Genomic DNA, 57,452 nt, shown 5'->3' with positions numbered 1-57,452 from the left:
CGGTGTTCGCCCTGGCCCGGCACGCCTACATGACGACCGCCATCCCCCTGCGGATCCGGGCTCGTGCGCTGTCGAGCCTCGGCGGGGTGTTCCGTTTCGGCTACTTCGTCGGCCCGTTCCTCGCCGCCGGGGTCATCCACCTGACCGGCTCCACCCGGAGCGCCTTCTGGATCCACATCGTCTGCTGCCTCGCCGCGGCCGCGGTGCTCCTCGTCCTGCGCGATCCCGCGTCCGGCGCACGCGGTCTGCGGTTGCCGCCACGGGCCTCCCGTCCCGCGACGGACGTGAGCGGCGGGGACGTGACCGAACCGCCGGCCGACACCGGCGCGCAGTTCGTCCAGCAGGAGGCGCACGGTCTCTTCCGTACGATCCGCGCGAACCGGGCGGTCCTGCTGCGGCTCGGCAGCGGCGCCGGCCTGATCGGCGCGATGCGCGCCGGACGGCAGGTGATCCTGCCGCTGTGGGCGGTGAGCGTCGGCCTGGACGACTCGACCGCGGCGCTCGTCATCGGCATCGCCGGCGCGGTCGACTTCGCGCTCTTCTACACGAGCGGCCAGATCATGGACCGCTGGGGCCGGCTCGCGAGCGCCCTGCCGTGCATGCTCGGGCTGAGCATCAGCTACTTCCTGCTCGCGTGGAGCGGGCACCTCGACGCCCGGATCGGCTGGTTCGTCGCGATCGCGATGGCCATGTCCCTGGCGAACGGCGTCGGGTCCGGCATCCTCATGACGCTCGGTGCGGACCTCGCGCCACGGGACGCCCCGGCGCCGTTCCTCGGGGCGTGGCGCTTCACGGGCGACTTCGGGTCGGCGGCTGCGCCGCTCGTCATCTCCGGCGTGACCGCCGTCGCGTCGATCGCGGTCGCGAGCGGCGTGATGGGCGTGCTCGGTCTGGTCGGGGCCGGCATCCTGCTCCGGTACGTGCCCCTGTACCTGCCGCGGCCGCGGCGCTGACGGGCTGTTGTGCTGTCGTGCCGTCGTGCCGTCGTGCCGTCGTGCCGTCGTGCTGTCGTGCTGTCGTCCCGTGCGATGTTCCGTACTCGGTGGCACTCGACCCGCCCCGCACCACGTCGGGTACCTCGCACCACGTCACGTCCCGCGCACGGCGCGCACCGCCGCCTGGAGGCCCGGCGCACGTCCGCCCCGCCCCGCACGCTCGGTAGACTGCCGCTGCTCGCGGGAGTGGTGGAATCGGTAGACACGCAGGATTTAGGTTCCTGTGCCCCAGGCGTGAGGGTTCGAGTCCCTCCTTCCGCACCGAGTCCCGGCGTGCCGCGTCGCTGCGGTCCTCCGCACGCCCCGTGCGGGTCAACCTCGCGAGGGATGGCCCGGTCACGTCCGGGCGGTACCCTCATCCCGCGGGAGTCCTCCCCGTGACCCCGCCTCCACGACCGGAAGAACCATGCACTCCGTCGCACTCGCCCTGATCCCGTGGCTCGATCCGCAGTACATCCTCGACCACTTCGGGGCCATCGCCGTGCTCGTGGTCTGCGCGATCGTGTTCGCCGAGACCGGGCTGCTCATCGGCTTCGTCTTCCCCGGCGACAGCCTGTTGGTCATCACCGGCCTGTTCGCCTTCGACCGCGGCGGTGAGATCGGCGGCATCCCGATCTGGGTGGCCGCGCTGATGATCGGCGCCTCGGCGTTCCTCGGTGGGGAGCTCGGCTACTACATCGGCAAGAAGGCCGGTCCGCCGATCTTCGAGCGCAAGGACAGCGGACTGTTCTCCAAGGAGAACGTCGACCGCACCAACGCGTTCTTCCACCGCTTTGGCCCGGCCGCGGTCATCCTGGCCCGGTTCGTGCCGGTCGTCCGCACCTTCGCTCCGATCGCCGCCGGTGTCGGGCGGATGGACTACAAGAAGTACTCCCTCTACAACGCGATCGGTGCGATCGTCTGGGGCGTCGGGGTGACGTTCCTCGGGTACTTCATCGGACACATCCCCTTCGTGGCGCACATCGTCCGCGAGTACATCGACATCATCCTGCTGGCCGCGGTCGTCGTGACCGTCGTGCCGATGGCGCTGACGTACCTGCGCAACGCCCGCAAGGCGAAGAAGCACGAGCACCAGGCCGAGCAGACCGCGGCCGACCCACAGCTGTAGCCGACCGGACGAGAACAGGCCAGCACCACGCGGCGCGAGCCCGTTCTCGTCGGGGTGCCGTCAGAGCCCGAAGTGCTCCCGCACGATCGGCGCGATCCCCCGGAACGCCTTGCTGCGGTGCGACAGCGCGTTCTTCTCGTCACGGGTGAGCTCGGCGGACGAACGGTCGGCATCGTCCGGCCGGAACACCGGGTCGTACCCGTGTCCGCCGTCACCGACGGGCTCGGTCAGGACCTCGCCGTTCCAGACGGCCTCGACGACGTGTTCCTCGCCCTCGGGGGTGACGAACGCCGCCGCGCACACGAAGGCGGCGGTGCGCTCGACGACGCCCTGCAGGTTCGTCAGCAGCAGCGCGATGTTGTCGGCGTCCGACCGGGTGCCCGCGTACCGCGCCGAGTGGATGCCGGGCGCCCCGCCGAGGGCGTCGACCGCGATGCCGGAGTCGTCGGCCAGTGCAGGCAGTCCCGTGTGGGCGACAGCGGCACGGGCCTTGATGAGGGCGTTCGCCGCGTAGCTGTCACCGTCCTCGACCGGCTCCGGGCCGTCGTAGCCGACGAGCTCTACACCCTGGATCGCCGCGCCGAGGATCTCACGCAGCTCGACGACCTTGCCCTGGTTGTGGGTGGCCAGGACGACGGTGCCGGTCACGCGATCCCCAGGACGGTCTTCTGGATCTCGGCGAGCGACCGGTTGCCGGCCAGACCGAGGTCGAGCAGGACGTTCAGTTCGTCGCGGTCGAACGGGGCGTGCTCGGCAGTGCCCTGCACCTCGATGAACGTGCCGGAGCCGGTCGTGACGATGTTCATGTCGGTGTCGGCGGCGGAGTCCTCGGTGTAGGCCAGGTCGAGCATCGGCTCGCCCTTCACGATGCCGACCGAGATCGCCTGCACACTGTCGGTGAGCGGGGTGGCCTTCTTCGCGATGAAGCCCTTGGCGCGGCCCCACTCGATCGCGTCGGCCATCGCCACGTACGCGCCGGTGATCGAGGCGGTGCGGGTGCCGCCGTCGGCCTGCAGGACGTCGCAGTCGATGACCAGGGTGTTCTCACCCAGGGCCTTGGTGTCGACGACGGCGCGGAGCGAGCGACCGATTAGCCGGGAGATCTCGTGGGTGCGTCCGCCGACCTTGCCCTTGATCGACTCACGCTGCATGCGCTCGTTCGTCGATCGCGGCAGCATCGAGTACTCGGCGGTGACCCAGCCGGTGCCCTTGCCGGCGAGCCAGCGCGGCACGCCGTTCGTGAAGGACGCGGTGCAGAGCACCCTGGTGTCGCCGAACGAGATGAGCGCGCTCCCCTCGGCCTGCGAGCTCCACCCCCGCTCGATGGTGACGGGACGGTGGTCGGTGGCGGTGCGGCCGTCGGCGCGGAGTGTGTCGGTCATGGGGTCCTTTCGATGCGGGGCAGCGTGATGGCCCCCGTCTGGAGGTGGCCGACGCTGGAGACCTCGGGACCGAGGAAGCGCCGGGCGAGTCGGATGAAGCCGTTGTTGTCGTTGCCCGTCGCCTCGAACGAGTACGTCGGGGCGGTGGTCGTGGTGCGCTCGAGGCCGTGCTCGACCAGTCGACGGTAGACGTCGTTCGCGGTCTCCTCGGCGCTCGAGACGAGCGTGACCTCCGGACCCATGACGAACTGGATCGCGGCGGACATGAGCGGGTAGTGCGTGCAGCCGAGCACCAGGGTGTCGACGCCTGCGGCACGGATCGGGTCGAGGTAGCCGGCCGCGACCTCGCGCAGCGACGGGGACGACGTGTCCCCCGCCTCGACGAACTCGACGAACCGGGGGCACGCCGCGGTGGTCAGCGTCACGTCGGCAGCGACCGCGAAGGCGTCCTCGTAGGCGCGCGACGCGATGGTGCCGACCGTGCCGATCACGCCGATGCGCCCCGTCCTGGTCTGCTTGACGGCGGCACGCGCGGCTGGCTGGATGACCTCGACCACCGGGATGCCGTACGCCTGCTCGTAGCGCTCGCGGGCGTCACGCAGCACGGCCGAGGACGCGGTGTTGCAGGCGATCACCAGGGCCTTGACGCCCTGCTCGACCAGGTCGTCCATGACCTCGAGCGCGTAGCGGCGGACGTCCGCGATGGGCTTCGGACCGTACGGCGAGTGCACGGTGTCGCCGACGTACCGGATGCTCTCGCGCGGCAGCTGGTCGATGATGGCGCGGGCGACGGTGAGCCCGCCGACCCCGCTGTCGAAGACTCCGATCGGTGCATCCGTCACGGCACCAGCGTACCGACGCCCGCCGGTCCCTTCCCCGCACCGTGCGACGGGGCCGCATCATCGTGCGAGGTTCCGTGCTCGGTGCGACCCGCGTCGGGTACCACCGAGGACGGAACCTCGCACGGGTCGAACCGCGAGCCGGACGCTCGAGGTGATCCGCGCCTCCAGGAGGTCACGTCACTAGTGTCGGAGAGGTGACCAGCGCACTCCTCACCGACCAGTACGAACTCACCATGGTGGACGCCGCCCTGAAGGACGGGACCGCCGACCGCCGATGCGTCTTCGAGGTGTTCGCCCGACGCCTGCCGGACGGTCGCCGCTACGGCGTCGCCGCCGGACTCGGCCGGTTCCTCACCGCCCTCGGCGACTTCCGCTTCGGCGACCAGGAGATCGGGTTCCTGCGCGACCGCGGCGTCATCGACGCAGGCACCGCGTCGTGGCTCGCCGACTACCGGTTCCGTGGTGACGTCCGCGCCTACCGCGAGGGCGAGGTCTACTTCCCGAACTCCCCCATCCTGCAGATCGAGGGCACCTTCGCCGAGGCCGTCGTGCTCGAGACCCTCGCGCTGAGCATCTTCAACGCCGACTCCGCCATCGCCTCCGCCGCCGCCCGCATGGTGTCCGCCGCCGACGGTCGCCCCCTCGCCGAGATGGGCTCCCGCCGCACCGGCGAGTGGAACGCCGTGGCCGCCGCACGTGCCGCCTACATCGCCGGGTTCGGTGCGACGAGCAACCTCGAGGCCGGTCGGACCTGGGGCATCCCTACCATGGGCACCGCCGCGCACGCCTTCACGCTGCTGCACGACTCCGAGGAGCAGGCGTTCCGGTCGCAGCTGGACGCCCTCGGCAACGGCACGACCCTGCTCGTCGACACCTACGACATCGAAGCCGCGGTGGAGACCGCCGTCCGGCTGACCGACGGCAAGCTCGGCGGGGTCCGCATCGACAGCGGCGACCTGCCCTCGGTCGTCGCGGCCGTCCGCGCCCAGCTCGACCGGCTCGGCGCCACGAGCACGAAGATCACGGTCACGAACGACCTCGACGAGTACACGATCGCCGCGCTCCGGGCCGCCCCGGTCGACTCCTACGGCGTCGGGACCTCGGTGGTCTCGGGCTCCGGGCACCCCGCCGCCGGCATGGTGTTCAAGCTCGTCGCACACCAGGAGACCGACGGCGACGAGTGGGTGCCGGTGGCGAAGAAGTCCGCGGACAAGGCGTCGATCGGTGGGCGCAAGGAGGCCGGGCGTCGGCTGCGCAACGGCGTCGCCACAGCCGAGGTCGTGCTCACGGGCGCACAGGTCGGCCCGGACGAGCGGCCGCTCCTGGTCCCCGTCGTCACCGGTGGCGAGGTCGACCCCGCGTTCCTCGGAGTGCCGGGCGTCGAGGCGGCGCGGGCGCACCACAAGCGCGCAAAGGCGGAGCTGCCGGCCGACGCGTCACGCATCGGCCGCGGCGATCCCGCCATCCCGACGCTGGTGATCTAGGTGCGCGCGGCCGCCGCGCATGCCGCTTGGTGACCATTTCTGCTGCCGAAGCGACCGACGGACGGACGGGAGGCCCGTGGCGAGGCCGCCACGGGCCTCCCGTCCGTCTCGGGGGCCGTCCTACTCGGCCTTCATCTTCTCGTAGATCGCCTTGCAGTCCGGGCAGACCGGGAACTTCTCCGGGTCGCGACCAGGGATCCACTTCTTCCCGCACAGGGCCTTGACCGGCTTACCGGACAGAGCGGACTGCAGGATCTTGTCCTTCTTGACGTAGTGCGAGAACCGCTCGTGGTCGCCGGGCTCGATCGCCTCTTCTTCGAGGAGCTTCTCGAGCTCCCGGTCCATCACGTCGAGGCCGCCGCCGGGTTCCGTCATGCTCATGCGTCCAGGGTACGACGGTCCGCTCCCGGTTGCGCGGGCGTGCGCTCTGGGCGCACGCCGGTCGCGCTGCCGGGTCGGTTGCGCTGCCGGGTCAGTTGCGCTGCCGGGTCAGTTGCGCTGCCGGGTCAGTTGCGCTGCGCGGCGGCGAGCAGGTCCGGGCCGCGGCGGTCGAACAGCCGTCCGCCGGCGAACACCCCGAGGACGAGCACGACCGCCCCGACCCCGACGCCCACCACGAGCGTCAGCACCGACCACGGCTCGGCGCCCCGCACGAACGCCAGGACGGCGAGCCAGCCCGCGGGGACCGTGCAGAGCACGATGCCGATCACCATGGACGACTGCGCGACCGTCGCCGTGACGCCGGCGGCCTGCGGCTGCTGGAAGGGGTGGTCGCCCGGTCGGACGGTGGGGTACGGCAGGAGCACGGAGACCACGCTCGACAGCCCGAGCCCGGACAGCAGCGCACTCGCACTCACACCGATGAGCAGTGGGAACACCGTCCAGTCGTCGAACAGCCGTGCGGACAGCGCGGCGCCTGCGACGATCGCGGGCGCGCCCACGACCAGCACGGGGACGACGCGGCCGAGCCGATCGCTCCATCCGGGAGCACCGGACGCGACGTGCAGCCACACCGCGGTGTTGTCGTACGAGACGTCGTTGTGCGGCAGGAACCCGGCGATAAGTGCCATGAGCGGCAGCGGGACCAGGGCGGTCCAGTGCCACGGCACCCCGGCGACCCCGAGGGGGATGACCACGAGCGGCACGAACAGGATGATCAGGTAGGACGTGCGGTACCGGGGGTCGCGCACCCAGTACGTCAGTGCACGTGCGGCGACCGCGGACACCGGGGCGGACCCGAACCGGTCGAACCACCCGAGCCCCTGGTACCGACGGGTGCGGGCTCGGTCGTCGACGGTCTCGAGCGCCCGGCCGACCAGTGCCCACCACGCCCATGCGAGGAGCACAGCGACGATGACCGCGATGAGCAGCTTGAGGAGCCCGGAGCCGACGTGACCGCTCGCCATCTCGGCAGGCACGGCCCACGCTGCACCCCAGGGGGTCCAGCCCGCGACGTCCGCGACACGCTGCATCTCGGCGCCGTGCGGGCCGAGCCAGTCCGCGCGGAGCAGCAGCGAGACCGTGGGGATGGACAGCACGATGATGACGAGCGCCACGAGCCACCCGGCGTCACGCGACCGGTTCGGTCCGATCAGCCGCGAACCGACGGCGCAGCAGACCCGCACCAGGAGCGCGCACGTCGCGACGGCGAGCAGACCGCCGAGCGCAGCCAGCAGCCCGAGTCCGGGGTCGCGCGCCCAGGCGACGGTCTGCCCCACAGCGACGACGAGGGCACCGAGCACGGGAACACCGACGAGTCCAGCGACGGCGAGACCGACCGTGAGCCGACGCCGGTCGATCCCGAACACGGCGAATCGGCGCGGGTCGAGTTGGTCGCTCCGGCCGACGACGAGCGGCACGACCGTGAAACCGAACGCGATCAGGGTGCCGACGGGCACGATGACCGCGCGGGCGACGTCGGGGTCCGCCGAGCGGAGTCCGACCATCTGCGCGGCGACGAACAGGGCGGCGAGGAGTCCGACGAGGCTGCCGAGCACGACGGCGACGGACCGGCGGGCGGTGCCGCGGACCTCGCCCGCGAGCAGGTCGGCCCTCAGCCGGAGAAGCTGTGCAACCATTCCATGCTCTCTGCCACGACGCGGCCGCCCGCGAGCTCGACGAACTTGTCCTCGAGGCTCTTGCGCCCGCGCACCTGCGCCATGGTCCCCGAGGCGAGGACCTTGCCACCGACGATGATCGCGACCGAGTCGCAGGTGCGCTGGACGAGCTCCATCGAGTGGCTGGAGAGCACGACCGTCCCGCCGCCTCGCGTGTAGCGGCGGAGGATGTCGGTGATCGTCGCGGCGCTGACCGGGTCGACGGACTCGAACGGCTCGTCGAGCACCAGCACCCGCGGCGAGTGGATGAGCGTGGCGGCCAGCGCGATCTTCTTCGCCATGCCGACGGAGTAGTCGGCGACCTGTCGCCCGAGGGCCTCGCCCAGCCCGAAGGCCTCGGCGAGGTCCGCGCTCCGCTCGCGGGCGGTCGCACCGTCGAGTCCCCGGAGCGTTGCGGAGTAGTAGAGCAGCTGCGCACCGGTGAGCCGGTCGAACAGCCGGAGGCGGTCCGGCAGCACGCCGAGGCTGCGCTTCGCCGCCGTCGGGTCGGCCCACACGTCGTGGTCCAGCACGGTCACCGAGCCGGCGTCCGGACGCAGCAGCCCGGTGATCATGGACAGCGTCGTGGTCTTGCCGGCACCGTTCGGGCCGACGACTCCGAAGATCGATCCCTGGCGGATCTCGAGGTCGACCTCGTCCACCGCGAGCGTCTGGCCGTAGCGCTTCACGAGGCCGCTCGCCTCGAGCACGACGGGCTGCAGCTTCTGCGGCTGCTTCGGCATCCCGGTTCGGGGTGCGCGCTTCTTCGCGGGCGCCGCCGAAACGGCGGTCGCGTCGGTCGTCGTGTCGCCGCCCGTGGTGGGGTCGGCGCGTCCGATCACCGTGTCGTCGGTTGCCTGGCCGGGAGGCTCGGTGCTGGTCATCCCCGCGGCCTTCGTCGGGCGCTTGGTGCGTGTCTTCGCGGTCCGCGCCTTCGCGGGACGGGGCGCGGTGGTCGTTCCGGCGGCAGCGGCGTCCGCGGTCGTCCGCGCGCCCGCCTCGGTGTCGGCCGTCGCCGTGTCGGCCGTGTCCGTGTCGACCGCCGTCGTCTCGTCGGTGTCGGTGGCCGCCGTCTGGTCGGTCATCGTTCCATCAGCGGAGGCGTCGTCCGCATCCGTGTCCCCCATGTCGTCGTCGGCCGCGTCATCCTGCGCGGCGGCGGCGTCCGCCTCGTCGGCGTCACTCGCTTCGGTCATCCACGCAGCGTCGGTCGTGGCGTACACGTCCTCGTTCTCCGCTCGGGCTGCCATCGCCCCACCGTACCAACGCTCTCCGGACGGCGGGGACCGGCCTCCTCCCAGGGTCACGAATTGAGTACGAAGCGCGCAGACCCGTACCCCGAGCAGAGGCGTTTCCGTATCATTCACCTGGGCACGAAGGAGTGTTCACCACTTGGAAACCTGCTCCAGCGGGCGATCCGACAGTCCCCTCCTGCACCGACGGTCTCCGTCGCTGCGACGGGCTCTCGGACAACTCGGACGTTGGAAGAGCAGACTCGACGAGGCCCGCCCGTACCCCGGGGTGCGCGGGCGGACACCAGAAGGGACCAGCATGACCACGCAGATCGTGATCCTCGCAGCGGGGATGGGCAGCCGCCTCGGCCGCAGCCTGCCGAAGCCGCTCACGGAGCTCAGTGACGGCCGCACCATCATGCAGCAGCAGTTCGACAACATCCGTGCGGCGTTCGGTTCGAGCGCCCGCGTGACGATCGTCGTCGGCTACAAGTCGGAGCACATCGTCGAGGCGTTCCCCGACGCGAACTTCGTCTACAACGAGTCCTACGACTCCACCAACACCTCCAAGAGCCTGCTCCGTGCCCTCAAGGCGACCGGCAAGAGCGGTGTCCTCTGGATGAACGGCGACGTCGTCTTCGACCCGATGGCGCTCGTCCGCGCTGCCGACATGATCGACGAGGGCCGTTCCTTCGTCAGTGTCAACACCGACAAGGTCTCAGACGAAGAGGTCAAGTACACCGTCGATGCCGAGGGGTTCATCCACAAGCTCTCGAAGCAGGTCGTCGGTGGGCTCGGCGAGGCCGTGGGCATCAACTACGTGTCCGCCGCCGACAAGCAGGCCCTCATCCGCCAGCTCGGTCGCGTGGACGACCAGGAGTACTTCGAGGGTGGCATCGAGGCTGCCATCGCCGAGGACGGGCTACGCTGGACGCCGATCGACATCTCCGACCTGTACGCGGTCGAGATCGACTTCGCCGAGGACCTCGAGCGCGCGAACAACCTGTTCGCCTGAGCCTCCCGCAGGATCCCTCGGCGGTTCCGCCCGAAGGGATACCGTGACCACAGCGAGCGCGCCGACCGCGCCTGCGGCTGCCGCACCCGCGACACCCCGGAGCGCCGGTCGGCGCTATCGTCAAGCCCTCTGGCTGCTGACGGTTCGCGACCTGCGGGTGCGGTACTCGACGTCCGCGCTGGGGTACGTCTGGTCGATCCTCGACCCGCTCGTGATGTCCGGGATCTACTGGTTCGTCTTCACGCAGGTCTTCCACCGTGGCTCCGTCGGTGAAGAACCGTACATCGTCTTCCTGCTGTCGGCGTTGCTGCCGTGGATGTGGTTCACCGGTGGCGTCTCGGACTCGACCCGGGCCTTCATCAAGGAATCGAAGCTCATCCGTTCGACCACGATCCCCCGCACCATATGGGTGGCCCGGATCGACGCGTCGAAGGGCATCGAGTTCCTGCTGAGCCTGCCTGTCCTGGCTGCCTTCGCGATCGCGACCGGGGCGCACCTGCACTGGCAGGTCGTGTTCTTCCCCCTGGCGATCGTGCTGCAGTGCGCCCTCGTCTACGGCCTCGGCCTGATCGTCGCGCCGCTCGTCGTCTTCTTCCGCGACCTCGAGCGCGCCACCAAGCTCGTGCTGCGCTTCCTCTTCTACGCGTCCCCGATCGTCTACGGCACGCACGCCCTTCCCCCCGCCCTGCGTGACGTCGCCGCCGTCAACCCGCTCACCGGGATCTTCGGCATGTACCGCGCCGCGTTCTTCCCCGGACAGCTCGACTGGTTCGAGGTCGGCGCCTCGGTGGTCGTGACCGGGATCGTCCTGGTGGTGGGGTTCACCGTGTTCCGCCGGAGCGAGCACCGTGTGCTGAAGGAGCTGTGATGAGCGCGACCGACCAGACCCGAGGCACCGAGACCGTCGCCCCGGTCATCTCAGTGCGCGACGCCGGCATCTGCTTCAAACGGAACCGTCGGGCGAGCCGGAACTTCAAGGACCTGTTCGCCGGACGAGGCCGGCGCAGGCGCGCCGACGAGTTCTGGGCCCTCCGGAACGTGTCGTTCGACGTCCGCCCGGGCGAGGCGATCGGCGTGGTGGGGCGCAACGGCCAGGGCAAGTCCACGCTCCTGAAGCTCGTGGCACAGGTCATGCTGCCGGACGAGGGGCGGGTCGACGTCGGCGCCGGGGTCGCTCCCCTGATCGAGATCACCGGCGGCTTCGTCGGCGACCTGACCGTCCGCGACAACGTCTTCCTGACCGCCGGCCTGCACGGCATGTCCCGCGCCGAGATCCGCGATGCCTTCGACGAGATCATCGACTTCGCCGAGATCGCCGACTTCGTCGACACCCCGTACAAGCACCTGTCGAGCGGTATGAAGGTCCGCATCGCCTTCGCGGTGATCTCCCGGCTCGACGAACCCGTCATCCTGGTCGACGAGGTCCTGGCGGTCGGCGACAAGGCGTTCCGTGAGAAGTGCTACAAGCGGATCGAGCAGCTGCTGGCCGGCGGTCGGACGCTGTTTTTCGTGTCCCACAGCGACAAGGACCTCCGACGGTTCTGCGACCGCGGCCTGTACCTGGACAAGGGCCGCCTGGAGCTCGACGGCACGATCGGGGAAGCACTGGCCCGGTACTCGGCGGACTACGGGTCCTGACGGACCGGGGTACTCCCCCTCCACCGACGTGAGCGCCGGAAGCTCACTCCACAGCCACGGGTTCCTCAGGGGGACATCCGGGCACCACCGTCGGACCCTCCCCCTAGCGTTCCCCCCATGCACCACCCACCACCCGCGTACGCCGTCCCGTTCACCATCGATCGCTCGAACGCCCCCCGCCGGTACCAGCTCGTCAACACCGGCACTGAGCCGGTCGACGGCCTCAGCCTGACCCACCTCGGCAACGGGTACTCTCCCCCGCTCGCCGTGCACCGCCTCGAACCGGGCCGCTCGATGTCCGTCGCCGTGTTCGGAGCCGACCCCGAGGAGACCGGCGTCGTCATCGTCCGGTGGCGCCGACCAGACCGCTCCGAGTACCTCTGGCGGATGACACTGGCCGACCCGGGGTCTCGGTCGTGATGCCGGGGTCTCGGTCGTGATGCCGGGGCCCGGCCCCGTCCTGCACGGACGGGCATGCTCGCGGACGCGCTCAGCGGCCTCCGCGTTCGGCGGCGACGGTCCGCCAGCGCTCCAGCAGCCATTCGACGGCCGCGCGGAACCGCTCGGTCGCGGCACCCGGCGTCGTGTCGCCGAAGTACCGCCGGACCCAGTGCTGCAGCCTCGCCAGTTGCTCGGCGTCGCTCGCCGCAGCGTCGACCCGTTCGAGCACCGAAGGGGCATCGGCGGCCGTCAACCAGTTCGCGTCGCTCAGGTACCCGCGTTCGTCGACGTCGGCCTCGGGCGACACCGGTCGGGTGACGATGAGTGGCTTGCCGACGGCCAGCCGGTCGTAGATCATCGCACTGATGTCCGTGATCGCCACGTCGGCATCCGCCAGCTGCCACCCCAGTTCCCCACCGTCGTCGTACAGGTGGTGCGCCGCGGCGTCGGCCGCGTTCGCAGCCGTGATGGCCGCCAGGATCCGCTCGTGCGCTGCGCGGTAGTCGCTGTCGAACACCCCGCTGCGCGGGTGCGGGCGGTACACCAGCCGGTGCCGCGGCGACGCGAGCACGTGCTCAGCGATGGCCGTGCCGTGGGACGCGATCGAACCGTAGGCGGCGGCGGCCCGGTCACCCTCCCACGTCGGGGCGTACAGCACCACGGTCCGGTCGTCGTCGGGGTACGGTGCCGCGCCGGCGAAGTGGTCGGCCTGCGGACGGCCGATCGTGATGGTACGGGCGTCCAGGTCGTAGTCCCACAGCGCCTCGGCCAGGCGGTCGCGTGCGGCGTCCCCGGCGATCAACGCGTAGTCGTAGGCCTTGAACTGGTTCGTGGTCATGTACATCTTGTCGCTCTCGCCGTGGTTGACGAAGACGTGCCACATGCGCCCGTACCGCATCATCTGGAAGTTGCGGGCGTTCTGGTTGACGTACAACACGATCTTCGGCGCCTGCGTGTCGACGAACTGCTCGAGGTCCACCACCTGGCGGGCGTAGACCGCGGGCACCGGCGACTCGTCCAGCAGGGTGAGCATGGTCCCCGGACTCCGCGAGACGATCGCCACCGGGTGCGACTTCGCGAGCTCGGCCAGCGGCGCGTACCACTGGCGCACCTGGTACATGTTGACCGGGCCGTCGGCGAAGTACACGGCGATCTCGATCGATCCGGGCACCGGCTGCGGTGCGGACGGCAAACGCCGCGCGAGCTGCCGCCGGCTCCGACGCGACGTCAGGAGTCGCTCGACGAGCCGCAGGGCGGTCCGCAGGTCGCTGATGATCGACATGGTCCTTCTCCGGATCTGCTCTGGCGGTCTGGGGCGGGCGGGTCAGACGACCGGTGGCCGACCAGCGATGGTCATCCGTGCGACTGTGAGCCAGCCCATCGGGCGGACCGGTCCGCAGTCGGTCGTCCATCCTTCACGGATCCCACCGAACCAGGTGGCCAGCCGGCGCGGGTGACGCCACCAGCGCGCGACCTGGATCGCCGCCCACGAACCCACGTACACCGGACGCAGCACCGCGGGCAGGTTCCGGCGGGCCAGCCAGACGCGGTTCCGGGCGTTCAACCGGTAGTACTCGGTGTGCCGTGCCGGGTCGATCGCCGGGTGGTGCGCGACGAGTTCTCCCGCGTACCAGGTCCGGCGTCCGGCGTCCCACACGCGCCAGGCGAGCTCGATGCCCTCGTGGGCGTAGAAGTACTCCGCTCCCCAGCCGCCGACGGCCCGGTAGACGTCCATGGGGAGCACGACGGCGCCTTCCCAGACGGAGAACACGGGAGACGAGTGGTCCGGCTCGCCCTTCCGGATCCGCGGGATCCAGCGGCGAGGGTTCGCGGCACCCGTGGGGTCGACCACCCGCGGCTGCACGAGCCCGAGGGACGGGTCGTGCTCGAACAGTGCGATGGCATCCTGCAGGAACGTCGGCGACGGCACGGACGCGTCGTCGTCGAGGAAGAACACGTAGTCCCCGTCCACGGCCTCGGCTCCGGCGTTCCGTCCGGCCGGGATCCCGACGTTCTCGGGCAGGGCCAGGGCTCGGACGGCGTCGGGCAGCCCCGTGGGTTCCCACCCGTTGCCGACGCAGACGACGTCCAGCTCGACCCCCTGCTGCGCGAGCACGCTGTCGAGCCCACGACGCAGATCGTCGGGACGGGTGCCCTGCGACAGGCTCACCACGGCCACGCGCGGCCGCCCACGGCGCACGACGGCGTGACGACGCACGGTTCCGGGCCCCGCCGTCCGGTCGTCGCCGGTCACGCCTTGACCCGCTTCGAGGCCATGATCGCCAGGAAGTGCCCGAACGTCGCGAGCACGGCGAGCGGCAGGAGCGCCCCGACCAGGATCCGGCTGGCGAGCGGGTCGCCGATGACCAGGGCCAGCAGAGCGAACACGAACGCGAGCATGCTCAGCTCGACGGAGTGGTACAGGCGGTGGAACGGCAGGAACCGTGCCAGGCGACGAAGCGATGCGAGCTTCCGGCCCGACGGCGCGGTCGAGGCGTCACGCCGGTCGACGAGCTTGTCGAGCCCCGCGTTGGCCCGGGCGACGTGCACCATGTCGTTGAGCGCCTTGTTCAGGATGATGACCAGGCCGAGTGCGCACCCGATCGTGGTCCACATCCAGTCGTCGCCGTGGATCGGCCACGTCGCCGCACGGATGCCGAGGGCCACCGGGATCAGGCCCTCGGTCGTGTAGTGGCCGACCTTGTCCAGGAACACCCCTGCGGGCGACCGGGTGCCGCGCCACCGCGCGACCTCGCCGTCGCAGCAGTCGACGAGCATCTGCAGCTGGCCGAGGACCAGTGCGAGCGCGGCACCCCAGATCCCGGGGATCAGCAGGGCGGCGGCGACGCTCCACCCCACCAGGATCATCAGCCCGGTCACCTGGTTCGCGCTGACGCGGGTCTTCAGCAGCACCCAGGTCAGGTACGGCGACACATCGCGCAGGTACAGCGAGGCCGTCCAGTGCTCGGCGTTGGCGCGTGCACGGACCTCGTCCGGCTGGGCGACGGCCCGCAGCTCGGCGATCGAGGTCGGTCTTGCGGATCCGCGGCCGGTCGTGGCGTGGTCGGTCATTCGGTCACCGTCCCGTGTGGGTGGTCAGCTCGGAGGTGCGGGTGAGGAACCCGATGATGAAACCGAGCCCCCAGCCCACGTGGATGCACGGCAGCACGACGAGCAGCCACAGGAGGGTGGGCAACCCGGACCGGCGCGCGACCGCGACCGACCCGACGACGACGAAGAGCAGGTACACGACGGGCACGACGAAGCCGACCATCGCCCAGGCCAGCGGCGTGCCGAGGAGCGCTCCGACGACTCCGATGAGGCCCGCGACGACGCCGAGCACCATGGCGGCGACCATCGCCGGCGGCACGAAGTACCGCAGGCCGTTGTTGGCGGGGAACCGGCGGGCGAGTTCGCCGCGCCACAGCCCGGTCGCGACGAACTGGCGGACCAGGCGCTTCAGGCTGGGTCGGGGCCGGTAGGTGACGACGAGCTCCGGGGTGAACCAGACCGTGCCGCCGGTCTGCCGCAGTCGGCGGTTGAGCTCCCAGTCCTGGCCGCGCTTGATGCCCTCGTCGAAGAGCCCGACGTCGAACAGCCGTTCGCGGCGGAAGACACCGAGGTACGCCGTCTCGGCCGGTCCGGCGGTGCCACCGACGTGGTGCGGCGTCCCCCCGAGCCCGACGCGGCTGCCGTAGGCCAGCGCGACCGCCTTCTCGAACGGGGTGCGCCCCTCGGCGCGCATGATCCCACCGACGTTGTCTGCGCCCGACTCGAGCAGCGTCCGCACGGCGATGCGCGTGTAGTCGGCGGGCAGCACCGAGTGCGCATCGACCCGGATCACGACGGGGTGCAGCGACGCCCGGATCGCGACGTTCAACCCGGCGGGCGTCGAACCGACCGGATTGTCGATCGCGCGGATCCGCGGGTCGGCCGCACTCATCTCGGCGACGAGCTCGTTCGTGCCGTCGATCGACGGACCGAGCGCGAGGATGACCTCGAACGGACCCGTGTAGTCCTGGTCGAGCAGGCTCGCGACGGCGGCCCGGACCTCGGTGACCTCGTTGAGCACGGGCATCACGTACGAGACGCCCGGCAGGGGCTGTCCGTCTGACTGCATGCGTACCTCGGGGTGCTGGCTGGCGGCACGGGACGCACCGGGGACGGTGCCGCCCCGCAGAGCGACCATGAGCCTATCAAGAGGCAGAACCCCTCACCTGGGGGCGCGCGACGCGCCCCGGGACGGACGGGAGGCCCGGCGCACGTCGTGCCCCGGGCCTCCCGTCCGTCCGTTGGTCGCGTCAGCCCTTGCTGTCGAACGTCCCCAGCTTCACGTCGGCCTGACGGGACTGGCCGTCACGGATGTAACTGATCGTCGTCGAGGCGCCGCCCGCGAAGTACCGGACCTGCGCCGTCAGGTCGGTTGCGTCCGAGACCGTCGCCGAACCGATCTCGGTGACCACGTCGCCCTTCTGCAGCCCGGCCTTCGCCGCGGCACCGCCGGACGAGACCGACTTGATGAGCGCGCCCATCTGGGTGGCGCTGGCATCCTCGGACGCGTCGCCGACGGTCGCGCCGAGCAGGCCGTGCGTGGCGGACCCGTTGTCCTTGATCTCGTTCGCGACGCGCTTGACCAGGTTCGACGGGATCGAGAAGCCGACACCGATGCTCCCGGCGGCCGACTCCGACGACGAGCTACCGGCCGACGCGATGGCGACGTTGATGCCGATCAGCTTGCCGTCGGAGTCGAGCAGCGCTCCACCAGAGTTGCCGGGGTTGATCGATGCGTCGGTCTGGATCACCGGGAGCGAGACGGTGGTGTTCGACGACGAGCTGCTGCCGTTGTCGCCGTTGCCCCAGAAGTCGAACGGGCCGGAGCCGCCGTTGCCACCCTCGTTGGAGTCGCCGCCCTCGCTCGGAGCGCTGGAGGTGACCTGGATGCTGCGGTTCAGCGTCGACACGATGCCGTCCGTGACGGTGTTCGACAGGCCGAGCGGCGCACCGATCGCGACCGCGGTGTCTCCGACGTTGAGCTTGGACGAGTCCGAGAACTCCATCGGCTTGAGGTCGGTCGCCTCGATCTTGATGACCGCGAGGTCGACCGTCGGATCGGTGCCGATGAGCTTGCCCTCGTAGATCTTGCCGTTCGAGGTGGTCACGGTGATCGAACCGTTCGAGCTGTCGCCGTCCAGGGTCACCACGTGGGTGTTCGTGACGATGTAGCCGTCCTTGCTCATCACCACGCCGGAACCGGTGCCGGCCTCGTTGCTCGACGAGACGTTGATGGTGACGACCGACGGAGTGGCCTGGGCGGCCACTGCGGTCACGACCGTCGCGGAGTCGTAGTCGTTGACCGTCAGGTTGCCGCCCTGCGAGGACCCCGAGGACGAGACGACGGTGCCGCCCTGCGACGAGCCGGCGAGCCACCCGGCACCACCACCGACCAGTCCTGCCACGACGAGACCCGCGATGATCGGCAGGAGGAGCTTGTTCCGACCGGAGCGTTGCTTGGTCGTCGTGACGGCGGATGCGCCGGCGGCGTCGTCGCTGAAGTAGTGGCCGTTGCGCTGGTTCGCGCCGTCGACGTCACCGAAGGCGCTCGTGGCGGACTGCGGAGCCTGCGCCGACGCCGTGGCGTACTCGGACGACGAGGCCGGTGCGGCCGATGACGTCGGCTGGGCGTACTCGCCGTAGCGGGGGCGTTCGCCACCGGGCTGACCGTACTGGGTCTGCTGGCCGTGCGGCTGCTGGCCGTACTGGCTCTGCTGGCCGTACTGGCTCTGCTGGCCGTACTGGCTCTGCTGGCCGTACTGGCTCTGCTGGCCGTACTGCGGCTGCTGGCCGTAGGGGGACGTCTGCTGGCCGTAGCCGCCCTGCTGGCCGGAGCCGGTCGGCTGTGCGCTCGACGAGTCTCCGGAGACGGCGGGGTACGGCGCCGTGTAGCGGTCGGTCGGATGCTCCGACGAGGACGGGATGACGTCGGTGTGGTCCGGGGACCCGGGCTCGGTGTGCTGCGGGCGAGCGGTCTCGTCCGGCTGGTCGGAGTCGTTCGGCATCGACGTGTTCCCCTTCGTGGCCGCTGCTGCGGCGTCCTCACTGGCGGCAGGCGATGCCGCATCGTCCGGACGGCGGTCGTCGCCCTGCCCGTTGGGCGTGGTGTCGGTCATGCTGGACGTGCTCCTTTCAAGCTCGTGCAGTCTGTCGCAACCACCTGAGCGGTCCTTCTGGCGATGCTGCGAGCAACCCCTGCCGATCTTATGCGTGCGCTGTGCAGCCGGCCTCTGATCGCGGCGGGACGGACAGCTAGGTTGGGGTCCGTTCAGCGCGACACGGCGTCGCCGACACGGGAGGGAACCAGATGCGACAGGCAGGACCGTGGCTGCGAGCCGCCGAGGGCGCGATGTTGCTCGGCCCCGACGGCGTCCCAGCACCGACCGTGTTCGCGGAGATGAGCGCCCTCGCCGCGAGCACCGGCGCGGTGAACCTGGGACAGGGGTTCCCGGACGAGGACGGGCCGGCCGAGGTCCTGGAGGCCGCCGTGCAGGCCATCCGCGACGGCGTGAACCAGTACCCGCCCGGCCGCGGAACCCCTGACCTGCGAGCAGCCGTCGCCGAGCACCAGCAGCGGTGGTACGGGCTCGAGGTCGACCCCGACCGCGAGGTCCTCGTCACTGCCGGTGCCACCGAGGCCCTGGCCGCCACGCTCCTCGCACTGGTCGAGCCGGGTGACGAGGTCATCACCTTCGAGCCGTTCTACGACGCCTACGGGGCGCTCATCCGGCTGGCCGGTGGGGTGCACGTCACGGTGCCGCTCACCGCGCCGGACTTCTTGCCCGACGAGCACACGCTCCGCGCAGCGTTCACCGACCGCACCCGCGCGGTGCTCGTGAACACCCCGCACAACCCCACCGGCCGGGTGCTGCCCGTCGAGGTCCTGCAGACGATCCTCGACCTCGCCACGGAACGCGACGCGGTGATCATCACCGACGAGGTCTACGAGCACCTGACGTTCGACGTGGCGCACACACCGATCGCGACCCTGCCCGGTGCAGCCGAGCGGACGGTGTCGGTCTCGAGCGCCGGCAAGACGTTCAACACCACCGGTTGGAAGATCGGCTGGCTGACCGCTCCCCCGGCACTCGTCGAAGCCGTCACCACGGTGAAGCAGTACCTGACGTTCGTCAACGGAGCGCCGTTCCAGCCAGCCGTCGCCGTCGGCCTCCGCCTGCCCGACTCCGTGTTCACGGGCATCGCCGCCGACCTCCGCGCGAAGCACGAGCTGCTCGCCGCGGGGCTGCGGGGCGCCGGCTTCGACGTGATGCGACCGGACGGCGGGTACTTCGTCCTCGCGGACGCCGCACCCCTCGGGTACGACGACGCCCGCAGCTTCTGCCTCGACCTCCCGGCCATGGCCGGGGTCGCCGGCGTGCCGGTCTCGGCGTTCGTACGACCGGACCGCGTCGCTAGCTACCGATCGCTGGTCCGCTTCGCGTTCTGCAAGCGCCGCAGCGTGCTCGAGGACGCCGCGACGCGTCTGGCCACCCTCCGGCCGAAGCGCTGAGCCGTGCCGCGCTCCCGACGCGCGATCCGGTCTGCGAGGGCGAGCGCGTCGGGACGGAACGGGCGCGTCAGGCCTGCGCCGGGCCTCCAGGCAGTGCGCGCAGCGCGACGTCGTAGCGCCGGAGCGACAGCGACGGGTTGACCTGGCGGACCGTCTCGGTGACCGCCGTGTCGATGGTCACGGTGAGGGTGCCGGGGGTGGCGCCCGCGGCGGCCACGGCGACCCCGGACGGATCGAGCACCACCGAACCACCGATGCCGATCGGGGGCGTCTGCCCGACGCCGACGACCCAGACCGTGTTCTCGATCGCGCGGGCCGTCAACAGCGTGCGCCAGTGGTGTTCCTTGCCCGGGCCCCTGACCCACTCAGCAGGGATGAGGACGACGTCGACCGCGCCGAACTCCGGTGCGGCGAGGCGTCGGGTCACCTCCGGGAACCGCAGGTCGTAGCAGGTCTCGAGGCCGATGCGGAGACCACCGAGCTCGAACACCGGCAGCTGCTCGGGGTCGCCGGACTCGATCCGGTCGGACTCCCGCGAGCCGAAGGCGTCGTACAGGTGCACCTTCCGGTAGGCCGCGGCGAGCTCGCCTGACGGGAGCACCGCCACGAGGGTGTTCCGGAATTTCCCAGGGATGTCCGTCGTCTCGGCGATGCCCACGACGAGAGCGATCCCGGTGTCGCGGGCGATGTCGCCGAGCTCGGACACGAACCGGCCGTCGAGCGGCTGGGCTGCGGCGACGAACCGGTCGTCGATCTCCGGCGTGAAGTACGACGTGTACTCCGGCGTGACGAGGAGCGCCGCTCCGCGAGCGGCGGCATCGACCGCGGCAGCGCGGACGGTGGCGAGGTTGGCGACGGGGTCGTCCGCGGGCGCGAACTGCGCCGCCGCGATCGTGAGGGTGGCCATGCCGGGAGCGTACCGGGCGGCGTGGCGCGGGGGCCCGGTGACGTGGGCGTTGGCGTTGGCGTTGGCGTTGGCCTGGGCCTGGGCCTGGGCCTGGGCGGTGGACGCGAAGAAGGCCCCGGTCCGATTGGACCGGGGCCTTCATGTGACGCTTGGTTGCGGGGGCAGGATTTGAACCTACGACCTCTGGGTTATGAGCCCAGCGAGCTACCGAACTGCTCCACCCCGCGGCACATTGAATAGCCTACACGGGGCCGTGGCGGGACACAAATCGAGTGCCCCGCCACGGTGTGTCAGCTGCCGTTCTCGGCTGCGGTCGCAGCCTCGATGGCGTCCTGGAGGCGCTGGTCGGCCTCCGCGGCAGCAACCAGGTCGTTGTCGGCGTACGCCTCCTGCCGGTCCTGCAGCGCGTCCTTGGCGTCGGACAGGGCCTGCTGCAGCGCGTCGTTGTCGACGGTGCCGGAGCCGGTCGAGGCGCCGGTGGAACCCGAGTCGGAGCCGGAGTCCGACGAACCCGTGTCGGAGTCGGAGCCCGAATCGGAGGACCCACCGTCCGAACCGCTCGCACCGGAGTCACCGGCCGCGGCACCCGAGTCGCCGCCGAAGAGCGAGTTCAGCGCCTCGTCGAGGGTGTCCTCGAACGCGATCTTGTCGCCGAAGGCCACGAGTACCTTCTGCAGCAGCGGGTAGGAACCACTCGAGGTCGACTGGACGTACACGGGCTGCACGTACAGGAACCCGCCGCCGACCGGGAGTGTCAGCAGGTTGCCCTGCTTCACGGTCGAGTTACCGCGCTTCAGGATGTTCAGTTCCTGCGACACCGTCGAGTCGCCGTTGAAGAGGCTCTGCACCTGCCCTGGACCGGGGATGTTGTCGGTCTTCGGCATCGTCAACAGCGTGAGTTTGCCGTAGCCCGACCCCTTCTCGCCCTTGCCGGCGCCACCCGCGTCGGAGTTCACCGCCAGGTACCCGGTGAGCACGTTGCGGTTGTTCGCCCCTGCCGACTGCTGCGGGATGTAGGTCGTGTAGAGCGAGTACGCGGTCCCCTGGCCCGGGACCTTCATCGTGAGGTAGTACGGGTCCTGCAGGTTCACCTGACTCGTCGTCGTCGTCTGGGCACCCAGCGCGTTCGTGTTGGCGTTCGCCGACGTGTCCGCGCTGTCGGCGTCACTGTCGGACGTGGCCGTGCTCGTGGGTTCCTGCGGCGTGTTCCACGCGTCGTCGCCCGAGTAGAACGAGTTGGCGTTGGTCACGTGGTAGGTACCCAGGATCGAGCGCTGCACCTTGAACAGGTCGGTCGGGTAGCGCACGTGGTCGAGCAGCTCTGCGCTCATGCTCGACACGGACTTGGTCGACGTGGGGAAGATCTTCTGCCACGTCTTGAGCACCGGATCCTCGGTGTCCCAGGCGTAGAGCGTCACCTTGCCGGTGTAGGCGTCGACCGTGGCCTTCACCGAGTTCCGGATGTAGTTCACCTGGTCGGTCCGGTAGGCCGAGGACTCCGCACCGGCGATGCTGTCGGACAGGCTCTGGCTCTGCGAGTACGGGTAGGCGTCACTCGTGGTGTAGCCGTCGACGACCCATTGGAGGCGGTGGTCGACGACCGCCGGGTACGCGTCGCTGTCGACCGTCAGGTACGGAGCGACCTTCTGCACGCGGGTGATCGGGTCGCGGTCGTAGAGGATCTGCGAGTCCTCGTTTACCGCGTCCGACAGCAGGATCTGCTCCGACTGGAACTTCGCCGCGTAGACGAGCCGGTCGAAGAAGTTTCCGAGGCTGGGCCCTCCGTCGCCGGCGTACGTCGTCGTGGCGTTGCCACCGTTGTCGTCGTCGGAGCCGGACGGGTAGTCGAGTTCGACGTCCTTCGTCCCCTCGGGTGCACCGACGATCGAGTACGGCGGCGATGTCTCACCGAAGTACACGCGCTGCTGGAAGTCTCCGAGTGCTCCGTTGGACGGGATGCCGGACTCGAGGAACACCGGCTTGCCGTCGCTCGCGCGCTGGTTGCCGTAGGCCGCGGTCACGCCGTAGCCGTGGGTGTAGACGAACGCGCGGTTGTACTGCGTGTTCGCGGCCGCGCTCAGGCCCTCGAGGTCGATGTCACGGACAGCGATCACGGTGTCCTCGGTCTCGCCCTTGACGTCGTAGCGGTCGACGTCGAGCTCGTCCGGGAACTGGTAGTACTGCCGGTACTGCTGCAGCTGACTGAAGGTGTCGGAGACGATCTTCGGGTCGATCAGGCGGATGTTCGCCGTGGTCTGAGCGTCCTGCGCGAGGGCGCCGGAGCTCGCCTCGGTCGTGGCGTCGTAGTTCTGCTCCTTGACGTCCGACACCCCGTAGGCGTCGCGCGTGGCCTTGATGTTCCGCTCGATGTACGCGGACTCGAAGGTGCGCTCGGACGGCTTCACCTGCAGGCGCTGGACGACCCAGGGGTAGATGCCGCCGATGACGATCGCCGCCACGAGCAGCAGGCCCGTGCCGACGATCGAGATCCGCCAACGGCCGATGACCGCCGTGACGATGAACAGGATCGCGACGATGGCCGCGATGCCCGCCATGATCTCGCGACCCGGGATCACCGCGTTCACCTCGGTGTACTGGGCACCGGTGATGAGCGAGTTCGACTTCGTCAGCGCCGCGTACTGGTCGAGCCAGAGGCTGACGGCCTGCAGGGCGACGTAGAGCGCTGCCGTGACGGCGAGCTGGACACGTGCTGCCTTGGAGATCCGGACCTCGCGACCGCCGAAGCGCAGGGCACCGTAGAGGTAGCAGGCCGCGAGTGCCGCGAGTCCGGCGATGAGCACGACGGCGGACGAGTAGGCCACGATCGAGCGCCAGAACGGCAGTTCGAAGACGTAGAAGCCGATGTCCAGGCCGAATTGCGGATCCTTCTTGCCGAAGGGGGTGCGGTTGAAGTACTCGAGCACCATGCTCCAGCGACCGGCGGTGGAGAGTCCGGCGAAGATGCCGAGGACGACCGGGATGCCGATCATCACGGCACGACGCAGCGGTTCGATGACCTGCTGGTAGCGGTCGAGCTGCGAGTTGAGCTTCGCGTAGACCGGCCGGAACCGGAACGCGAGCGCAATGCTCACGAAGACGGGGATCGCCATGCCCAGGAAGCCCGCGAGGAACATCAGGGCTCCGGCGATCCAGCGGGTCGTGAGGACCTGCTGGAACCCGAGCTGCGCGTACCACGCGTAGTCCGTGTAGAGGCTGGCGAAGATGAAGAAGGCGATCACCAGTGCTGCCAGCACGATGATCGTGACCACGATCGGGACCCGCGGCGAACGCCGCCCCGAGGAGGTCGAGGTTGTCGTCACTTGATGTGCTCCAGACGTGTCGGACCGGCGGGCCCGGCTCGCGGCGGGCCGTCAGTGCCATTGATCCTATTGGACCGGAGCGGACGTCAAGCTGTACGGGGACTCAGAGAGGGGTCATGAACCGCAGCGGGCGAGCTTCGCGGTGCTCTTCCCGTCGGCGATCGTCTGCAGGTCCGTGACCGCCTGGTCGAGCGTCGAGACGCTGTACACGTCGAGTCCGTCGGGCACGTGCCCCACGACCTCGTCGCAGTTGTCGGCGGGTGCGAGGAAGACCGTGGCGCCCGCGTCCTTCGCACCGTAGAGCTTCTGCCGGATGCCACCGATGGGTCCGACATCGCCGTCGGCCGTGATCGTCCCGGTGCCGGCGACGTGCTTCCCGCCGTTGAGCTTGCCCGGCGTGATCTCGTCGATGACCCCGAGCGCGAACATCATGCCGGCCGACGGACCTCCGACGTCCTGCAGACGGATGGACACCTTGAACGGGAAGTCGTAGCGCTCGGTGACCCCGACGCCGAGGAGCGCCGTGCCCTGCTCGCTGCGCGGCGTCACGCGGATCTCCTTCGTCGCACCGTCGCGCTCGACGGTGACGGTCGCCGGCGTCGATGTGCCGTGCTCGGTCACGAGCTCACGGAGGGACGAGGCGTCGGCGTTCGTGGTGAGCGACGTGCCGTCGAACGCGGTGATCACGTCGCCCTTCTCGATCGCTCCCTCTGCCGCCGACCCCGTCGCGACCGTGCCGACCTCGAGTTCGGAGGGCAGGTCGTTGCCCTGCTGGATGAGCGCGGCGGCGACGGCGGACTGCTGTGACGCCTGCATGTCGGCGGAGTCCTGCTCGTTCACCTGCTCGGTCGTGGTGCCGCTCGGGTAGATCGCCTCGACCGGGATGACCGCCTCGGACTTCGTGAAGATCGCGCGGACGACGCTCGTCCAGGACGGACGGTTCGTCGAGTCGCCCTGGATGCCGACGGTGAGCATGTCGAGGGCGCCGGCGGTCGGGTACGTCTCGTGCCCGGTCACCTGGATGAGCTTGACGTCCTTCGCGTCCGTTCCCGTTCCCTGCTCCTGCGTGCCGATCGTGTTGTACACCGGACCAGGGACCTCGATGAGGTACGGGCTCGGCAGCAGGCTCGCCAGGAAGCCCAGGACCACGGCGCCGACGAGGAACGACCAGCCGACCGTCCGGGCACGCGAGCGACGACGGGGCGTGGGGGCGAAGAGGGTCACGCGGGGTCCTTCCGGGGTGGGCACCGACGCCCGACGGCACAGGTGGTCTCCGCGCTTGGCGGCGGGGAGCGTTCATCCGCGCCTGGCGGCGGTGTTCGCCCTCGGCGCAGCGGTTGGGGCGTTCCCACGGGGGCGTCCCAGGTGCGGCCCCGTGAGCAGCGATTAGCGTAGTCGGCATGCCTGATGAACCACAGCCGGGGCCGGACGACGACTTCCAGGAGATGCTGCGCAAGCTGCTCTCGGGCGAGGGCCAGATCGACCCGTCGCAGCTCGCCGGTGCCGCCGGTCTGCCGAACGACCCGGCCTTCGTGGCGAACATGATGAGCCAGCTGCAACGTGCTGCCCAGTCCGGCGGCGACGGCATCGACTTCTCGGCCACCGCCGAACGCGCGACCGCGATCGCCCGCGACGGTGGACACCCGATCGACCCGGCCACCGCCCAGGCCGCCGACCAGGCGTTCCAGGTCGCTGCGCTCTGGCTCGACGAAGTCACGACGGTCGCCGAGCTGACCGCGACCCCGAGCCTCTACACGCGTGAGCAGTGGGCGAAGGCGACCACCCCGGTGTGGACGCAGATCGCCGAGCCGGTGGCCTTCAGCATCGCCGATGCACTCACCGAGGCCATCGACCAGCGAGCGCCGGAGCAGCTCAAGGCGATGCTGGGCGACGTCTCGAAGGCGATGCGCGGCATCGGCGGGGCGCTCTTCGCGATCCAGCTCGGCCAGGTCGTCGGGCAGCTGTCGAAGGAGGTCGTGTCCGGCGGTGACGTCGGCGTGCCACTCCTCGACGAGCAGGTCGCCGCACTCCTGCCCCAGAACGTGGCCGAGTTCGCGGAGGGGCTCGATGTGTCCGAGGACGAGGTCTGTATCTACCTGGCGGTCCGCGAGCTGGCACATGCCCGGCTCTTCCGGTCAGCGCGCTGGCTCCGGCTGCACATCATCTCGTCGATCACGGACTACGCGCGCGGCATCCACATCCCGTTCGACCGGGTCGAGGAGCTCGCGGCCGACATCGACCCGACGAACCAGGAGCAGCTGCGGGACGCACTGGCCTCCGGCGCACTGATCCCGCCGCGGACGCCCGAACAGGACGCCGCGCTCGCCCGACTCGAGACCATGCTCGCCCTGGTCGAGGGCTGGGTCGACACCGTGACGGCTGCTGCGACCGCCCGGCTGCCGAAGGCCGGTGCCATCGCCGAGATGGTCCGTCGTCGTCGTGCCGCCGGCGGACCGGCGGAGTCCGCGTTCGCCACGCTCGTCGGTCTCGAACTGCGCCCCCGTCGGCTGCGCGAAGCCGCGGCGATGTGGCAGCGGGTGACGGACGACCTCGGTGCCGAGCAGCGCGACGCGCTGTGGTCGCACTTCGACCTCGTGCCGACCTCGGAGGACGTCGACGCCCCGGATGCACTGGTGGCACGGCTGCGCAACCCAGCCCAGACGGACGAGGACGACGCGTTCGACAAGGCGCTCGAGGACCTGCTGAACGACTCCACGGGGGCTCGCCCGCACGAGGACGAGTCCGGGCACGTCGCAGACGACGGCGAGCCGGACGCCGACACGAACCCCGGCCCCGGCCCCGGCGACCAGCCCCGCTGAGTTCTCCACAGATCCACCACTTGACCCCACGCGTGCCGCTGATTCCGGCACCGTTGGGTCATGGGCATCCGCATCGATCCGACGCTCGAGTTCGTCTGGCGTGACCCCGCCTCGGTGCAGCTCGGGGTCGATCCCCCGCGTGCCGTGGTCACCGTGCCGACGACCGGGGAAGAACGGTTCCTCTGCGGCCTCCGCCGCGAGACCGGGCGTGATGCGCTGTCCGGACTCGCGGTCGCGTCGGGCTGCGCACCGGAGGTCGCTGCTCGCGTGCTGGGAGCGGCGTCACCCGCGGTGATCGAGGTCCTGCCCGAGCCGCTCGAACGGATCGAGGTGCACGGCAGCGGCGCCCTCGCGGAGACCGTGTCGTCGTTCCTGTCGGGCGAAGGGGTGACGGTCAGCCGCACCTCCGCGCCACCCGGCGGTCCGATCGTCCTACCCGACCACGAGCCCCGGTTGGCCGTGGTGGTCGCCGACCACGTGGTGGACCCGGCGCTCCGCGCCGCATGGACCCGCCGGGGTGTGCCGCACCTGGCGGTGGTGGTCGGGGACGGACGCATCCGTCTCGGCCCGTTCGTGGTGCCGGGCGCCGGCCCGTGCCTCCAGTGCGCCGAGTTCGCACGTGTGGACGACGACCCGGCGTGGCCCGCCATCGCGGCGCAGGTGTGGGGGCGACAGCCCGCATCCCTGTCGCCGTGGCGGACGGCGGCGGTGGCCGCAGCGGTGACACGGATGCTGGTCGAGCGGATGCCGCTCCGGACGCAGCGCGCGGACCCGGACCAGGTCGTGTTCGAGCGGGACGACCTGTCGGTCAGCCGTTCGCCGGTGCTGCCCCATCCGCGGTGTGCGTGCCGAGCGCTGCCAGGAACCGGCTCGGAGCCCGGGCTCCCCCACGCCTGGAACCCTGTTGCGACCACGTGATGGTCACGGACCGGCGGGCACGTGTCAGGCCGACGTAGAACAGTCGGCGCTCCTCGTCGACCTCGGTGTCGGTCGTCGCGTGCGAGATCGGCAACAGGCCCTCGGCCGCCCCGGCGATGACCACGTGCGGCCACTCCAGGCCCTTCGACGAGTGCAGCGTCGCGAGCGTGACGGCGTCGACCTCGGGCTCGTGGTGGGTCGCAGCACGGTCCACGAGGTCCTGGGTGAACTGCTGCATCGTCGTGCCGTGGGGTGCGTCCTCGGCGAGACCCATGATCGCCTGCAGCGCTTCCCACTGCTCGCGGACTGCCCCGGTACCCTCCGGCGCGGTCGGCGTCCAGCCGCTGACCTGCAGCACGAGCCGGACCCGCCGGGTGAGTTCGTCGTCGGTCTGCCGGATCGCCTCGCCGCGCATGTGGTGCACGGCGAGCTTGACCTCGGGCCGGTTGAAGAACCGGGTGCCACCCTGCACCCGGTACGGGATCCCGTTGCGGCCGAGGGCGGACTCGAGCGCGGCGGACTGCGCCCCGACGCGGAACAGCACCGCGCAGTCGCCGTAGGCCGCTCCCGCACCGACGAGCTCCGCGATCCGTCGGGCGATGGTCTGGGCTTCGTCACCGTCGTGCACACACGGCAGCACGACCGGTTCGGGGCCGGGTTCCTGGGACTGAGCGACCAGGTCGAGCGCTCCGGGCTGACCGCGCATCAGGGTGTTGGCGGCGTGCACGACCTCGCGAGTGGAACGGTAGTTGCGCTCGAGCCGCAGGACCGAGCCGCGCGGGAACTCCGAACCGAACCCGAGCAGGTAGTCGCTCGAGGCGCCGGCGAACGAGTAGATCGTCTGGCTCGCGTCGCCGACGACACACAGGTCGTCGCGGCCGCCGAGCCATGCCCGCAGCAGGTCGTGCTGGACCGGAGAGACGTCCTGGTACTCGTCGACGACGAAGAACCGGTACTGCTGCCGGACGTACGACGCCACGCGCGGCTCGGACTCGACCATGCCGAGGGTCGCCAGCAGGACGTCCTCGAAGTCGAGCTGTCGCCGGTCGTCCTTCAGCCGCTCGTAGGCCTTCATCAGGTCGATGACGCGGCGCGGAGTGGTGTCGCGGGGCATCACCCGGTCGGCGGCAGCGGCCTCGTACTCGTCGAGGGAGAGCATCTGCACCTTGCGCCACTCCACCTCGGCTGCAAGGTCGCGGAGCACGGGGGTGTCGACCTGCATCCCGACCGTGTCAGCGGCGTGCGCGATCATCCGCCCCTTGGACTCGACGATCTTCGGCGCGTGGCCGCCGACGGTGTCCGGCCAGAAGTAGCTGAGCTGCGCCATCGCAGCAGCGTGGAACGTCCGTGCCTGGACGGTACCGGCGCCGAGCGACCGCAGGCGGGAGCGCAGCTCGCCCGCCGCGCGGGTGGTGAACGTCAGCGCCAGGACGTGGTTCGGAGCGTAGGTGCCGGTCGCGACCCCGTACGCGATCCGGTGCGTGATCGCGCGGGTCTTGCCGGTGCCGGCTCCGGCGAGGACGGCGACCGGCCCGAGCAGGGTGCGGGCGACGGTGCGCTGCTCGGCGTCGAGCGCGGCGAGCAGTTCATCCGGCGACGGCGGTCGGATTTCGACGGCGTCGGAACCGGACGGAACGCCCGGCGGGCGCCCGACCGCGCCAACGCCGCTCACGGCAGGTCCAGCGGCCCGCCGTACCACTCCTCGATGATGACGCGCGCGATCGAGGTGCGGCCCGGCAGCAGCAGGGTGTCCCCGGCACGCGTCCCGATCTCGTCGCGCGAGAACCACCGCACGTCCAGGATCTCCACGCCGTCGGGGCGAGCGGTCGTCGGGTCGCCGCCCACCGCGCGCGCGCGGAAGCCGACCATGAGCGACGCGGGGAACGGCCACGGCTGCGACCCCAGGTACTCGGGTTCCTCCACCCGGACGCCCGATTCCTCCCAGACCTCGCGGCGGACCGCGTCCTCCAGGGACTCTCCCGGCTCGACGAACCCGGCGAGGAGCGAGTACCGGTTCGCATCCCAGGCGGCGTTCGAGCCGAGCAGGATCCGGTCGTCGGCGTCGACGACCCCGACGATGATCGCGGCATCGGTGCGCGGGAAGTGGTCGTGGCCCTCGGGGTCGCGGCGGACCCAGCCGCCGCTCACGACGTCGGTGGCCGACCCGGTGCGTGGCGAGAACCCGTGCACGGCGTGCCAGTTCGCCATCGCGACGGCCTCGACCGCCAGGCCCTGGTCGCGCGGGGACAGTTCGGTGCCGAACATACGCAGGCTCTGCCAGGCGTCATCGGTCGGTTCGACGGCAGCCGCCGTCGCGTCGTCGATCAGCGCAGCGACGAACCGGGTGCCGGCCGGGGCGTCCGGTGCGTCCGTGACCGCACGGCCGAGGTACAGGGTCACGGTGCCGTCGGGGATCTCGGCCGCGGTGACGAACCGCAGGGTGCCGTCGGCGTTCCGGAGCATCTCGGCCCCGTGCACCGGCAGGTACCTGGTGCCGGGGTCCTCGCGCAGGACACGCTCGAGGTCGTCGGTCGTCCGGAACTCGGCGTCACGGTCGAGTTCGTTGCGGGAGAGCGGGAGCCGGTCGGCGAACTCGACGGTCACGGCGGGAGAGCTCCTCGGATCGGGTGCGGACGTGCGGGGAACGGACGGGCAGGCGGCCCGCCGAACAGCGTGGCGTGCAGCAGTGCGGGCGTCACGCGCCTACCCTGAGGGGCATGGCGGGATCCCAGTTCACTCTAGCTGCGTTGGCGACGACGGCCGTTCCAGGTCTCCTCGTCACGGGCACGCGCACGCTCGGCTCGGCCGCGGCCGGCGACTACGAGTCGGCGCTCCTCCGCGACGCCGACGGCGCCGAGATCGTCATCCGCCGTCCCCGGAACCAGCGGGCGGAGGCCCGGCAGTCGGCCGACCTCGTCGCGATCCGTGCGCTGAGCGCCGGGATCCGCACGCGCCTCCCGTTCGGTGTCGCCGAGTACCGCGGACAGGCACCGATCGGATCGACCCGCGCCATCGTCACGACGCGGCTGCCCGGTGCGCACCCGACGCTCGGGTCGCTCGTCGAGCGTCCGCACCTCGCCACCAGCGTCGGCCGCGCGGTCGCGGCGATCCACCAGCTGCCGACCAGCTTCGTCTCCGACGCCGGCCTGCCGTCGCTCACCCCCTTCGAGGTGCTCCGATCCGCCGTCTCCGTCATGGACCGTGCGGTCGCCACCAAGCTCGTGCCCGCCGCCCTCGTCGAGCGGTGGGAGGGCGCGGCGCGCGACCAGCAGCTCTGGCAGTTCACGCCGACCGTCGTGCACGGCTCGCTCGGCACCGGCGCGCTGCTCGCGGACGGTGACGTCGTCAGCGGGATCCTGGACTGGGGCGAGCTGCGGCTCGGCGACCCCGCGAAGGACCTGGCCTGGGTGCTCGCAGGCCGGCGGGACGCGTTCGACACCGTCCTCAGCGCCTACGAGGCGAACGGCGGCGGCCGTGACCGCCAGCTCGCCCAGCGTGCACGCGTGCACCACGAGCTCGAGACCGCCCACTGGCTGCTGCACGGCGTGCAGGCGAAGAGCACCGAGGTGGTCGACGACGCGGTCGCGATGATGCACCGGCTGGTGGACGCGGTGCACGCACCGAGCGCGGAGCCGCTGCAGTCCGTGTCACCGGAGACGATGGAGATCGGCGAGGTCGAGCAGCTGCTGTCCTCCACCGAGCGTCGGCACGGCTGACGCCGGCGGTCACGACTCCCCGCTCAGGTCCGCCGAGCGGTCGCATCGCGTCGCTCGACGCGCGCCCCGTCGACGGTCCGTGACCGTTCGGCGCCACCCGACCGGGGCGCCCTGACGGCGGCGGTCGCCGACGCCTTCGACGCACCGCCTGGAGGCCCGGTGCCGGTCCCCGAGCCCGGAACCGGGCCTCCAGACGGTGCCGGACGGACGCGGGGCGCGCCGCGCGACCGGGACTCCCCGCTCACCTCCGCCGAGCGGTCACCTCGCGTTGCTCCGCACGCGCTCTGCCGACGTTCCGTGACCGCTCAGCGCCACGCGCGCGGGGAGTCGTGACCAGCCGCGACCTGGCCAGCCGCGGCCCACGCCGCGCCGGGGCGCAGCCGGGATCAGGCGCACCGCGCCGCGGCACGTCCTGCGTCAGCCGATCGCCTCGGCCCAGGCGCGCTCGAGTCCGGCGCGGTCCAGCAGCTCCGCCGGGCGGACCTCGAGGTCGTCGGCGACGAAGTAGAACACCGCGTCGACCTGGTCGAGCGGCCGCCCCGTGAACTCCGCGTACGCCACCCGGTACAGCGCGAGCTGCAGGGTGCGGCGAGCCAGGTCCTCCGCACCGGACGGCGCCTTCCCCGTCTTCCAGTCGACCACCTCGGCCCGCCCGTCGATCTCGTACACGGCGTCGAGCTTGCAGACGACGCTGTGGCCGAGGAACGGGATGTGGATCTCGCGCTCGACCTCGATCGGCGTGCGCCCTGCCCACCGGGAGCGGGCGAACGTGGCCTGGAAGTCCGCGAACCGACGAGCGCCGTCGTCGGTCACCACGGCGTCGGGTGCAGCGTCGGCGAGCTCGTCGGCGTCGAGGTCGAGTTCGCCGTCCCAGACGTCGAGCGTCTCGAGCGACCCACCGCTCCGTGCCCGCTGCTCCACCCACTGGTGGAAGAGCGTGCCGAGACGAGTGGCCCGGTACGGCCGTTCCGGCATTGGCCGGCGGAGGCGCTCCGCCACCGAGTCCGGTTCGGTGAGGTAGTCCTTGAAGCCGGAGGCCGGGACCCGGTGCGGGACCGCGACCGCGTGCTTCGCGTTCCGGGTCGCGTGTCGTTCGGCGAGCAACAGGTCGATGTCGGCGGCGAACCGGCCGGAGGCGCCGGGGTTCGCGTTCTGCACGCGTTCGGCTGCGGCCAGCACGCGTGGTGCGCGCTGCCCGAAGGGAACGTGCGGCCAGGACTGCGTGGCCCCGCTCTCGCCCATCGGGTTCTCGTCGTGCACGGTCGTCTCCGGGATCGCACCGCCGTCGATGACCCCGGCCTCGACCAGATCGCGCAGGTACCGACTCGGCTCGGTGGGACGGACGCCCCCGGCCCAGAACGAACCGGAGACCAGCAGGTCGTGCTTGGCGCGGGTGAGCGCCACGTAGGTGAGCCGGCGTTCCTCGTCCTCGTTCCGTGCCTTGACCTGCTCCTTGAAGGCGTCGATGGCGGCGACGACGTCCTTCTGGGTCTCCTGCCCGCGCCACGCGAGTCGCGGCAGCTCGGCGGCGTCCCCACGGAACTCGTACGGCAACCGGCCGAATCCGAGCCAGCCGGAGGAGCCCTCCTGCGGGCGCGCCGGCAGGCCCCCCTCGACCATGCGCGGCACCGCGACGGCATCCCACTCGAGGCCCTTCGACCCGTGGATGGTCAGGATCTGGACGGTACCGGCCTCGGGCTCCTCGGACCGCGGGCCCATGTCATCGCGACGGGCGGCGGCGTCGATCCAGCCGAGGAAGGAACCGAGGTCGGGGCGGTCGTCGGTCGCCACGAACCCGGCGAGCTCGTCGATGAAGGCGTCCAGGTAGGCCCCGCTGCCCTGCTCGTGCGCTGCGACCTCGATGTCGAGCAGCATCTCCTGCACGACCAGGGTCACGAAGTCCACCAGGTCGCCCGCTGCACGTGAGCGGAGCATTGCGAGTTGGCCGCCGAGGGCGCGCATCCGGCTCCGGCCCGCCGGTGTGATGCCCTCGAGCGCGCCGTGCTCGTCGGGGGCGGTCGCGACGAAGTCGAGGGCGTCCACGATCGACCCGTGCTCCCCTGCGGCGACCGACGCCCGGAACGCCGCAGTCAGTTCGTCGTCGAGTCGCTGCTGCGTGTGGTCGCGCTGGAACAGCCAGCGGGCGAGCTGGTGCAGGGCGACGATGTCCGCTGCGCCCACCCGCCACCGGGCACCTGCGAGCAGCCGGATGAGGTCGTTGCCCGCAGCGGGGTCGTGCAGCACGCGCAGGCAGGCCACCAGGTCGACGATCTCGGGGCGCTGGAGCAGCCCGCCGGTGCCGAGCACGTGGTACGGCACCCCGCGGGCGCCGAGCGCCGCCGTGAACGCCGCCAGGTCCTTTCGTGCGCGCAGCAGCAGGGCCATCGACATCGCAGGGGTTCGGCGGCGGTGGTCCTGGAACCACGCCGCGACCTCGTCTGCCTCGTCCGGCAGGGTCTCCGGGAACACCACCCGCACGGTTCCGGCGTCCGCTCCGGGGCGGGGGGACAACCGCTCGACGTCGACTTCGGAGGCCTCGGACAGCGGCGCGACGATCGCGTTCGCCCCGGCGAGCACGTCGATCGGGTTGCGCCAGCTCGTCGACAGCGCGAAGGTCACCGGCTCGGCCACGCCCGGCTCGTCGCCGCCGAAGTCGTGCGGAAAGCGAGCGAGGTTCGCCGCACTCGCGCCGCGGAAACCGTAGATCGACTGGTGCGGGTCGCCCACGGCCATCACCGAGTGCCCGCGGAACAGCCGGGCGAGGAACCGGGTCTGCACGACCGAGGTGTCCTGGTACTCGTCGAGCAGCACCACGCCGTACCGCTGCCGGAGGTCGGTGACCACGCGGGGCGCCGACTCGGCCGCGGCGAGCGCGAGGGCGATCTGGTCGGAGAACTCGACGAAGCCGCGGTCGACCTTCTGGCGACGGAACTCCGCGACCAGGTCAGCCAGGGGTTCGAGCGACCCGATCGCTGCGACTGCGTCCGTGATGGCCCGGTAGGGCTTGCCCCGGTTACCGGGGAGTTCCAGCAGTTCGGAGAACTCGATCGCGAACCGACGGAGGTCCTCGGGCTCGACGAGGTGCTCGGAGGTGGCCCCGGCGAGTGCCACGACCGCGGCCGTGAGGGTGTCGACGTCGCGGTCGAGTCCGGCCAGCCGGTCGTCGCGGGCGGCCACCACGACCCGGCGGGCGAGCTGCCAGGCCGAGGGCTCGGTCAGGACCTGCGACTCCCCGTCACGCCCGACGAGCAGGGCGTTCTCGCGGAAGACGGCGTTCGCGAAGGCGTTGTACGTCGAGACCGTCGGTGCTTCGAAGGCGTCGCCCGGGGTGATCAGCCCGACCTCTTCGAGGGCACGGATGCGGTCGTTGATGCGGACCGACAGCTCTCCGGCGGCCTTGCGGGTGAAGGTCAGGCCGAGGACCTCGTCGGGGCGGACGAGCCCGTTCGCCAGGAGCCAGACCACGCGCGAGGCCATCGTCTCGGTCTTCCCGCTGCCGGCACCCGCGACGACGAGGGCGGGGACGAGGGGGGACTCGATGACGGCGCGCTGCTGGACGGTGGGGCGTGGGCGGCCGAGGGCGTCGGCGATGGCGTCGGCACCGTGCCGGATGGCGGGCGAGGACGCACCGGCAGAAGTCGCGTCGGTCATGTCGGTCATGTCGGTCATGTCGGTCACCAGGTCACCTCCGCCACCACGTGGATGCGGCACTCGACCCCGGTCCGGGCCTTCTCGCAGTGGTCGTCCACGTTCGCGACGAAGGTCCGTCCTGCCATGCCGCGGGCGACACCGTGCAGCCGTTCGCGGTACGTCTCGCGCGCTTCGGCGTCGAACGCGTGCTGGGTGCGCTCCGAGAAGGCGTGCCCGCCACGAGGGTTCTGGACGAACACCAGCCGCGCACCGGTCATCGGTGACCCGGCCGGCACACCCTCGACCGCGCCGTCCTCGACCGCGAGCTGGTACGCGCCGAGCTGCGGGTGCTCGGGCATGTCGTTCTTCTCGCTCGGCATCGAGCGGCCGGTCTTGAGGTCGACGACGCTCACACGCCCCTCGGGGTCGACCTCGATACGGTCGATGCTGCCGCGGATGCGCGCCGGCCCCGTGACGAGCGCGAACGAGGTCTCCGCCCCGAGCAGCCGTCGCCCCGCGCTGGCGAAGGTGCGCAGGTAGTCGCTGAGCCCCTCGATCATCCGCCGGGTGCGGGCGCGCTCTCGGTCGGCGACCCACGGCGACTCGAAGGTCAGTTCGTCCCACCGCGACTCGACCCGTTCCCACAGCGACTCGACGTCGATCTCGGTCGCGTGCTCCATCGCCTCGTGGACGATCGTGCCGATGCCCATCGCGGGGCTCGGGGCGCCGCCACCGAAGGTCTGCGCGAACCAGTGCACCGGGCACTCCTCGAACGTGCCGATCCGTGACGGCGACACCGAGACGGCGGGCGGGACCGGTTCGCCGCCCTCGACCTCGGGCTCGGGGTCGGCGTCGAGGTCGACCAGCGGGGCATCGGTCGTCGGTTCGGCGAGCCCGTACCACTCGTCCGGCGCGGCCCCGGGCACCTCGGCCTCGGCCAGGCGCGCGAGGGCGGACGCCGCCTCGTGGTCGCCGGAGGCCACGACGCGACGGCGCAGGGATCCGGCGAGCCCGCGCAGGGACAGCGGGTGCACGGTCGGTTGACGGTCCGGCGGTACCGGGACCAGGCGGACGAAGGGCGACGGGGACTCGTCGTCGTTCGCGACGGTGCCGACGATGACCTGGGTGGTGGCACGGGACACCGCTCGGGCGAACAGGCGGAGCTCGTCGGCGACCACGGCCGCCCGGTCGTCGATGGGCGATCGCTCGACGCCGGCGGCGGCCCGCACCAGACCGTCGGGGTCGAGCAGGCTGCCGCGCACCCGGGTGTTCGGCCAGACGCCGTCCTGCAGGCCGAGCACGACGACGACGTCGCACTCCAGCCCGATCGTCGCCGAGGGGGTCAGCACCCGCACCCGACCGGCGGTCCGGTCGGGGCCGATAGAGTCCTCGGGCAGGTCGGCGCCGAGCAGGTCGTCGACGAAGACGCGCGCCGGGGCGTCCGGGGTGCGCTCGACGAACCGCTTCGCCGCGGTGAAGAGACCGACGACGGCGTCGAGGTGCCGGTCCGCCTCGCCTGCACCGACGCCACCGGCAGCGGACTGTGCGCCCCACGCCTTCGCCTGACCGCTGCGCTCCCAGAGCCCCCAGAGGATCTCCTCGATGCTGGAACCGGCGTCGGCGTCCGCGCGGGCCTGCACCAGGCTGCGGGCGAGTCGGGTAGCACGTCGCGCGAAGCCGGCGTCGACCGTGGCCAGACGCTCCGGGGCGCCGAGCGCCTCCACCAGCAGTTCGTCGGCGGTGCGGGTGCCGTCGCCGGCGAGCTCCTCGCGCCGCAGGGCGAGCCGCAGCCGGCGCATCGCCAGGGTGTCGAGCCCGCCGAGCGGCCCGGTCGCGAAGGCGGTGGCCAGGTCGGCGTCGAGCGGCAGGACGTCGAGCGCCACAGCAGCCGCGTCGAGCAGTGCGCGCGCCGCCGAGTCGTCGCGGGGCCGGACGGGTGCCGCGCCCGCGGTGGCCGGGACCTCGGCGACGGAGAGCGCACGGACGAGTTCCGGGGTGGCGGCGCCGCTCCGGGTGACGACGGCCATCCGGTGCCACGGCACGCCGTCGAGCAGGCGGTGCTCCCGCAGGCGGCGAGCGACGGCGACCACGAGCGCCGATCGACTGGCGGCCTCGAGATGCACGACCGCGTCGGACCGGGCGTCCTGGTCGTCGGCACCCGCGCTGCGCTGCCGGCCCGCGGCCGCGGCGCCGATGCGAGCGGTGACCCCGGTCACGAGCGCGCGGATCGGGGCGGGGTGGCGGTGGACGGTGTCGAGGAAGAGGCCATCGACCCGGTCGACGCCGAGCCGCACCGCGAGCCGGCCGAGCACGTCGGGTTCGGCCCCACGGAAGGCCGAGGCCGCGATGTCCGGGTCACCGAAGGCCACGATCTGCACCCCGGCACGCGCGAGTGCCCCGAGCAGGGCGACCTCTCCCTCGACGAGTTCCTGCGTGTCGTCGACCACGACCAGGCGCAGTGCGGCGATGCTCGCGGGGACGTCGCCGCGGAGCACGGCGGCCGTCGCGTACGCCACGAGTTCGCCGGAGTCGAGACCGGTCGGCCGGAACGCCGTGACCGAGGCCCGGTAGTCGTCGACGAAGTCACCGACGGCGCGCCACTCCGGTCGTCCGAGCTCGTCGCCGAGCTCGCGCATGTCCTCCGGCTCGACCCCAGCGGCGACCGCTCGCATCATGACGTCGCGGAGGGCCGTGCGGAACCCGGCGCGCTCCCGCACCACAGCGGTGATCGGGTCCGGCCACTCCGGGCCGCTGCCGTCGGCCTCGTGTCCGGCCAGCAGGTCGGCGATGATGCGGTCCTGCTCACCACCGGTCAGGAGCGTCGGGGGTTCCTGCTGCTGCACCGCGGCCGCGTGCGTCACGATCTGGAACGCCAGCGAGTTCACGGTGCGGGCGAGGGCCCCGGGCACCGGTCGGTCCACCGACGCGGCCAAGCGGTCGCGGAGGGCGGTCGCGGCCGTGCGGGCCGAGGTCAGCGCGAGCACCGACGCATGGCCGTCCTGGCTGATGGCTTCCGGCCGGGCCAAGCGGTCGGCGACGAGCCGGGCGAGCGTCGTGGTCTTGCCGGTGCCCGGGGAACCGATCACGGCGGCGTGCCGACCGTCCGGCAGCGCCAGCACAGCAGCCTGGGACGGATCGTCGACCAGTGCGCGTGCGAGCCCGGCGTCTGCGGGGGCGGGCATCAGCGTGGTCTTCGGCACGGTCGTACGGTACCCACGACCGCCGACAGGACCGCCGCGGACGCGCGGCAACGACGCGGGCAGGCGCGCGAGTGCGCCCGCGGCGAACGCCCGATGCCGCACGGGGCCGCTCGGATACGCTGTGCTCGTGGACATCAAGATCGGCATCATCAACAGCCCCCGCGAGATCGCTTTCGAGACCGCCCAGACCGCTGACCAGGTCGAGAAGGCCGTGTCCGACGCCCTCGAGGCGAAGTCGACCCACCTGTCGATGCAGGACGACAAGGGTCGTCGGTTCATCGTCCCCGTCAGTTCGCTCGCCTACGTCGAGGTCGGCGCGGAAGAGGCACGGCGCATCGGCTTCGTCGCCTGACGACGTGGAACTGCTCTTCGCCGTCCTCGGCGGCATCCTCATCGGTGCCGCCGCGCACGTCGTCCTGCCATGGCGGTCGAGTCGCGGTGTGCTCGTCGGCCCCGCGGTCGGCGGCATCGCGGCGGCCGTCCTCTGGGAAGCCCTGACCTGGGCCGGCTGGCGGTACGACGGCACCTGGATCTGGGTCGTGGCCCTGGTCGGTGCCGGCGTCGTCGCCCTCGTCGTCGAGTGGCTGCTCGGCTCGCAGCGCGACAAGCGCGACGCCGAGTACTACGAGCGGTTGAAGGCCCGCGGGGCCTGACCGCCTCGGGCGCTCAGGCCGTCAGGCCGAGCGCGTCCATCCGGCGGGTGTGCGCCGCGATGAGTTCGGTCCAGACCGGCTCCAGCCGCTCCTGGTCCTCTCGGGCGTGGGACGCCAGCGCGGACCGTGCCACCAGCAGGGTGTCCCCCACAAGACGCCGTCCCCACATCGCCAACCGCGAGCCCACCTGCGGGTCGTCCTCGATCCGGGCGGTGAGCTCCTCGACGACCGCGGCTTCCTCACGCGCGTCGAAGACCGTGCGCAGCCGCTGCCGCACCTCGGCCGGCAGCGAACGGAGCAGGTTGCCGAACAGGTCGTTCAGGATGCCGGCGGTCACGTAGCCGGTCAGCATCGACTCGTACCAGTCGGCTCCGCTCGTGCGCTCGAGGAACAGGTCGATCGCTTCGCGGTGCGGGGCCATCAGCGCGGCGGGGTCCTCGCCGATGCGCTCGATCTCGGCGACGATCGACCGGTGCCGTTCGAGCGCCGTGGTCGCGAGCACGCCCGTGACCAGCCGACCGGACAGGGTCGGAGCCGAGGCACCGGCTCGGCCCATCGTCTCGTAGACGGAGAGCTGCAGGTAGGCCGCCTGCCCGAGGTAGACGTCGAGCTCGGGGGTGACGTCGTCGAGCGCGAGACGCTTGACCTGCGCGGCGCGCGGGTTCCGCGACGCGAGCCATGCGGCAGCGAGCTGCGCCGCGCGCTTCCGGTTCCACCACGACACCACCCGTCCAGCATAGAGGGCGCGCGCGCCGGACCGGCCCGCCCGACGCTCCGGCACCCCCGGCGCACCCCGGACCGCGGCCCCGTCGGTAGACTGGCCCGGACTTCCACCAGAACTAAGGTGATTCTTTGACTTTCTCAGACCTCAACATCGACCAGGACATCGTCGATGCACTGGCCGGCAAGGGCATCATCGAGCCCTTCCCGATCCAGGAACAGACCATCCCGCTCGGCCTGACCGGCCAGGACATCATCGGCCAGGCCAAGACGGGTACCGGCAAGACCCTCGGTTTCGGCCTGCCGCTGATCCAGCGACTCGGTGCCGACCCGGCGCACGGCGTGAAGGCGCTCGTCGTCGTCCCGACCCGTGAACTCGCGGTCCAGGTCACCGAGGACCTCGAGCTCGCGGCCTCGAACCGCCCGACGACCATCGCGGCGATCTACGGCGGCAAGGCGTACGAGGGGCAGATCGAGCAGCTCAAGGCCGGCGCCCAGATCGTCGTCGGCACGCCCGGGCGACTCATCGACCTGCAGCGCCAGCGACTCCTCGACCTCTCCCACGTGCAGGAAGTCGTGCTCGACGAGGCCGACCGCATGCTCGACCTCGGGTTCCTGTCGGACATCGAGCGCATCTTCCAGGCCGTCCCCGAGGTGCGGCACACGATGCTGTTCTCGGCGACGATGCCGGCGCCGATCGTCGCGCTCGCCCGCCGGTTCATGAGCCGTCCTGTGCACATCCGGGCGACCGACCCGGACGAGGGCCTCATGCAGGCCAACATCAAGCACCTCATCTACCGCGCGCACTCCCTGGACAAGGACGAGGTCATCGCCCGCATCCTCCAGTCCGAGGGCCGCGGCAAGACCGTGATCTTCACGCGCACCAAGCGTGCGGCGGCGAAGCTGGTCGAGGAGCTGAAGGACCGCGGGTTCAACGCCGCAGCGGTGCACGGCGACCTCAACCAGGAGCAGCGCGAGCGCGCGATGGCGGCGTTCAAGGCCGGCAAGCGCGACGTGCTCATCGCCACCGACGTCGCCGCCCGCGGCATCGACGTTGACGACGTGACCCACGTCATCAACCACACGATCCCGGACGACCCGGACACCTACCTGCACCGCGCCGGGCGCACCGGCCGTGCGGGCAAGACCGGCATCGCGGTGACGTTCGTCGACTGGGACGACCTGCACAAGTGGACGCTGATCGACAAGGCCCTCGAGTTCGGCATCCCCGAGCCCCTCGAGACCTACTCGTCGTCGCCGCACCTGTTCGAGGAACTCGACATCCCCAAGGGCACCAAGGGCCGTCTGCCCGGCACGTCCTCGCACGCCGCCTCTGCCGGCGCACCCGCAGAGAAGCGCAGCAACGACCGACCGGTGAGCGGTGCGCGTGACGCGTCGCGATCGCGATCGCGCAGTCGCACCCGGCCAGGAGGCCCGGAACAGCCCGCCCCCGAAGCTGCGGCCACCGAGTCCGCGCCTCCGACCGCCGCGCCCACCGACGGCACGTCGGCCACCGAGGGCGGGTCCACCGACGGCGCCGCGAAGCGTCGCCGCCGTCGCCGCCGTCGCGGTGCCGGCACCGGGGAAGCCTCGGCGACCGCCTCGGCTCCGCAGGGCACCACGGACGGCGAGTAGCGCCTCCAGACCGACGGGCCCGTCGCTGACGCGACGGGCCCGTCGTCGTCCCCGCCCGCGCAGCCGCCGCTCGAGTCCCCCCTGCGAAAGCGACAGATTCCCGCGAACCATCGGCGGGATTCTGTCGCTTTCCCGGAGAGGTCAGTGACTAGCGACGGAGAACCGTCGCTTTCGCGGGGCGTTCGGGACCGTCGGCGCGGTCAGGGCAGGCGGGAGCCGGAGCCGACGACGGGGTCGCTGCCCGTGGCCTCGGAGAGGATGGTCTCGAACGAGACCCGCGCCGTGCGGTGCTCGCCCAGTCGGTTCGGTTTCCCGGTGCCGTGGTAGTCGCTCGACCCGGTGACGAACAGGCCGTAGCGGGAGGCCCAGTCGAGCAGGGTGCGCTTGCCGTGCGCGAGGTTCTCGCGGTGGTCGACCTCGAGGCCGCCGAGTCCGGCGTCGACGAGGTCCCGGAGCATCGGCTCGTCGATGACGATGCCCCGCGACGACGCTGCCGGGTGTGCGATCACGGGGACGCCCCCGGCCTGCCGGATCAGCTCCACACCGCGCAGGGGCGAGGGCGCCTCGTGCGGTTCGTAGTACCCCGATGCCGGGTGCAGGATCCCGCGGAACGCGGCGGAACGATCGGCCTCGAGCCCGCGGGCGACCAGCGCGTCGGCGATGTGCGGGCGGCCGATGGTGGCGCCGGGGCTCGACTGCGCCAGGACGTCCGCCCACGTGATCGGGTGGTCCTCGCCGATGCGGTCGACCATGCGGTGCGCGCGGGACAGCCGGCCGTCGCGGATGCGGGTGGTCTCCTCCACCAGGCCGGGGTGCTCCGGGTCGACCAGGTAGCCGAGGACGTGCACGCTGCGGAAGCCGATGCGCGTGCTCAGCTCGAGCCCCGGCAGCAGGGTCAGCGGCAGCTCGCGAGCGGACTCCGACGCGTCGGCCCAGCCGGCGGTCGTGTCGTGGTCGGTCAGCGCGACGGCATCGAGTCCGGCGGCCGCGGCCGCTCGGACGAGCTCCGCGGGTCGCTCCGTGCCGTCGGAGACACTGGAGTGCGCGTGCAGGTCGATGAACGGGTCGGGCACGTGGCCAATGGTATCCACAGGTGAGCGGCCGCACAGGCCGGGTGTCCCCGGGCGGTGCGATGATGGACGCATGGCCGACACGACTCCCCGCGCGACGAGCAACCGATCCACGACCCCCGGGTCCTCGACCTTCAAGGACTTCATCGGGTCGCAGTGGGCCGACCGCGGCGAGGAGCAGCCGGACCCCCGCGAGCAGGCCGTCTTCGCCGCCGAGCGTCGCGCCCGCATCTCCGAGCTGCACCCCGGCCGCACCATCGTCGTGCCCGCCGGACAGGCCAAGGTCCGCTCGAACGACTGCGACTACCCGTTCCGCCCGCACTCGACGTTCGCGCACCTGACCGGCTGGGGCACCGACACGGTCGTCGGCTCCGTCCTGGTGATGACGCCGAACGGCTCCGGCCACGACGCCACGCTGTACTTCCGGGCCACCGCGGGCCGTGACTCCGAAGAGTTCTACGCCAACCCGGAGATCGGCGAGTTCTGGGTCGGACCCCGTCCGTCGCTCGACGCCGTCGCGGCCGACCTCGGGCTGGCCACGGCCGACCTCGGGGCGTTCACGGCCGTCGCCGACGTCCTCGACGCGTCGGCGCTGCTCGTGCGCGAAGCCGACGACGACCTGACCCGTTCGCTCGACGCCCGCATGGGCGCAGCGATCGGTGGCGCCGACGAGACCGAGGGGTCGCCGGCCACCGACGACCTGCTCTCCCGCGACCTGTCCGAGCTCCGCCTGGTGAAGGACGCGTACGAGGTCCGTGAGCTCCGCAAGGCCGTCGACGCCACGAAGCACGGTTTCGACGACGTCATCGCCGACTTCGACGCCGTCCTGGCGCACCCCCGCGGTGAGCGCATCGTCGAGGGCACATTCAACCGCCGTGCCCGCGCCGACGGCAACACCGTGGGCTACGACACGATCGCGGCGTCGGGCCACCACGCCTGCATCCTGCACTGGACCCGCAACGACGGCGCCGTGCAGCCGGGCGACCTCATCCTGATCGACGCGGGGGTCGAGGTCGACTCCTTCTACACGGCCGACATCACCCGAACACTGCCGGTCAGCGGAACGTTCTCGCCCGTGCAGCGCCTGGTGTACGAAGCCGTGCTCGAGGCCGCAGACGCCGCGTTCGCGATCGTCAAGCCGGGCATCACGTTCCGCCAGGTGCACGCCGCCGCGATGGAGGTCATCGCGCGGAAGACCGCCGAGTGGGGCTTCCTGCCCGTCTCCGCCGCGGAGTCGCTCGAGCCCGACAACCAGTTCCACCGCCGCTACATGGTGCACGGGACGAGCCACCACCTCGGCCTCGACGTGCACGACTGCGCGAAGGCCCGGCGTGAGATGTACCTCGACGGCACGGTGCAGGCAGGCATGGTCTTCACGATCGAGCCCGGGCTGTACTTCCAGCAGGACGACCTGACGGTGCCGGAGGAGTTCCGCGGCATCGGGGTCCGCATCGAAGACGACATCCTGGTGACCGAGGACGGCGCCGAGAACCTGTCCGTCGGCATCCCCCGGACCCCCTCGGAAGTGGAGGGGTGGATCGCCCGCTCGGGCCGCTAGCCTGATCGGGTGACGACGCCCGAGGTCTCCCCGAACACCTTCTCGATCGAGGTCGAGCACTTCGACTCCCCCGACGCGCAACGGCTCCGCGCCGCCCAGCGCCTGGAGATCCTCCGGGCGTACGGCGGGGACACGGAACCGGGCGAGAAGCCCACCGCAGACTCGATCGCGGTGTTCTTCGTGGCGCGTGACGAGTCCGGTACCCCGCTGGCGTGCGGCGGCCTGCGGATCGTCGACGATGGCATCGCCGAGATCAAGCGCATGTACGTCCGACCGGAGTCCCGCGGATCCGGGGTGGCGGCTGCACTGCTGCACCGACTGGAAGAGGCCGCGCTCGACCTCGGCTCACCGGCACTCGTGCTCGAGACGGGCACGGAGCAGAAGCGCGCCATCGGCTTCTACCAGCGCGAGGGCTTCCGGCGCATCGCCAACTTCGGCTCCTACGTCGGCGCCCCGCTGTCGATCTGCTACTCGAAGCTGCTCTGACCCGAGCGCCACACCCGCCCTCGCCTCGCGGGCGAGACCTGGGTGGCGTGTCGCGCCCGCCCGGGCCAGCGGCGCTATCGGCGGTCGTCGTCGCGCCGGTCGGTGTTCCCGTCACGAGGACCCTCGGGCTCGGGAGCCGAGGGTGGCGTCGCGCCCGGGACCCGCTCACCGTACTGCGGCGGCTCCTCGGGACGATGCTGCGGCACCGCCGGAGCGGCAGGAGTTGCGGCCGTCCCGGGAGTCTCCCCGTAGCGCGGGCCGTCGTTCGTGCCGTACCGAGGCGGCCCGGCCTGCGTACCGGACGGTGCGCCCGCGGGCGCACCCGTCTGCGCACCGGGGGCCGACGTGCCGGGGCGCTGCGGGCCTCCCGCCTGCTGGTGGGGCGTGGCGTGCCCGCCGTACGGCGACTGCTGCTGCGGCGGGACCCCGCCTGGGCCCGGCCGCCACTGCTGCTGCTCGGGGACCCCACCGACCTGCTGCTCGTCGTTCCAGTGCGTCGACGGGGTCGCGCCGTGCTCACCGAGGATCCGCTGCGCCTGCCCGGTCAGCTGGGGGTTGACGACGATCTGGTAGTTCGTGGCGAGCACCTGGTGCACGCTCGTGAAGTCCCGCTGCCGCTTCGTGATCGCGAACGAGACGATGCCGTAGAGCATGCCGAACGCGGCACCGATGATCGCGGCGGCGAGGATGAGGCCACCGGCGCTCGGCGAGAACAGGGTGAGCACGATGCCGAAGAAGATGCCGAGCCAGAGACCCGACAGGGCACCGGCGATGGCCGCGCGACCGTAGGTCATCTTGCCCGTGACGCGTTCGACCGTCTTGAGGTCGTTGCCGACGATGGAGAGCTGGTTGACGGGGAAGTCGGCCTCGGCCAACTTCGCCACCACGCGCTGCGCCTCCGGGTAGCTGTCGTACGTGCCGAGGACGTCACCCTTGGGCAGCGTCGGGAAGGCCTGGGCGGTCCTGCCGGCGAAGGGGCTCTGATTGCTCACTCAGCCATCATTCACCGCACACCTTGCGATCGCACGTGCACTCTCAGGGAAGCGCCCGACCGGCCGGGCGAACGCGCCCACGCGAGCGACTACGCTGGGTCGGGTGAGCGCCACGAAGGTCTTCGTCGCCCGCCTCGCCGGGTGCTCCGTCTTCGACCCCGCGGGCGACCGCGTCGGCAGGGTCCGAGACGTCCTGGTCGTGTACCGCCGGGCCGATCCCCCGCACGTCGTCGGGCTCATCGTCGAGGTGCCGGGCAAGCGCCGCATCTTCGTGAGCATCGGCCGCATCACCTCGATCGGCGCCGGCCAGGTCATCACGACGGGGCTCGTGAACATGCGGCGCTTCGAGCAGCGCGGCGGCGAAGTCCGGGTCATCGCGGAGATGCTCGGGCGCAAGGTGCTCATCAAGAACCAGCGGATCCGCGCCACCATCGAGGACGTCGCGATCGAGGACCGCGGGCAGGGCGACTGGGAGGTCTCGCAGCTCTTCCTCCGCAAGCCGAAGACCACGCCGTCGCCGTTCGGCAAGGGCCCCACCACGTTCGCGACCTGGAACGAGGTCACCGAGGACGAGCTCCCCGGCGAGGCCCAGTCCGCCGAGCACGTGATCGCCGCGTACTCCGACCTGGTGCCGGCCGACCTGGCGTCCACGCTGCTCGACCTGCCGGCGGAGCGCCGGTTCGAGGTCGCCGAGGAACTCCCCGACAACCGGCTCGCCGACGTGCTCGAGGAGATGCCCGACCAGGAGCGCATCGAGATCCTCACCCGCTTGGCCGATGCCCGCGCCGCGGACGTCCTCGACCAGATGCAGCCGGACGACGCCGCTGACGTCCTCGCCCAGTTCTCCGACGAGCGGAGCGAGGCGCTCCTGCAGCTCATGGAGCCGGAGGAGGCGCAGGACGTCCGCATGCTCCTGGAGTACGAGCCGGACACGGCGGGTGGCCTCATGACCACCGAGCCCGTGATCGTCTCCGCCGATGCGACCGTGGCCGAGGGGCTCGCGCTGGTCCGACGGCACGAGCTCGCCCCGGTCCTCGGCGCCGCCGTGTGTGTCACGCTGCCGCCGTACGAGCCGCCGACCGGGCGGTTCCTCGGACTCGTGCACTTCCAGCGGATGCTCCGCTACCCGCCGAACGAGCGGCTCGGCACGCTCATCGACCAGCAGACCGAACCGGTCCGCGTCGACGCGAGCGCCGCGGAGGTCACCCGCATCATGGCGACCTACAACCTGCTGTCCGTCCCCGTGGTCGACGACGCCCACCGTCTCGTCGGGGTGGTGACGATCGACGATGTCCTCGACCACGTCCTGCCGGACGACTGGCGAAGTCAGGGCGAGGGGGAACCCTCGCCGCTTCCACGCCAACGCCCGCGCAGGACACCCGTGACGACGGGAAGGAGGACCACCCGTGGCCCGAACGGATGAGAACCGTCGCGACCGCGACCGCCAGGAGGTCCGGCTCGACTCCCCGAAGGGCATGCGCACGCGCGTGCTCCCCACCCGCCGCCGTGGTCGCGGGGACACCTTCGGTCGTGCAACCGAAGGCATCGCACGAGGGATGGGCACGCCCTGGTTCCTCATCGGCCTCACGCTGTTCTGCGTGGTGTGGATGGCCTACAACACGCTGGCACCGAAGCCGTGGCAGTTCGACTCCGCCGCGATCGGTTTCACGGCGCTCACGCTCGTGCTCTCCCTGCAGGCCTCGTACGCCGCACCACTGATCCTCCTCGCCCAGAACCGCCAGGACGACCGCGACCGCGTGCAGTTCGAGCAGGACCGACAGCGCGCCGAGCGCAACCTGGCCGACACCGAGTACCTCGCGCGCGAGGTCGTGGCGCTCCGCCTGGCGATGCGCGACATGGCCTCGAAGGACTTCATCCGCGCCGAGCTCCGTTCCCTGCTCGAGGAACTCGATCGTCGCGATGCCGACGAGGCAGCGTTCGGCGGCGGCGAGCCCGCGTACGGCGGCGAAGGCACGTCGACCCGTGGTTGACGCCGTCCCCACCGACGAGCAGCTGGGCGCGGCGGTCCTCGCTGCGCTCGGCCGCGTCATCGACCCTGAGATCCGCCGCCCCGTCACGGAGCTCGACATGATCCGCGGTGTCGACGTGCAGCCAGGAGGCGCGGTGCGCGTCGACCTGCAGCTCACGATCGTGGGGTGCCCCGCCGCCGACACCATCGAGCGCGACGTCCGCGTCGCCGCCGGTTCCGTCGCCGGGGTCGCCGCGGTGGACGTCGACGTCTCCGTGATGGACCCGGCGACCCGCGCGGCGCTGACCGACCGCCTGCGCGCCGGCCGTCCGAAGGGTGTCCAGTTCACCGCGGACTCGCTCACGCGGGTCATCGCCGTCACGAGCGGCAAGGGCGGCGTCGGCAAGTCGACGGTCACCGTGAACCTCGCCGTCGCACTCGCCCGACGGGGGCTGCGGGTCGGGGTGGTCGACGTCGACGTGCACGGCTTCAGCGTCCCTGGGCTGATGGGCCTGACGGACGAGTACGGCGTCGCACCGCGCCCGACCCGGGTGGACAGCATGATCCTGCCGCCGGTCGCGCACGACGTGAAGGTCGTGTCGATCGGCATGTTCGTCGACGACGTCTCGACCGCCGTGTCGTGGCGCGGACCGATGCTGCACCGCACCGTGAACCAGTTCCTGACCGACGTGTTCTTCGGCGACCTCGATGTCCTGCTGCTCGACCTGCCCCCGGGCACCGGCGACGTGGCGATCTCGGTCGGGCAGCTGCTCCCCCACGCCGAGGTCCTCGTCGTCACCACCCCGCAGGCCGCTGCGGCCGACGTCGCCGAGCGCAGCGGGATCGTCGCACGGCAGACCGGCCAGCGGGTGATCGGCGTGATCGAGAACATGGCCGGCCTCGTGCAGCCGGACGGGTCGGTCCTGCACCTGTTCGGCGAGGGCGGTGGTGCCGAGACCGCTGCACGGCTCTCCCGCGGACAGGACACCCCCGTGCCCGTGCTCGGCAGCGTGCCGCTGTCGGTGCCGCTCCGGCAGGGCGGTGACACCGGGATGCCCGTCGTCCTCGGTGCGCCGGAGGATCCCTCGGCGGTGGCCCTGACAGCCATCGCCGACCGCATCACGACGATGGGCCGCGGGCTCGCCGGCCGGAAGCTCGGGCTCTCGCTGTCCTGAGCGGCTGGCGGCCGCGCCCCGGCTCGGTAGGGTCGACCTCATGAGCACGGATCACGTCGACGTCGACTGGGACCACGCGCGCGAGACCAACCGCGCGAACTGGGACGACCGCGTGCCGATCCACGAGGGCGCGTACTCGATCGATGCGCTGTCCGACCCCGACCACCGGTCCGACGTCGTCCGCGAGGACCTGCCCGCCCTGACCCCCTGGCTGCCGAACGGCTCGCTCGCGGGCCTCGACGTCTGCCACCTGCAGTGCCACATCGGCACCGACACCGTGTCGCTCGCCCGCGAGGGCGCCCGGCTGACCGGCGTCGACTTCTCGCCCGCCGCCCTCGCCTCGGCCGCCGGGCTCGCGACCCGACTCGGGATCGACGTCACCTGGGTCGAGACCGACGTGCTCGATGCCCGGGCCGCGGTCACCGGCGACTTCGACGTCGTCTACACGAGCATCGGCACGATCTGCTGGCTCCCCGACCTGGACCGCTGGGCCGTGCAGGTCGCCGGGCTCCTGCGCCCCGGCGGCGTGTTCTTCATCCGCGACGGCCACCCGGCGCTCTACGCCCTCGACGAGGACGCCGACGAACTCGTCACCCGGTACCGGTACTTCCCCGACGGCACCGCCCAGCAGTGGGACGACGACAGCACCTACGCCGGCGAAGGCACCGTGGCGAACGCCCGGACCTTCGAGTGGCCGCACCCGCTGTCCGAGATCGTGAACGCGCTGCTGGGCGCCGGGCTGCGACTCCGCCGACTCGACGAGGGGCGGACCCTGCCATGGCGCTTCAGCTCCCGCATGGAGCAGACCGCGACGGGCTCGTGGGCCTGGCCGCCGCGGGACCGCGACCGCGTGCCCACCACCTACACGATCGTCGCCACACGTGACTGACGTCGCGACCCCGTGACGGACGGGAGGCCCGTGGCGGGTCCGCCACGGGCCTCCTGTCCGTCGTCTGGTGACGTGACGGGCGTCAGGTCGCCTCGGCGTCGAAGGGTGCCGGTTCACCGGCCGCCAGCGGCACGACGGGAGCCGTCGCGCGCACCCGGGAGGCCGTGACCTGCGCCGCCTGGACCGTCGCGGCGCTCGAGCCGGAGTCGAGCAGGGCGTCGCGGATGATGCGTCGGGGGTCGTACTGCCGCGGGTCGAGTTTCTGCCACTCGATGTCGTCGAACTCCGGGCCCATCTCGTCGCGCATCCGCTCCTTCGCGGTGTCGGCGAACCGTCGGACGGCCTTGACGAACTCGGCCAGCTTCTGGGCGTACATCGGCAGGCGCTGCGGCCCGAGCAAGAGGACGCCGATGACCCCGATGATCAGGATCTTGTCGAGCGGGATGTCCACGCGAGCGAGCCTAACGCGTGCTGCGGCCTTGCACCTCTAGAGTTGTCCTCCGAACGGAGTGTGCGTGTCAGAGAAAGAGTCGAACTGGAAGTTCGCCGAGGACATCGTCTCGGAGACCGAGGCGATCGCCCGTGCTCGTGAGCACTCCCTGGAGCTCGGGGTCGAAGCGGTCTCGCCCGCGATCGGTGCGCAGATCGGTGTCATCGCGGCGGCGTCCCGGGCCTCGAGCATCATCGAGATCGGGACCGGCCTGGGAGTCTCCGGCCTGTACCTGCTCGGCGGCGCACCCGACGCGACCCTGACGACGATCGACGTCGAGGTCGACCACCAGCAGTTCGCCCGCGACGCCTACATCAGCGCCGGCACCGCGCCCGCTCGGATCCGGCTGATCCCGGGCCGCGCGAACCAGGTGCTCCCCCGGATGAACGAGGCGTCCTACGACGTCGTGCTCGTCGACGCCGACCCAGAGCACGTCATCGAGTACGTCGAGCACGGGCTGCGGCTCGCCCGGCTGGGCGGCACCGTCCTGGTGCCGCACGCCCTGTGGCGCGGACGCGTGGCGGACCCGGTGAAGCGTGACCGCGCGACGACGGACTTCCGGCTGCTCCTGACCGAGGTGTCGACCTCGGGTGCCGTGCGCAGCGCGCTGTCCCCGGCCGGTGACGGGCTGCTGCAGCTGACGAAGGTCACCGACTAGCCGTCAGAGGTACCGTCGGACGTCCACCGCGAATCGTGGAGCACCCGCCCGACGGAGGGTGTCGAGGACGTCGGCGACGGTCTGCGGCGGGTCGACGTAGTCCTCGGCAATCTCCCGCAGCACGCGTGTCACGATCCCCGGGAACAGGTCGAGCTGGTCGAGCAGGAAGTCGTCCGGATGCACGGCCTCGATGTCGAGCGCCGCGAGCGAAGTGCGTGGGAAGTCCCGGAGGTTGAAGGTGACGAGGACGTCGGCACCCGCACGGACGGCCGCCGCCAGGACGTGCCGGTCCTTCGGATCACAGGTGAGCCCGGCGATCAGGTCCTCGTGCCCGGTGACGAGTGCATCCGGGAAGTAGGTCCGCATCATCGTCAGGCGGCGATCGATCCCCGCGGCGTCGACCCCGCCGCGGATGGTGTTCCGACGGACTTCGTCGAGCACGCTGTCCGACCACAGGGGGCGGAAGACGCCCTCGTCGGCGAGCCGGAGGAAGAGATCGGAGAGGGTGATCCCGTAGATGGCGCAGGCGTCGAAGAAGGCCGGGAACGCCACCGTCAGGTCTCCGCACGCCCGTCGTGCTGCTGGCGCTGCTGCTCGCGTTCGAGCGCCTGCCCGTCCCGTGCCGCCGCGCGCAGGGCAGCCCGACGTCGGATGCGGAAGTGTTCCTGGAACGACACGAGGTCACGCAGCAGGACCCGTCGATGGCGCCCACGTCGCTCGAAGGAGATCGACCCGTCCTCGAGGTACTTCACGAGCGTCGGGCGCGAGACACCGAGGAAGTCCGCAGCCTGCTGCGTGGTCATCTGGGTGTCGTTCCGCGCAACCGTGACGCCACTGCCGCTCGCCAGTGCGTCGGCGACCTGCTCGAGCACCTCGAACACCTCGTTCGGGATCGTGCGCACCCGACCGTCCGGTGCACGCAGTTCAGCCATGCCACCGACCAGAGTGTCTCGATCCATCTCGTGGAGCAGCTGCGCGAGTCCGACGAGGTCTTCCCGGTCATCGCCCGGGAAGTACGTGCGCGACGACGCGCGCCGGTCAGCGGGGTCGGTGATGGTCATGGGAGCACTCTATTCGAAAGAATCGAAAGCAGGCCAGGGTCAGTCCAGGTGCCGCAGGTACCGCTCGGGCGACTCGAGGAACGCACGCTCGTTCCGCACCAGGTCGAGGTCGCGCCACTCGGTGCGCCGCAGGCCCCACTCGCCGACCTCGTGGATCGTCGCGCCCGGGAACGCGGCGAGCACGGGTGAGTGGGTCGAGAGCACGACCTGGCCGACGCCGCTCTCGACGATCGAGCGCAACAGTGCGATCAGGGTGAGACAGCCCGAGAACGACAGGGCGGACTCCGGCTCGTCGAGGATCCAGAGCCCGGGCCAGCGCGCCCGGTCGATGACGAAGTCCAGGAACGCCTCGCCGTGGCTGCGCTCGTGGAACACCGGCTCGGGCCGGCTGCGGTTCGGGTGCTCCTCGAGGTAGGTGAAGAAGCCGTGCATGGTCTCAGCACGCAGGAAGAAGCCACCGCGAGGTGCACCGAAGTCACGTCGCAGGACGATGTGCTGCCACAGGTCCGATTCGGACGGGCGGGTCGAGTGGTTCGCCCCGGTCGAGCCGCCTTCCGGGGACATCCCGAACGCGAGCGCGATGGCCTCGACCAGAGTCGACTTGCCGACACCGTTGTCCCCGACGAACACCGTCACCGGGTCCAGCTCGAGGCCGTCGTCGAGCAGCTGCCGGATCGGCGGGAGCGTAGCCGGCCACTCGTCGCGCGGCATCGGGTCCGGGTCGCGGTACTCCTCGACGCGTCGGATGGGCAGGTGGGTCCTCGGCACGGCCCCATCCTGCCGGAGCCGACCGACAGCGCCGCGGATGCTCCCGCCGCGGGATCGTCGGCGGACAGACGGAAGGCCCGGAGCGTACACGCTCCGGGCCTTCCGTTCGGTGCTTCGACGTACTAGGCCGAGACGACCTCAGCGAGTGCGTCGTGGAGTTCCTTGGCCTCGGCGTCGTTGACCGAGACGACCAGGCGGCCTCCACCTTCGAGCGGAACCCGCACGATGATGAGTCGACCCTCCTTAACAGCCTCCATCGGCCCGTCACCGGTCCTCGGCTTCATGGCTGCCATCAGATGTCCCCTTTCGTGCAGTAAATGCTGTCCCATTATCCCGTATCGAGGGGGCAACTGCGAAACCGCCCAGGTTGGGGGTGTCGGATGTGCCGTCCTGTTGCTCCGCAGAACGCGGCGTTGCCGACCGCGGACGCCCTGGGGCGGTCACGGCGGGGTCCAGTCGTAGCCGTCGATCCACCACGTGAAGTAGAGCCAGACCCACTGCAGCCCGACGAACACGACCACCACCGCGACCCGGTACACCCGCGACCGCGGGAGGGCGACGATGCCGAGCAGCGGTGCGATCGGCACGAGGATGCGCCAGGTGCTCGACTGTGGGAAGAACACCGCGAGCAGGTACACCAGGTACGCCACACCCCAGAGCCGCAGCTCGATCCCGATCCGGCGTGCGGCGGGCATGCACACGAACGCGGCGAAGCCGATGAGGACCACGGCGAGGAGCACCGCACCGGCCGGCTGCCCGAACCACCATCCGAACCCCTGCATCCACGGCGCGAAGGGCACGAGGTCGTTCCAGCCGATGTACGACGAGCGCCAAGCCAGCTCGGTGTCGGTGTACGCCTTCGGCACGCCGGTGACCGCCCATGCGATCGCCGGCCAGGCCAGGCCGACGAGTCCTGACACGACGGCCACCACACCGGGCGGCACGAGCCGACGGAGGGTCAGGGGTTCGGACGAGCGCACCCATGCGGGCCGGATCGCCCAGGCACCGACGAACAGCACCACCAGCAGTGCGAAGGCGAGTCCCGTCGGCCGGGTCATGCCGAGCAGGAGCACGACCGGCAGCATCGCCCACCACCGACGGTCGACCATGAGCAGCAGCGCCACGAGCAGCAGGAACAGCCCCATCGACTCGGCGTACGCCACCTGGAACATCGCCGACACCGGTGCGACGCAGAACAGCACGGTCGCGAAGGTCGCACGCGCCGGGTCGAGGAACCGGCCCACCAAGCGCCGGAACACGAGCGCGGCGCCGAGACCCGCGAGCAGCGACACGGACACCGCGACGAACTCGAACGACGCCCCGGTGAGCAGCATGAGCCCGCGCACCAGGGACGGGTACGCGGGCATGAACGCCCACGCGTTCTCGGTCACGTGCCCGGCGTCGTCGACCGGCAGCGTTGACGGGTACCCGCCGGTGGCGATCACCCGGTACCAGGCGCCGTCCCAGATCGACGCGAACGACAGGTAGCCCGGGCTCTGGGCGGTGAACGAGTTCGCCGCCTGCACGCCGGCGAACGTGAGCATCATGGTCCCGGTGACGAGCCGGGCCAGCACGTAGACGACCGTGATGCGCACCCACCACGGCACGACCCGGTAGCGGGCGCGCCAGCGGTTCCGAGCAGGGGTCCTCCGCGTGGCCCCCGCCGTCGTCAGGCCGTCAGCCACCGACGGAGGCCGGCCTCGACCGCGGTGATCTGCGCGACCGGGACCTGCTCGTCGTCGTGGTGCGCGTAGACGGGTTCACCCGGCCCGTAGTTGACCGCGGGCACCCCGAGTGCCGAGAAACGGGCCACGTCGGTCCAGCCGTACTTCGGACGCGGCTCCGGGCCACCGACCGCCGCCACGAAGTCCTGCGCGAGCGGGGCGTCGAGGCCCGGTCGGGCACCGGCTGCCAGGTCGACGATGGTCACGTCGTAGCCGTCGAAGAGTTCGCGGATGTGGGCGACGGCCTCGTCGGCGGAGCGCGACGGAGCGAAGCGGTAGTTCACGTGCACCATCGCCTCGTCCGGGATGATGTTGCCCGCGATGCCCCCGCTGATGCCGACGGCGTTCAGGCCCTCGCGGTACTCGAGCCCGTCCACCGTGACGGTGCGCGGCTCGTACGCGGCCAGGGTCGCCAGGATCGGTGCGGTCTTGTGGATCGCGTTGTCGCCGATCCAGCTGCGTGCACTGTGCGAGCGCTTGCCGAAGGTGCGGATCTCGGCGCGGAGGTTGCCGTTGCAGCCGCCTTCGATCTGCGCACCGGACGGCTCGCCCAGGATCGCGAAGTCCGCTGCCAGCAGCTCCGGACGGGTGCGGGCCAGACGACCGAGGCCGTTCAGCGCGTCGCTGACCTCCTCGTGGTCGTACCAGACCCACGTGACGTCGACCGAGGGGTCGACCAGGTCGTACGCGAGCTTCAGCTGCACCGCGCAGCCGGCCTTCATGTCGACGGTGCCACGCCCCCAGAGGATCTCGGTGCCGTCCTCCGTGGTGCGGAACTCGGTCGGCAGGTTGTCGTTGAGCGGGACGGTGTCGATGTGCCCGGCGATGACGACCCGGCGGTCACGGCCGAGGTTCGTGCGCGCGACGACGGCGTCACCGTCGCGGATCACCTCGAGGTGCGGCAGCGGTGCGAGCACGGCCTCGATCGCGTCGGCCAGGGCCTGCTCGTTGCCGGACACCGACTCGATGTCGCAGATGGCACGGGTGATGTCGATGGACGAGGCGGTGAGGTCGAGGGGCTCCGGCATGCGGGCAGCCTACCGGCCGCCCCTCGCACCACTCGGGCAGTCCGGACGGTCGGCAACCCGACCACCCCGGCAGTCCGGCAGTCCGGACGGACGGTGCCCGTCGACGCGCGCTCGGTACCCTGGTGCCGTGACCGACACGACTGCCACCGACCGCCCGACCCACGCCTGGGGCCACGGCCTCGCGACGATCTCCGCCGACGGCACGACGCTCGACACCTGGTACCCCGAGACGCACCTCGGCGCGCTGCCCTCCGACGCCGTGTTCCCCGCCGAGCTGCGGGCGCACGTCGGTGACGACCCCCGCCGCGAGGTCCGGATCGAGGCCGTCACCACCGAGATCGCGATCGACGCGAGCCCGACGAGCACCCCGGACGCGTACCTCCGCCTGCACCTGCTGAGCCACCTGCACGTCCGACCGAACGAGATCTCCCTCGACGGCGTCTTCGGCCACCTGCCGATCGTCGCCTGGACGAACGCCGGCCCGGTCCACCCGGAGTCGCTCACGCGCCTGCGCCCCGCACTGCAGCGCGCCGGCATCGCCGTGCACGCGATCGACAAGTTCCCCCGTCTGGTCGACTACGTCGTGCCGGACCGCGTCCGGATCGGTGACGCGAACCGGGTCCGCCTCGGCGCGCACCTGGCCCCCGGCACGACCGTCATGCACGAGGGCTTCGTGAACTTCAACGCCGGCACCCTCGGCGACGCGATGATCGAGGGCCGCGTCTCGCAGGGTGTGATCGTCGGCCACGGCACCGACATCGGCGGCGGCGCCTCGATCATGGGCACGCTGTCCGGCGGCGGCACGCACCGTGTCTCCCTCGGTGAGCGGGCGCTCCTCGGTGCGAACGCGGGCCTCGGCATCTCGCTCGGCGACGACTCCGTCATCGAGGCCGGCCTCTACGTCACGGCCGGCACGAAGGTGGTGCTGGTCGGCGCGGCACCGAACCCCGACGGCACCCCGAAGACCGTCAAGGCCGCCGAGCTCTCCGGCACCCCGAACATCCTGTTCCGCCGCAACAGCGTCAGCGGCGCCGTCGAGGCACTGCAGCGCAAGGGCGAGGGCATCCAGCTGAACACCGCGCTGCACGCGTAGCGCCGCACAGCGCCCCCGCTGATATTTCTTCTCTTGCACATCACGTTTCGCCTCGGTACGGTGTGGCCATTGCCGCACCGCCGCGGCGCAACGAGCCAAGGGGAGTACATGCCACTTCGCACCACCGGCGTCACGCTCGGGGCAACCGTCGCGATCATCGTGTCGAGCGTGCTCGTCGCACCGTCCGCGCACGCAGTCGACCGCTCCGCGCCCAGCAGCACGGCCGGTCCATCGACGGCGCAACCGCTGACGGACGTCACACCAGAGCAACTCGACGTCGCTGTTGCTGAAGCCCGCGCCGGCGGGTACGTCATCGACGAGCGGATCGGGCGTGACGGCGCGCGCACGACCACCATCGAGCTCGGAGACGGCTTCTCGTTGGACATCGCGCAGGGCGATCCTCGAGCTCGTCTCGGGGCGGGCAGCGACAAGTACGGAACCTACGTCTCCTTCAACGCGACTGATCAGTCCGCGATCATCAGCGGTGCTGGCTGGGCTCTGGGCGCGGGTGTCTGCGCCATCAGTGCCGGAACGTTCTGCGTGGTGGCCGGCGCGATCATCGCCGCCGCAACCTGGGCGGTGACCACCAACGGGATCCGATGCGGATCGAAGTCGCTCCGCGTCTACCCCTTCAACGGCGCACGGAACCCTCGATGTGTGTGACGCCCCGGCCGATCGGAGTCAGCTGATGCAGGTACTCGTCGCGACCGTCATCAGCATCTGCCTGGTGGCGTTCGGCGTCGTCATCACGACCTCACCGGCGACGGCAGGACTGTGGACGAGCAATGCTCTGGGGACGGTGGCGCTCTTCGCCGCGATCCTGATCACCGGGACCGCGATCCGGCATCACCGGAAGCGGCCCTGAAACGGCGCCTGGAGGCCCGGTGCCGGTCCACGAGACCGGTACCGGGCCTCCAGACCGTCGCGTCCAGTGCCCCGCCCCGCCAGCGGTCACGACACACCGTCCACGGGCGCCGAGGGCGCACGAACCGTCGGTTCGACACCCGCCGGACGACAGCTCACAACCACTCGGCGGAGGTGAGCGGCGCGTCCCGCCTCCCCGTGCCGGACGACGCACGCACGGGAGGCCCGGTGCCCACGAGACCGGCACCGGGCCTCCAGACCGTCGCGTCCAGTGCCCCGCCCCCGCGAGCGGTCACGACACACCGTCCACGGGCG

General features: G+C 71.2%; 52 protein-coding genes and 2 tRNA genes (1 of these 54 running past the window's edge). 25 read left to right on the top strand and 29 right to left on the bottom strand.

All coding sequences use genetic code 11. From position 1 onward, the window contains the following. The 3 genes from ITJ56_RS11385 to ITJ56_RS11375 form a co-directional block, all read left to right on the top strand. Positions 1-953: the 3' portion of an MFS transporter gene (locus ITJ56_RS11385; RefSeq protein WP_194630721.1), read on the top strand. Its footprint begins 346 nt before the window's first position; the window shows 953 of its 1,299 coding nt (coding positions 347-1,299); the start codon falls outside the window, past its left edge; the stop codon is at positions 951-953. A 222-nt stretch (positions 954-1,175) separates the two neighbouring features. Beyond that, a tRNA-Leu gene (locus tag ITJ56_RS11380) sits at positions 1,176-1,256 on the top strand. Between the two features lie 145 nt (positions 1,257-1,401). Further along, positions 1,402-2,103: a DedA family protein gene (locus ITJ56_RS11375; protein WP_194630720.1), complete on the top strand. Its 702-nt coding sequence runs from the start codon at positions 1,402-1,404 to the stop codon at positions 2,101-2,103. A gap of 60 nt (positions 2,104-2,163) precedes the next feature. Here the strand turns inward: ITJ56_RS11375 and rdgB are convergent, their stop codons facing one another. The 3 genes from rdgB to murI are packed head-to-tail and all read right to left on the bottom strand — an operon-like array spanning position 2,164 to position 4,327. Further along, positions 2,164-2,751 (bottom strand): RdgB/HAM1 family non-canonical purine NTP pyrophosphatase, encoded by a 588-nt coding sequence (gene rdgB / locus ITJ56_RS11370; protein ID WP_194630719.1) that lies wholly within the window; start codon positions 2,749-2,751, stop codon positions 2,164-2,166. Continuing rightward, positions 2,748-3,485, bottom strand: coding sequence for a ribonuclease PH (rph, locus tag ITJ56_RS11365; protein ID WP_194630718.1), 738 nt, complete (start codon positions 3,483-3,485; stop codon positions 2,748-2,750). Before rph ends, rdgB begins: the two co-directional genes overlap by 4 nt. Continuing rightward, positions 3,482-4,327: a glutamate racemase gene (murI, locus tag ITJ56_RS11360; RefSeq protein ID WP_194630717.1), complete on the bottom strand. Its 846-nt coding sequence runs from the start codon at positions 4,325-4,327 to the stop codon at positions 3,482-3,484. Before murI ends, rph begins: the two co-directional genes overlap by 4 nt. A gap of 194 nt (positions 4,328-4,521) precedes the next feature. On the opposite strand from murI, the gene ITJ56_RS11355 reads away from it, so the two are divergent. Beyond that, complete coding sequence (locus ITJ56_RS11355) at positions 4,522-5,811, top strand: nicotinate phosphoribosyltransferase (protein WP_194630716.1); 1,290 nt, start codon at positions 4,522-4,524, stop codon at positions 5,809-5,811. A 120-nt stretch (positions 5,812-5,931) separates the two neighbouring features. Here ITJ56_RS11355 and ITJ56_RS11350 read toward each other — a convergent pair whose 3' ends face one another. From ITJ56_RS11350 to ITJ56_RS11340, 3 genes are all read right to left on the bottom strand, one after another. Further along, on the bottom strand, positions 5,932-6,192 hold the full coding sequence (locus ITJ56_RS11350) for a DUF3039 domain-containing protein (protein WP_092093667.1): 261 nt from the start codon (positions 6,190-6,192) through the stop codon (positions 5,932-5,934). Positions 6,193-6,317: 125 nt separating this feature from the next. Then, positions 6,318-7,889: an ABC transporter permease gene (locus ITJ56_RS11345; RefSeq protein ID WP_194630715.1), complete on the bottom strand. Its 1,572-nt coding sequence runs from the start codon at positions 7,887-7,889 to the stop codon at positions 6,318-6,320. Beyond that, entirely contained in the window at positions 7,865-9,157 is a 1,293-nt protein-coding gene (locus ITJ56_RS11340; protein ID WP_228517589.1) for an ABC transporter ATP-binding protein, read from the bottom strand. Before ITJ56_RS11340 ends, ITJ56_RS11345 begins: the two co-directional genes overlap by 25 nt. Before the next feature lie 301 nt (positions 9,158-9,458). Here ITJ56_RS11340 and ITJ56_RS11335 point away from each other — a divergent pair, with 301 nt between their 5' ends. The 4 genes from ITJ56_RS11335 to ITJ56_RS11320 all read left to right on the top strand — a co-directional run bounded on the left by ITJ56_RS11335 (position 9,459) and on the right by ITJ56_RS11320 (position 12,212). Next, positions 9,459-10,154, top strand: coding sequence for an NTP transferase domain-containing protein (locus ITJ56_RS11335; protein ID WP_110862735.1), 696 nt, complete (start codon positions 9,459-9,461; stop codon positions 10,152-10,154). 43 nt (positions 10,155-10,197) lie between these two features. Further along, the gene (locus ITJ56_RS11330) at positions 10,198-11,022 is read left to right on the top strand and encodes an ABC transporter permease (protein WP_194630714.1); all 825 of its coding nucleotides are present in this window, start codon (positions 10,198-10,200) and stop codon (positions 11,020-11,022) included. Beyond that, positions 11,022-11,792 carry an ABC transporter ATP-binding protein gene (locus ITJ56_RS11325; RefSeq protein ID WP_194630713.1) on the top strand — a complete coding sequence of 257 codons (771 nt, stop codon included), beginning with the start codon at positions 11,022-11,024 and terminating at the stop codon, positions 11,790-11,792. Before ITJ56_RS11330 ends, ITJ56_RS11325 begins: the two co-directional genes overlap by 1 nt. A 117-nt stretch (positions 11,793-11,909) precedes the next feature. Continuing rightward, entirely contained in the window at positions 11,910-12,212 is a 303-nt protein-coding gene (locus tag ITJ56_RS11320; protein ID WP_194630712.1) for a hypothetical protein, read from the top strand. Positions 12,213-12,282: 70 nt separating this feature from the next. Here ITJ56_RS11320 and ITJ56_RS11315 read toward each other — a convergent pair whose 3' ends face one another. The 5 genes from ITJ56_RS11315 to ITJ56_RS11295 form a co-directional block, all read right to left on the bottom strand. Then, positions 12,283-13,515 carry a CDP-glycerol glycerophosphotransferase family protein gene (locus ITJ56_RS11315; protein WP_194630711.1) on the bottom strand — a complete coding sequence of 411 codons (1,233 nt, stop codon included), beginning with the start codon at positions 13,513-13,515 and terminating at the stop codon, positions 12,283-12,285. A gap of 42 nt (positions 13,516-13,557) precedes the next feature. Next, complete coding sequence (locus tag ITJ56_RS11310; RefSeq protein ID WP_194630767.1) at positions 13,558-14,433, bottom strand: glycosyltransferase family 2 protein; 876 nt, start codon at positions 14,431-14,433, stop codon at positions 13,558-13,560. Between the two features lie 50 nt (positions 14,434-14,483). Continuing rightward, entirely contained in the window at positions 14,484-15,305 is an 822-nt protein-coding gene (locus ITJ56_RS11305) for a CDP-alcohol phosphatidyltransferase family protein (protein WP_194630710.1), read from the bottom strand. Positions 15,306-15,309: 4 nt separating this feature from the next. Beyond that, on the bottom strand, positions 15,310-16,353 hold the full coding sequence (locus ITJ56_RS11300) for a glycosyltransferase family 2 protein (RefSeq protein ID WP_194630709.1): 1,044 nt from the start codon (positions 16,351-16,353) through the stop codon (positions 15,310-15,312). 181 nt (positions 16,354-16,534) lie between these two features. After that, positions 16,535-18,400 carry a S1C family serine protease gene (locus ITJ56_RS11295; RefSeq protein WP_228517587.1) on the bottom strand — a complete coding sequence of 622 codons (1,866 nt, stop codon included), beginning with the start codon at positions 18,398-18,400 and terminating at the stop codon, positions 16,535-16,537. A 191-nt stretch (positions 18,401-18,591) separates the two neighbouring features. Between ITJ56_RS11295 and ITJ56_RS11290 the strand changes: the two genes are divergently transcribed. Then, positions 18,592-19,794 carry an aminotransferase class I/II-fold pyridoxal phosphate-dependent enzyme gene (locus ITJ56_RS11290; RefSeq protein WP_194630708.1) on the top strand — a complete coding sequence of 401 codons (1,203 nt, stop codon included), beginning with the start codon at positions 18,592-18,594 and terminating at the stop codon, positions 19,792-19,794. Between the two features lie 67 nt (positions 19,795-19,861). Here ITJ56_RS11290 and ITJ56_RS11285 read toward each other — a convergent pair whose 3' ends face one another. The 4 genes from ITJ56_RS11285 to ITJ56_RS18950 all read right to left on the bottom strand — a co-directional run bounded on the left by ITJ56_RS11285 (position 19,862) and on the right by ITJ56_RS18950 (position 25,245). Further along, a complete protein-coding gene (locus ITJ56_RS11285) occupies positions 19,862-20,701 on the bottom strand; it encodes a carbon-nitrogen hydrolase family protein (protein ID WP_194630707.1) in 840 nt (279 codons plus the stop codon). A gap of 150 nt (positions 20,702-20,851) precedes the next feature. Beyond that, positions 20,852-20,928, bottom strand: a tRNA-Met gene (locus ITJ56_RS11280). Positions 20,929-20,991: 63 nt separating this feature from the next. After that, positions 20,992-23,970, bottom strand: coding sequence for a UPF0182 family protein (locus ITJ56_RS11275; protein ID WP_194630706.1), 2,979 nt, complete (start codon positions 23,968-23,970; stop codon positions 20,992-20,994). Between the two features lie 165 nt (positions 23,971-24,135). Beyond that, entirely contained in the window at positions 24,136-25,245 is a 1,110-nt protein-coding gene (locus tag ITJ56_RS18950; protein ID WP_194630705.1) for a PDZ domain-containing protein, read from the bottom strand. A gap of 176 nt (positions 25,246-25,421) precedes the next feature. Here ITJ56_RS18950 and ITJ56_RS11265 point away from each other — a divergent pair, with 176 nt between their 5' ends. Further along, positions 25,422-26,840: a zinc-dependent metalloprotease gene (locus tag ITJ56_RS11265; RefSeq protein WP_194630704.1), complete on the top strand. Its 1,419-nt coding sequence runs from the start codon at positions 25,422-25,424 to the stop codon at positions 26,838-26,840. A gap of 60 nt (positions 26,841-26,900) precedes the next feature. Next, positions 26,901-27,758, top strand: a complete 858-nt coding sequence (locus tag ITJ56_RS11260) for a TOMM precursor leader peptide-binding protein (protein ID WP_194630703.1) — start codon at positions 26,901-26,903, stop codon at positions 27,756-27,758. Here the strand turns inward: ITJ56_RS11260 and ITJ56_RS11255 are convergent. Together ITJ56_RS11255 and nudC are read right to left on the bottom strand one after the other, a co-directional pair. Next, the gene (locus ITJ56_RS11255) at positions 27,649-29,430 is read right to left on the bottom strand and encodes an ATP-dependent helicase (RefSeq protein ID WP_323749788.1); all 1,782 of its coding nucleotides are present in this window, start codon (positions 29,428-29,430) and stop codon (positions 27,649-27,651) included. The genes ITJ56_RS11260 and ITJ56_RS11255 overlap by 110 nt on opposite strands. After that, positions 29,427-30,362 carry an NAD(+) diphosphatase gene (nudC, locus tag ITJ56_RS11250; RefSeq protein WP_194630702.1) on the bottom strand — a complete coding sequence of 312 codons (936 nt, stop codon included), beginning with the start codon at positions 30,360-30,362 and terminating at the stop codon, positions 29,427-29,429. Before nudC ends, ITJ56_RS11255 begins: the two co-directional genes overlap by 4 nt. A gap of 113 nt (positions 30,363-30,475) precedes the next feature. Between nudC and ITJ56_RS11245 the strand changes: the two genes are divergently transcribed. Then, positions 30,476-31,474, top strand: coding sequence for a phosphotransferase (locus ITJ56_RS11245; protein ID WP_194630701.1), 999 nt, complete (start codon positions 30,476-30,478; stop codon positions 31,472-31,474). Positions 31,475-31,891: 417 nt separating this feature from the next. On the opposite strand, the gene ITJ56_RS11240 is transcribed toward ITJ56_RS11245, so the two are convergent. Both ITJ56_RS11240 and ITJ56_RS11235 read right to left on the bottom strand, forming a co-directional pair. After that, positions 31,892-35,143 carry an ATP-dependent DNA helicase gene (locus ITJ56_RS11240; protein WP_194630764.1) on the bottom strand — a complete coding sequence of 1,084 codons (3,252 nt, stop codon included), beginning with the start codon at positions 35,141-35,143 and terminating at the stop codon, positions 31,892-31,894. Positions 35,144-35,148: 5 nt separating this feature from the next. Beyond that, positions 35,149-38,304, bottom strand: coding sequence for a PD-(D/E)XK nuclease family protein (locus tag ITJ56_RS11235; RefSeq protein ID WP_194630700.1), 3,156 nt, complete (start codon positions 38,302-38,304; stop codon positions 35,149-35,151). Between the two features lie 127 nt (positions 38,305-38,431). On the opposite strand from ITJ56_RS11235, the gene ITJ56_RS11230 reads away from it, so the two are divergent. Both ITJ56_RS11230 and ITJ56_RS11225 read left to right on the top strand, forming a co-directional pair. After that, entirely contained in the window at positions 38,432-38,656 is a 225-nt protein-coding gene (locus tag ITJ56_RS11230; RefSeq protein ID WP_194630699.1) for a DUF3107 domain-containing protein, read from the top strand. A gap of 4 nt (positions 38,657-38,660) precedes the next feature. Further along, the gene (locus tag ITJ56_RS11225; protein ID WP_194630698.1) at positions 38,661-38,957 is read left to right on the top strand and encodes a hypothetical protein; all 297 of its coding nucleotides are present in this window, start codon (positions 38,661-38,663) and stop codon (positions 38,955-38,957) included. A 13-nt stretch (positions 38,958-38,970) separates the two neighbouring features. Here the strand turns inward: ITJ56_RS11225 and ITJ56_RS11220 are convergent, their stop codons facing one another. Continuing rightward, entirely contained in the window at positions 38,971-39,681 is a 711-nt protein-coding gene (locus ITJ56_RS11220) for a ferritin-like fold-containing protein (protein ID WP_323749787.1), read from the bottom strand. 128 nt (positions 39,682-39,809) lie between these two features. Between ITJ56_RS11220 and ITJ56_RS11215 the strand changes: the two genes are divergently transcribed. Then, on the top strand, positions 39,810-41,312 hold the full coding sequence (locus tag ITJ56_RS11215) for a DEAD/DEAH box helicase (RefSeq protein ID WP_194630697.1): 1,503 nt from the start codon (positions 39,810-39,812) through the stop codon (positions 41,310-41,312). 200 nt (positions 41,313-41,512) lie between these two features. On the opposite strand, the gene ITJ56_RS11210 is transcribed toward ITJ56_RS11215, so the two are convergent. Beyond that, positions 41,513-42,385 carry a PHP domain-containing protein gene (locus ITJ56_RS11210; protein ID WP_194630696.1) on the bottom strand — a complete coding sequence of 291 codons (873 nt, stop codon included), beginning with the start codon at positions 42,383-42,385 and terminating at the stop codon, positions 41,513-41,515. Positions 42,386-42,455: 70 nt separating this feature from the next. On the opposite strand from ITJ56_RS11210, the gene ITJ56_RS11205 reads away from it, so the two are divergent. Together ITJ56_RS11205 and ITJ56_RS11200 are read left to right on the top strand one after the other, a co-directional pair. Next, entirely contained in the window at positions 42,456-43,940 is a 1,485-nt protein-coding gene (locus tag ITJ56_RS11205; RefSeq protein ID WP_194630695.1) for an aminopeptidase P family protein, read from the top strand. A gap of 9 nt (positions 43,941-43,949) precedes the next feature. Further along, positions 43,950-44,426 (top strand): GNAT family N-acetyltransferase, encoded by a 477-nt coding sequence (locus ITJ56_RS11200; protein ID WP_194630694.1) that lies wholly within the window; start codon positions 43,950-43,952, stop codon positions 44,424-44,426. 74 nt (positions 44,427-44,500) lie between these two features. Here the strand turns inward: ITJ56_RS11200 and ITJ56_RS11195 are convergent, their stop codons facing one another. Next, positions 44,501-45,418 carry a general stress protein gene (locus ITJ56_RS11195; RefSeq protein ID WP_194630693.1) on the bottom strand — a complete coding sequence of 306 codons (918 nt, stop codon included), beginning with the start codon at positions 45,416-45,418 and terminating at the stop codon, positions 44,501-44,503. Positions 45,419-45,521: 103 nt separating this feature from the next. On the opposite strand from ITJ56_RS11195, the gene ITJ56_RS11190 reads away from it, so the two are divergent. From ITJ56_RS11190 to ITJ56_RS11175, 4 genes are read left to right on the top strand one after another with little or no spacing between them, the layout of a single operon-like run. Then, positions 45,522-46,841, top strand: coding sequence for a magnesium transporter MgtE N-terminal domain-containing protein (locus ITJ56_RS11190; RefSeq protein WP_194630692.1), 1,320 nt, complete (start codon positions 45,522-45,524; stop codon positions 46,839-46,841). A 52-nt stretch (positions 46,842-46,893) separates the two neighbouring features. After that, a complete protein-coding gene (locus tag ITJ56_RS11185) occupies positions 46,894-47,409 on the top strand; it encodes a DUF1003 domain-containing protein (protein ID WP_194630762.1) in 516 nt (171 codons plus the stop codon). Beyond that, the gene (locus ITJ56_RS11180) at positions 47,402-48,562 is read left to right on the top strand and encodes a P-loop NTPase (protein ID WP_194630691.1); all 1,161 of its coding nucleotides are present in this window, start codon (positions 47,402-47,404) and stop codon (positions 48,560-48,562) included. The genes ITJ56_RS11185 and ITJ56_RS11180 overlap by 8 nt, the downstream gene beginning before the upstream one ends. A gap of 40 nt (positions 48,563-48,602) precedes the next feature. Continuing rightward, entirely contained in the window at positions 48,603-49,451 is an 849-nt protein-coding gene (locus ITJ56_RS11175) for a class I SAM-dependent methyltransferase (protein ID WP_194630690.1), read from the top strand. Between the two features lie 82 nt (positions 49,452-49,533). Here ITJ56_RS11175 and ITJ56_RS11170 read toward each other — a convergent pair whose 3' ends face one another. Beyond that, positions 49,534-49,902 carry a twin-arginine translocase TatA/TatE family subunit gene (locus ITJ56_RS11170; protein WP_194630689.1) on the bottom strand — a complete coding sequence of 123 codons (369 nt, stop codon included), beginning with the start codon at positions 49,900-49,902 and terminating at the stop codon, positions 49,534-49,536. Positions 49,903-49,966: 64 nt separating this feature from the next. On the opposite strand from ITJ56_RS11170, the gene ITJ56_RS11165 reads away from it, so the two are divergent. Continuing rightward, complete coding sequence (locus tag ITJ56_RS11165; RefSeq protein ID WP_194630688.1) at positions 49,967-50,599, top strand: O-methyltransferase; 633 nt, start codon at positions 49,967-49,969, stop codon at positions 50,597-50,599. 3 nt (positions 50,600-50,602) lie between these two features. Here the strand turns inward: ITJ56_RS11165 and ITJ56_RS11160 are convergent, their stop codons facing one another. The 6 genes from ITJ56_RS11160 to dapE all read right to left on the bottom strand — a co-directional run bounded on the left by ITJ56_RS11160 (position 50,603) and on the right by dapE (position 55,180). Then, positions 50,603-51,151 carry a PIN domain-containing protein gene (locus ITJ56_RS11160; protein ID WP_194630687.1) on the bottom strand — a complete coding sequence of 183 codons (549 nt, stop codon included), beginning with the start codon at positions 51,149-51,151 and terminating at the stop codon, positions 50,603-50,605. Positions 51,152-51,153: 2 nt separating this feature from the next. Continuing rightward, the gene (locus tag ITJ56_RS11155; protein WP_194630686.1) at positions 51,154-51,660 is read right to left on the bottom strand and encodes a helix-turn-helix domain-containing protein; all 507 of its coding nucleotides are present in this window, start codon (positions 51,658-51,660) and stop codon (positions 51,154-51,156) included. Between the two features lie 39 nt (positions 51,661-51,699). Next, a complete protein-coding gene (locus tag ITJ56_RS11150; protein WP_194630685.1) occupies positions 51,700-52,428 on the bottom strand; it encodes an AAA family ATPase in 729 nt (242 codons plus the stop codon). A 122-nt stretch (positions 52,429-52,550) separates the two neighbouring features. Beyond that, on the bottom strand, positions 52,551-52,721 hold the full coding sequence (locus tag ITJ56_RS11145; protein WP_017887054.1) for a DUF3117 domain-containing protein: 171 nt from the start codon (positions 52,719-52,721) through the stop codon (positions 52,551-52,553). 147 nt (positions 52,722-52,868) lie between these two features. Beyond that, positions 52,869-54,113 carry a hypothetical protein gene (locus tag ITJ56_RS11140; protein ID WP_194630684.1) on the bottom strand — a complete coding sequence of 415 codons (1,245 nt, stop codon included), beginning with the start codon at positions 54,111-54,113 and terminating at the stop codon, positions 52,869-52,871. Continuing rightward, entirely contained in the window at positions 54,098-55,180 is a 1,083-nt protein-coding gene (dapE, locus tag ITJ56_RS11135) for a succinyl-diaminopimelate desuccinylase (RefSeq protein ID WP_194630683.1), read from the bottom strand. Before dapE ends, ITJ56_RS11140 begins: the two co-directional genes overlap by 16 nt. Positions 55,181-55,307: 127 nt before the next feature. Here dapE and dapD point away from each other — a divergent pair, with 127 nt between their 5' ends. The 3 genes from dapD (at position 55,308) to ITJ56_RS11120 (ending at position 57,138) form a co-directional block, all read left to right on the top strand. Next, complete coding sequence (gene dapD, locus ITJ56_RS11130) at positions 55,308-56,273, top strand: 2,3,4,5-tetrahydropyridine-2,6-dicarboxylate N-succinyltransferase (protein WP_194630682.1); 966 nt, start codon at positions 55,308-55,310, stop codon at positions 56,271-56,273. Between the two features lie 108 nt (positions 56,274-56,381). Then, positions 56,382-56,936, top strand: a complete 555-nt coding sequence (locus tag ITJ56_RS11125; protein ID WP_194630681.1) for a hypothetical protein — start codon at positions 56,382-56,384, stop codon at positions 56,934-56,936. 25 nt (positions 56,937-56,961) lie between these two features. Then, positions 56,962-57,138: a hypothetical protein gene (locus tag ITJ56_RS11120; protein ID WP_194630680.1), complete on the top strand. Its 177-nt coding sequence runs from the start codon at positions 56,962-56,964 to the stop codon at positions 57,136-57,138. Positions 57,139-57,452: the final 314 nt, after the last annotated feature.

The sequence above is a fragment of the Curtobacterium sp. VKM Ac-1376 genome (assembly GCF_015351025.1).
Lineage (GTDB): Bacteria > Actinomycetota > Actinomycetes > Actinomycetales > Microbacteriaceae > Curtobacterium.
Note: the sequence above shows the minus strand (reverse complement) of the source record. Positions and strands in the feature narration are given on the sequence as shown.

Excerpts from the sequence above, each read along its gene's own strand:
- ITJ56_RS11375 (WP_194630720.1), top strand. The coding sequence starts at position 1,402 with ATGCACTCCGTCGCACTCGCCCTGATCCCGTGGCTCGATCCGCAGTAC.
- rph (WP_194630718.1), bottom strand. The coding sequence starts at position 3,485 with ATGACCGACACACTCCGCGCCGACGGCCGCACCGCCACCGACCACCGT.
- ITJ56_RS11350 (WP_092093667.1), bottom strand. The coding sequence starts at position 6,192 with ATGAGCATGACGGAACCCGGCGGCGGCCTCGACGTGATGGACCGGGAG.
- ITJ56_RS11345 (WP_194630715.1), bottom strand. The coding sequence starts at position 7,889 with ATGGTTGCACAGCTTCTCCGGCTGAGGGCCGACCTGCTCGCGGGCGAG.
- ITJ56_RS11340 (WP_228517589.1), bottom strand. The coding sequence starts at position 9,157 with ATGGCAGCCCGAGCGGAGAACGAGGACGTGTACGCCACGACCGACGCT.
- ITJ56_RS11335 (WP_110862735.1), top strand. The coding sequence starts at position 9,459 with ATGACCACGCAGATCGTGATCCTCGCAGCGGGGATGGGCAGCCGCCTC.
- ITJ56_RS11325 (WP_194630713.1), top strand. The coding sequence starts at position 11,022 with ATGAGCGCGACCGACCAGACCCGAGGCACCGAGACCGTCGCCCCGGTC.
- ITJ56_RS11320 (WP_194630712.1), top strand. The coding sequence starts at position 11,910 with ATGCACCACCCACCACCCGCGTACGCCGTCCCGTTCACCATCGATCGC.
- ITJ56_RS11315 (WP_194630711.1), bottom strand. The coding sequence starts at position 13,515 with ATGTCGATCATCAGCGACCTGCGGACCGCCCTGCGGCTCGTCGAGCGA.
- ITJ56_RS11305 (WP_194630710.1), bottom strand. The coding sequence starts at position 15,305 with ATGACCGACCACGCCACGACCGGCCGCGGATCCGCAAGACCGACCTCG.
- ITJ56_RS11300 (WP_194630709.1), bottom strand. The coding sequence starts at position 16,353 with ATGCAGTCAGACGGACAGCCCCTGCCGGGCGTCTCGTACGTGATGCCC.
- ITJ56_RS11295 (WP_228517587.1), bottom strand. The coding sequence starts at position 18,400 with ATGACCGACACCACGCCCAACGGGCAGGGCGACGACCGCCGTCCGGAC.
- ITJ56_RS11290 (WP_194630708.1), top strand. The coding sequence starts at position 18,592 with ATGCGACAGGCAGGACCGTGGCTGCGAGCCGCCGAGGGCGCGATGTTG.
- ITJ56_RS11285 (WP_194630707.1), bottom strand. The coding sequence starts at position 20,701 with ATGGCCACCCTCACGATCGCGGCGGCGCAGTTCGCGCCCGCGGACGAC.
- ITJ56_RS11265 (WP_194630704.1), top strand. The coding sequence starts at position 25,422 with ATGCCTGATGAACCACAGCCGGGGCCGGACGACGACTTCCAGGAGATG.
- ITJ56_RS11260 (WP_194630703.1), top strand. The coding sequence starts at position 26,901 with ATGGGCATCCGCATCGATCCGACGCTCGAGTTCGTCTGGCGTGACCCC.
- ITJ56_RS11245 (WP_194630701.1), top strand. The coding sequence starts at position 30,476 with ATGGCGGGATCCCAGTTCACTCTAGCTGCGTTGGCGACGACGGCCGTT.
- ITJ56_RS11240 (WP_194630764.1), bottom strand. The coding sequence starts at position 35,143 with ATGACCGACATGACCGACATGACCGACGCGACTTCTGCCGGTGCGTCC.
- ITJ56_RS11205 (WP_194630695.1), top strand. The coding sequence starts at position 42,456 with ATGGCCGACACGACTCCCCGCGCGACGAGCAACCGATCCACGACCCCC.
- ITJ56_RS11185 (WP_194630762.1), top strand. The coding sequence starts at position 46,894 with ATGCGCACGCGCGTGCTCCCCACCCGCCGCCGTGGTCGCGGGGACACC.
- ITJ56_RS11175 (WP_194630690.1), top strand. The coding sequence starts at position 48,603 with ATGAGCACGGATCACGTCGACGTCGACTGGGACCACGCGCGCGAGACC.
- ITJ56_RS11155 (WP_194630686.1), bottom strand. The coding sequence starts at position 51,660 with ATGACCATCACCGACCCCGCTGACCGGCGCGCGTCGTCGCGCACGTAC.
- ITJ56_RS11145 (WP_017887054.1), bottom strand. The coding sequence starts at position 52,721 with ATGGCAGCCATGAAGCCGAGGACCGGTGACGGGCCGATGGAGGCTGTT.
- dapE (WP_194630683.1), bottom strand. The coding sequence starts at position 55,180 with ATGCCGGAGCCCCTCGACCTCACCGCCTCGTCCATCGACATCACCCGT.
- ITJ56_RS11125 (WP_194630681.1), top strand. The coding sequence starts at position 56,382 with ATGCCACTTCGCACCACCGGCGTCACGCTCGGGGCAACCGTCGCGATC.
- ITJ56_RS11120 (WP_194630680.1), top strand. The coding sequence starts at position 56,962 with ATGCAGGTACTCGTCGCGACCGTCATCAGCATCTGCCTGGTGGCGTTC.